Origin of the sequence: Neobacillus niacini, assembly GCF_000759675.1 — a bacterium.
GTDB lineage: Bacteria > Bacillota > Bacilli > Bacillales > Cytobacillaceae > Neobacillus > Neobacillus niacini_A.
The window spans coordinates 115,344-173,014 of the sequence record NZ_BAWM01000158.1 but is presented as its reverse complement, the minus strand read 5'-3'; the positions used below and the strand labels follow the sequence as shown (position 1 = coordinate 173,014).

General features: G+C 38.4%; 61 protein-coding genes and 1 pseudogene (2 of these 62 cut by a window edge). 47 read left to right on the top strand and 15 right to left on the bottom strand.

The window, feature by feature from the left end; genetic code table 11:
• The 13 genes from gnpA to argH form a co-directional block, all read left to right on the top strand.
• Positions 1–1,446, top strand: the 3' portion of a protein-coding gene (gene gnpA / locus TR08_RS30045) for a 1,3-beta-galactosyl-N-acetylhexosamine phosphorylase (protein WP_045524686.1). The gene continues 726 nt to the left of window position 1, outside the view; 1,446 of the gene's 2,172 nt are visible here — the last part of the coding sequence; its start codon lies off the left edge, out of view; it ends in the stop codon at positions 1,444–1,446.
• On the top strand, positions 1,436–1,603 hold the full coding sequence (locus tag TR08_RS32960; RefSeq protein WP_193747886.1) for a DUF6903 family protein: 168 nt from the start codon (positions 1,436–1,438) through the stop codon (positions 1,601–1,603). The genes gnpA and TR08_RS32960 overlap by 11 nt, the downstream gene beginning before the upstream one ends.
• A 299-nt stretch (positions 1,604–1,902) precedes the next feature.
• Positions 1,903–6,300, top strand: a complete 4,398-nt coding sequence (locus tag TR08_RS30040) for an endo-alpha-N-acetylgalactosaminidase family protein (RefSeq protein ID WP_152597558.1) — start codon at positions 1,903–1,905, stop codon at positions 6,298–6,300.
• A gap of 259 nt (positions 6,301–6,559) precedes the next feature.
• A complete protein-coding gene (locus TR08_RS30035) occupies positions 6,560–10,057 on the top strand; it encodes an endo-alpha-N-acetylgalactosaminidase family protein (protein WP_045524682.1) in 3,498 nt (1,165 codons plus the stop codon).
• A 240-nt stretch (positions 10,058–10,297) separates the two neighbouring features.
• A complete protein-coding gene (locus tag TR08_RS31680; protein ID WP_238579285.1) occupies positions 10,298–10,492 on the top strand; it encodes a UTRA domain-containing protein in 195 nt (64 codons plus the stop codon).
• Positions 10,493–10,741: 249 nt separating this feature from the next.
• Positions 10,742–11,611 carry an ROK family protein gene (locus TR08_RS30030; protein ID WP_045524681.1) on the top strand — a complete coding sequence of 290 codons (870 nt, stop codon included), beginning with the start codon at positions 10,742–10,744 and terminating at the stop codon, positions 11,609–11,611.
• Between the two features lie 16 nt (positions 11,612–11,627).
• Entirely contained in the window at positions 11,628–12,794 is a 1,167-nt protein-coding gene (locus tag TR08_RS30025; protein WP_045524679.1) for an SIS domain-containing protein, read from the top strand.
• Between the two features lie 10 nt (positions 12,795–12,804).
• Positions 12,805–13,971 (top strand): N-acetylglucosamine-6-phosphate deacetylase, encoded by a 1,167-nt coding sequence (gene nagA, locus TR08_RS30020; RefSeq protein WP_045524677.1) that lies wholly within the window; start codon positions 12,805–12,807, stop codon positions 13,969–13,971.
• Complete coding sequence (gene lacC, locus TR08_RS30015; protein ID WP_045524675.1) at positions 13,968–14,903, top strand: tagatose-6-phosphate kinase; 936 nt, start codon at positions 13,968–13,970, stop codon at positions 14,901–14,903. The genes nagA and lacC overlap by 4 nt, the downstream gene beginning before the upstream one ends.
• A 14-nt stretch (positions 14,904–14,917) precedes the next feature.
• On the top strand, positions 14,918–15,928 hold the full coding sequence (lacD, locus tag TR08_RS30010) for a tagatose-bisphosphate aldolase (RefSeq protein ID WP_045524668.1): 1,011 nt from the start codon (positions 14,918–14,920) through the stop codon (positions 15,926–15,928).
• Between the two features lie 372 nt (positions 15,929–16,300).
• On the top strand, positions 16,301–17,596 hold the full coding sequence (locus tag TR08_RS30005) for a hypothetical protein (protein ID WP_045524666.1): 1,296 nt from the start codon (positions 16,301–16,303) through the stop codon (positions 17,594–17,596).
• Between the two features lie 169 nt (positions 17,597–17,765).
• Positions 17,766–19,337, top strand: a complete 1,572-nt coding sequence (locus TR08_RS30000) for an APC family permease (protein ID WP_045524664.1) — start codon at positions 17,766–17,768, stop codon at positions 19,335–19,337.
• Between the two features lie 30 nt (positions 19,338–19,367).
• Positions 19,368–20,687 (top strand): argininosuccinate lyase, encoded by a 1,320-nt coding sequence (argH, locus tag TR08_RS29995; RefSeq protein ID WP_045524662.1) that lies wholly within the window; start codon positions 19,368–19,370, stop codon positions 20,685–20,687.
• Between the two features lie 65 nt (positions 20,688–20,752).
• On the opposite strand, the gene adhE is transcribed toward argH, so the two are convergent.
• The 5 genes from adhE to TR08_RS29970 all read right to left on the bottom strand — a co-directional run bounded on the left by adhE (position 20,753) and on the right by TR08_RS29970 (position 26,587).
• Positions 20,753–23,356 (bottom strand): bifunctional acetaldehyde-CoA/alcohol dehydrogenase, encoded by a 2,604-nt coding sequence (adhE, locus tag TR08_RS29990; RefSeq protein ID WP_045524660.1) that lies wholly within the window; start codon positions 23,354–23,356, stop codon positions 20,753–20,755.
• Between the two features lie 92 nt (positions 23,357–23,448).
• Complete coding sequence (locus tag TR08_RS29985) at positions 23,449–23,676, bottom strand: hypothetical protein (protein ID WP_045524658.1); 228 nt, start codon at positions 23,674–23,676, stop codon at positions 23,449–23,451.
• Positions 23,677–23,841: 165 nt separating this feature from the next.
• Positions 23,842–24,231 (bottom strand): SET domain-containing protein, encoded by a 390-nt coding sequence (locus TR08_RS29980; RefSeq protein ID WP_045524656.1) that lies wholly within the window; start codon positions 24,229–24,231, stop codon positions 23,842–23,844.
• 105 nt (positions 24,232–24,336) lie between these two features.
• Positions 24,337–26,091 (bottom strand): adenine deaminase, encoded by a 1,755-nt coding sequence (ade, locus tag TR08_RS29975; protein ID WP_045524654.1) that lies wholly within the window; start codon positions 26,089–26,091, stop codon positions 24,337–24,339.
• A gap of 25 nt (positions 26,092–26,116) precedes the next feature.
• Complete coding sequence (locus TR08_RS29970; protein WP_045524649.1) at positions 26,117–26,587, bottom strand: nucleoside deaminase; 471 nt, start codon at positions 26,585–26,587, stop codon at positions 26,117–26,119.
• Between the two features lie 427 nt (positions 26,588–27,014).
• On the opposite strand from TR08_RS29970, the gene uraD reads away from it, so the two are divergent.
• The 6 genes from uraD (at position 27,015) to TR08_RS29940 (ending at position 33,132) form a co-directional block, all read left to right on the top strand.
• Positions 27,015–27,527, top strand: coding sequence for a 2-oxo-4-hydroxy-4-carboxy-5-ureidoimidazoline decarboxylase (gene uraD / locus TR08_RS29965; protein WP_045524648.1), 513 nt, complete (start codon positions 27,015–27,017; stop codon positions 27,525–27,527).
• A 429-nt stretch (positions 27,528–27,956) separates the two neighbouring features.
• Positions 27,957–28,910, top strand: a complete 954-nt coding sequence (gene pucL / locus TR08_RS29960; RefSeq protein ID WP_045524647.1) for a factor-independent urate hydroxylase — start codon at positions 27,957–27,959, stop codon at positions 28,908–28,910.
• Entirely contained in the window at positions 28,907–29,266 is a 360-nt protein-coding gene (gene uraH, locus TR08_RS29955) for a hydroxyisourate hydrolase (protein WP_152597557.1), read from the top strand. The genes pucL and uraH overlap by 4 nt, the downstream gene beginning before the upstream one ends.
• An 8-nt stretch (positions 29,267–29,274) precedes the next feature.
• The gene (allB, locus tag TR08_RS29950) at positions 29,275–30,672 is read left to right on the top strand and encodes an allantoinase AllB (protein WP_045524646.1); all 1,398 of its coding nucleotides are present in this window, start codon (positions 29,275–29,277) and stop codon (positions 30,670–30,672) included.
• Positions 30,653–31,879, top strand: coding sequence for a M20 family metallo-hydrolase (locus TR08_RS29945; RefSeq protein WP_045524645.1), 1,227 nt, complete (start codon positions 30,653–30,655; stop codon positions 31,877–31,879). The genes allB and TR08_RS29945 overlap by 20 nt, the downstream gene beginning before the upstream one ends.
• 11 nt (positions 31,880–31,890) lie before the next feature.
• Positions 31,891–33,132 (top strand): ArgE/DapE family deacylase, encoded by a 1,242-nt coding sequence (locus tag TR08_RS29940; RefSeq protein WP_045524644.1) that lies wholly within the window; start codon positions 31,891–31,893, stop codon positions 33,130–33,132.
• Between the two features lie 345 nt (positions 33,133–33,477).
• Here the strand turns inward: TR08_RS29940 and TR08_RS29935 are convergent, their stop codons facing one another.
• Together TR08_RS29935 and TR08_RS32955 are read right to left on the bottom strand one after the other, a co-directional pair.
• Complete coding sequence (locus tag TR08_RS29935) at positions 33,478–34,113, bottom strand: FMN-dependent NADH-azoreductase (protein ID WP_045524643.1); 636 nt, start codon at positions 34,111–34,113, stop codon at positions 33,478–33,480.
• Positions 34,114–34,256: 143 nt separating this feature from the next.
• Complete coding sequence (locus TR08_RS32955; protein ID WP_193747885.1) at positions 34,257–34,406, bottom strand: hypothetical protein; 150 nt, start codon at positions 34,404–34,406, stop codon at positions 34,257–34,259.
• 205 nt (positions 34,407–34,611) lie between these two features.
• Between TR08_RS32955 and TR08_RS29930 the strand changes: the two genes are divergently transcribed.
• The 8 genes from TR08_RS29930 to TR08_RS33780 all read left to right on the top strand — a co-directional run bounded on the left by TR08_RS29930 (position 34,612) and on the right by TR08_RS33780 (position 39,338).
• The gene (locus tag TR08_RS29930; protein ID WP_045524642.1) at positions 34,612–35,547 is read left to right on the top strand and encodes a dipeptidase; all 936 of its coding nucleotides are present in this window, start codon (positions 34,612–34,614) and stop codon (positions 35,545–35,547) included.
• Positions 35,544–36,572 carry a DmpA family aminopeptidase gene (locus TR08_RS29925; protein ID WP_045524641.1) on the top strand — a complete coding sequence of 343 codons (1,029 nt, stop codon included), beginning with the start codon at positions 35,544–35,546 and terminating at the stop codon, positions 36,570–36,572. Before TR08_RS29930 ends, TR08_RS29925 begins: the two co-directional genes overlap by 4 nt.
• 5 nt (positions 36,573–36,577) lie before the next feature.
• Positions 36,578–36,808 (top strand): excisionase family DNA-binding protein, encoded by a 231-nt coding sequence (locus TR08_RS29920; protein WP_045524640.1) that lies wholly within the window; start codon positions 36,578–36,580, stop codon positions 36,806–36,808.
• A gap of 87 nt (positions 36,809–36,895) precedes the next feature.
• Positions 36,896–37,291, top strand: a complete 396-nt coding sequence (locus TR08_RS29915; RefSeq protein ID WP_045524639.1) for a DUF488 domain-containing protein — start codon at positions 36,896–36,898, stop codon at positions 37,289–37,291.
• Between the two features lie 319 nt (positions 37,292–37,610).
• Entirely contained in the window at positions 37,611–38,333 is a 723-nt protein-coding gene (locus tag TR08_RS29910; RefSeq protein ID WP_045524638.1) for a GDSL-type esterase/lipase family protein, read from the top strand.
• A gap of 70 nt (positions 38,334–38,403) precedes the next feature.
• Positions 38,404–38,871: an SRPBCC family protein gene (locus tag TR08_RS29905; protein ID WP_045524637.1), complete on the top strand. Its 468-nt coding sequence runs from the start codon at positions 38,404–38,406 to the stop codon at positions 38,869–38,871.
• 63 nt (positions 38,872–38,934) lie between these two features.
• Complete coding sequence (locus TR08_RS34150) at positions 38,935–39,003, top strand: hypothetical protein (protein ID WP_370576437.1); 69 nt, start codon at positions 38,935–38,937, stop codon at positions 39,001–39,003.
• Between the two features lie 200 nt (positions 39,004–39,203).
• Complete coding sequence (locus tag TR08_RS33780; RefSeq protein WP_274521068.1) at positions 39,204–39,338, top strand: hypothetical protein; 135 nt, start codon at positions 39,204–39,206, stop codon at positions 39,336–39,338.
• 38 nt (positions 39,339–39,376) lie between these two features.
• Here the strand turns inward: TR08_RS33780 and trhA are convergent, their stop codons facing one another.
• Positions 39,377–40,024 (bottom strand): PAQR family membrane homeostasis protein TrhA, encoded by a 648-nt coding sequence (gene trhA / locus TR08_RS29900; protein ID WP_045524636.1) that lies wholly within the window; start codon positions 40,022–40,024, stop codon positions 39,377–39,379.
• A gap of 132 nt (positions 40,025–40,156) precedes the next feature.
• Between trhA and TR08_RS29895 the strand changes: the two genes are divergently transcribed.
• Positions 40,157–40,747 carry a DUF1836 domain-containing protein gene (locus TR08_RS29895; RefSeq protein ID WP_045524634.1) on the top strand — a complete coding sequence of 197 codons (591 nt, stop codon included), beginning with the start codon at positions 40,157–40,159 and terminating at the stop codon, positions 40,745–40,747.
• A 29-nt stretch (positions 40,748–40,776) separates the two neighbouring features.
• On the opposite strand, the gene TR08_RS29890 is transcribed toward TR08_RS29895, so the two are convergent.
• The gene (locus tag TR08_RS29890) at positions 40,777–42,321 is read right to left on the bottom strand and encodes a glycosyl hydrolase family 28-related protein (protein ID WP_045524632.1); all 1,545 of its coding nucleotides are present in this window, start codon (positions 42,319–42,321) and stop codon (positions 40,777–40,779) included.
• A gap of 183 nt (positions 42,322–42,504) precedes the next feature.
• Between TR08_RS29890 and TR08_RS29885 the strand changes: the two genes are divergently transcribed.
• The 8 genes from TR08_RS29885 (at position 42,505) to TR08_RS29850 (ending at position 46,380) form a co-directional block, all read left to right on the top strand.
• Positions 42,505–42,819: a DUF3892 domain-containing protein gene (locus TR08_RS29885; protein ID WP_045524630.1), complete on the top strand. Its 315-nt coding sequence runs from the start codon at positions 42,505–42,507 to the stop codon at positions 42,817–42,819.
• Positions 42,820–42,934: 115 nt separating this feature from the next.
• Positions 42,935–43,264 carry a hypothetical protein gene (locus tag TR08_RS29880; RefSeq protein WP_045524627.1) on the top strand — a complete coding sequence of 110 codons (330 nt, stop codon included), beginning with the start codon at positions 42,935–42,937 and terminating at the stop codon, positions 43,262–43,264.
• Between the two features lie 17 nt (positions 43,265–43,281).
• Complete coding sequence (locus TR08_RS32950) at positions 43,282–43,536, top strand: hypothetical protein (RefSeq protein ID WP_045524625.1); 255 nt, start codon at positions 43,282–43,284, stop codon at positions 43,534–43,536.
• Complete coding sequence (locus TR08_RS29870) at positions 43,418–43,867, top strand: DUF2085 domain-containing protein (RefSeq protein WP_370576436.1); 450 nt, start codon at positions 43,418–43,420, stop codon at positions 43,865–43,867. The genes TR08_RS32950 and TR08_RS29870 overlap by 119 nt, the downstream gene beginning before the upstream one ends.
• A 241-nt stretch (positions 43,868–44,108) precedes the next feature.
• Positions 44,109–44,534 carry an HIT family protein gene (locus TR08_RS29865; RefSeq protein ID WP_045524621.1) on the top strand — a complete coding sequence of 142 codons (426 nt, stop codon included), beginning with the start codon at positions 44,109–44,111 and terminating at the stop codon, positions 44,532–44,534.
• A gap of 14 nt (positions 44,535–44,548) precedes the next feature.
• Positions 44,549–45,166 (top strand): histidine phosphatase family protein, encoded by a 618-nt coding sequence (locus tag TR08_RS29860; protein WP_045524619.1) that lies wholly within the window; start codon positions 44,549–44,551, stop codon positions 45,164–45,166.
• A gap of 16 nt (positions 45,167–45,182) precedes the next feature.
• Positions 45,183–45,653 (top strand): GNAT family N-acetyltransferase, encoded by a 471-nt coding sequence (locus tag TR08_RS29855; protein WP_045524617.1) that lies wholly within the window; start codon positions 45,183–45,185, stop codon positions 45,651–45,653.
• Positions 45,654–45,657: 4 nt separating this feature from the next.
• A complete protein-coding gene (locus TR08_RS29850) occupies positions 45,658–46,380 on the top strand; it encodes a nucleotidyltransferase domain-containing protein (RefSeq protein ID WP_045524615.1) in 723 nt (240 codons plus the stop codon).
• Positions 46,381–46,416: 36 nt separating this feature from the next.
• On the opposite strand, the gene TR08_RS29845 is transcribed toward TR08_RS29850, so the two are convergent.
• Complete coding sequence (locus tag TR08_RS29845) at positions 46,417–46,977, bottom strand: maltose acetyltransferase domain-containing protein (protein ID WP_045524613.1); 561 nt, start codon at positions 46,975–46,977, stop codon at positions 46,417–46,419.
• Positions 46,978–47,137: 160 nt separating this feature from the next.
• Between TR08_RS29845 and TR08_RS29840 the strand changes: the two genes are divergently transcribed.
• The 8 genes and pseudogenes from TR08_RS29840 (at position 47,138) to TR08_RS29810 (ending at position 51,366) form a co-directional block, all read left to right on the top strand.
• Positions 47,138–47,719 carry a GNAT family N-acetyltransferase gene (locus TR08_RS29840; protein WP_045524611.1) on the top strand — a complete coding sequence of 194 codons (582 nt, stop codon included), beginning with the start codon at positions 47,138–47,140 and terminating at the stop codon, positions 47,717–47,719.
• 101 nt (positions 47,720–47,820) lie between these two features.
• The gene (locus TR08_RS29835; RefSeq protein WP_045524609.1) at positions 47,821–48,513 is read left to right on the top strand and encodes a hypothetical protein; all 693 of its coding nucleotides are present in this window, start codon (positions 47,821–47,823) and stop codon (positions 48,511–48,513) included.
• A 28-nt stretch (positions 48,514–48,541) separates the two neighbouring features.
• On the top strand, positions 48,542–48,973 hold the full coding sequence (locus TR08_RS29830) for a VOC family protein (RefSeq protein ID WP_045524607.1): 432 nt from the start codon (positions 48,542–48,544) through the stop codon (positions 48,971–48,973).
• 162 nt (positions 48,974–49,135) lie between these two features.
• Positions 49,136–49,534, top strand: a complete 399-nt coding sequence (locus tag TR08_RS29825) for a GNAT family N-acetyltransferase (RefSeq protein ID WP_045524605.1) — start codon at positions 49,136–49,138, stop codon at positions 49,532–49,534.
• 17 nt (positions 49,535–49,551) lie between these two features.
• Entirely contained in the window at positions 49,552–50,106 is a 555-nt protein-coding gene (locus TR08_RS29820; protein ID WP_045524603.1) for a histidine phosphatase family protein, read from the top strand.
• Positions 50,099–50,235, top strand: a pseudogene (locus tag TR08_RS32300) (nucleotidyltransferase family protein); the annotation flags it as partial. The gene TR08_RS29820 and the pseudogene TR08_RS32300, both read left to right, overlap by 8 nt.
• A 172-nt stretch (positions 50,236–50,407) precedes the next feature.
• Entirely contained in the window at positions 50,408–50,794 is a 387-nt protein-coding gene (locus tag TR08_RS29815; protein WP_045524601.1) for an iron chaperone, read from the top strand.
• Between the two features lie 11 nt (positions 50,795–50,805).
• Positions 50,806–51,366, top strand: coding sequence for a class I SAM-dependent methyltransferase (locus TR08_RS29810; RefSeq protein ID WP_045524599.1), 561 nt, complete (start codon positions 50,806–50,808; stop codon positions 51,364–51,366).
• 58 nt (positions 51,367–51,424) lie between these two features.
• On the opposite strand, the gene TR08_RS33775 is transcribed toward TR08_RS29810, so the two are convergent.
• Positions 51,425–51,559, bottom strand: a complete 135-nt coding sequence (locus TR08_RS33775; protein ID WP_274521067.1) for a hypothetical protein — start codon at positions 51,557–51,559, stop codon at positions 51,425–51,427.
• A 141-nt stretch (positions 51,560–51,700) separates the two neighbouring features.
• Here TR08_RS33775 and TR08_RS29805 point away from each other — a divergent pair, with 141 nt between their 5' ends.
• From TR08_RS29805 to TR08_RS29800, 3 genes are all read left to right on the top strand, one after another.
• Positions 51,701–52,222 carry a DNA topology modulation protein FlaR gene (locus tag TR08_RS29805; protein ID WP_045524597.1) on the top strand — a complete coding sequence of 174 codons (522 nt, stop codon included), beginning with the start codon at positions 51,701–51,703 and terminating at the stop codon, positions 52,220–52,222.
• A 164-nt stretch (positions 52,223–52,386) separates the two neighbouring features.
• Positions 52,387–52,512 carry a hypothetical protein gene (locus TR08_RS33770; protein WP_274521066.1) on the top strand — a complete coding sequence of 42 codons (126 nt, stop codon included), beginning with the start codon at positions 52,387–52,389 and terminating at the stop codon, positions 52,510–52,512.
• Between the two features lie 129 nt (positions 52,513–52,641).
• Positions 52,642–52,965, top strand: a complete 324-nt coding sequence (locus TR08_RS29800) for a YnfA family protein (RefSeq protein WP_081954711.1) — start codon at positions 52,642–52,644, stop codon at positions 52,963–52,965.
• Positions 52,966–52,996: 31 nt separating this feature from the next.
• Here TR08_RS29800 and leuD read toward each other — a convergent pair whose 3' ends face one another.
• The 4 genes from leuD to TR08_RS29780 all read right to left on the bottom strand — a co-directional run.
• Positions 52,997–53,581, bottom strand: coding sequence for a 3-isopropylmalate dehydratase small subunit (leuD, locus tag TR08_RS29795; RefSeq protein ID WP_045524593.1), 585 nt, complete (start codon positions 53,579–53,581; stop codon positions 52,997–52,999).
• Entirely contained in the window at positions 53,582–55,000 is a 1,419-nt protein-coding gene (gene leuC / locus TR08_RS29790) for a 3-isopropylmalate dehydratase large subunit (RefSeq protein ID WP_045524590.1), read from the bottom strand.
• Between the two features lie 603 nt (positions 55,001–55,603).
• Positions 55,604–56,710, bottom strand: coding sequence for a 3-isopropylmalate dehydrogenase (gene leuB / locus TR08_RS29785; protein ID WP_045524589.1), 1,107 nt, complete (start codon positions 56,708–56,710; stop codon positions 55,604–55,606).
• 64 nt (positions 56,711–56,774) lie between these two features.
• Positions 56,775–57,671 carry the 3' portion of a 2-isopropylmalate synthase gene (locus TR08_RS29780; protein ID WP_045524586.1) on the bottom strand. 636 nt of this gene lie beyond the right edge of the window, so 897 of the gene's 1,533 nt are visible here — the last part of the coding sequence; the start codon falls outside the window, past its right edge; the stop codon is at positions 56,775–56,777.

Genomic DNA, 57,671 nt, shown 5'->3' with positions numbered 1-57,671 from the left:
GTGGCTGCCCTAGATGCTTTTGAACAAGAAAAAGGCTACCGCTTAAGACCAGAAGACATTGTTGATCAAGGCTATTACAATACAGCTTTCAGAATTCCGACGCAAGCCTATTTGGACTACATCGATTTTGTTCAACAGTTTGTTGCTAAGGAAGCCAAAGAACTCGTCGACATCGTTCATGAAAGTGGCAAAGAAGCGATGATGTTCCTTGGTGATAACTGGATTGGTACGGAACCGTATGGAAAATACTTCGAAAGCATCGGCTTGGATGCCGTGGTTGGAAGTGTTGGCGGAGGTGCTACATTACGAATGATTGCCGATATCCCACATGTACGTTATACAGAAGGGCGATTCTTACCTTATTTCTTCCCGGACACGTTTTATGAAGGGAACAACCCGGTGATCGAGGCCAATGAAAATTGGGTTACGGCCCGAAGAGCATTACTAAGGAATCCTGTTGATCGGATTGGCTATGGCGGCTATTTGAGCCTTGCTTATCAATTCCCTGATTTTGTTGCTTATATTGAAAAGGTGACTGAGGAATTCCGCGAAATTTATGACATAATCAAGGGCGTTACACCTTACAGCGGCCTTAAAGTAGCGATTTTGAATTCTTGGGGCGGGCTTCGAACTTGGCAGACACATATGGTTGCCCATGCATTATGGTATAAACAAATTTATTCTTATTTAGGTGTTTTGGAATCGTTGAGCGGGGCTGCCGTGGAAGTTACCTTCATTAGCTTTGACGACGTTATCAATGATGGTGTGCCCGTGGATGTTGATGTCATCATTAATGCTGGTGACGCTGGAACAGCTTTTTCAGGAGGGGAATATTGGACGAATGAAAAGTTAGTCACCACCATCAGAGCCTGGATTCATAACGGCGGCGGCTTCATAGGAATTGGTGAGCCGACAGCCTATCAGCATGAAGGACATTATTTCCAATTGGCGACTGCCTTAGGTATTGACAAAGAACTAGGATTCAGTTTATCAACCGACAAATATTTTGTCACTCCTGTCGAAGAGCATTTTATTTCTGCTGACAGTACCCAATTCAATTTTGGTGAAGGTATGAAAAATATTTTTGCATTGTCAGAGGAGACGGAAATTATTGAGTATTCAGATGGAGAAGTTCACCTATCCAGCCATTCCTTTGGAAAAGGCAGAGCCGTCTATATCGCGGGGCTTCCGTATAATGAAGAAAACACGAGGTTGTTGATGCGCGCATTATACTATGCTGCCCATAAAGAAGAAGAATTCCACAAATGGCATGCAAGTAACATTTATTGTGAAGTCCATGTCTACCCATCCATTCGAAAAATGGCAATTGTCAACAATTCGATGAAGGAGCAAACGACTGTTGTCTTTGACGGAGATGGCAACAGTAAAGTGGTTACGTTGGAGCCTAGTGAGATCCGATGGGAGGATTTTTCCAATGAAGGCTAAGGTATTAATCATACTTAAAATGGTTGTGTTTATCATTTGTTTGGCATTGATTATCAACGGACAAAAGACAGTTGGTAAACTCGAGCTGGGCATGATGTTGCTTGGATTAGCAGGTCTCTTAGGACTGCTATATGATTACAATCGAAAATATGTGTAAAAAACTACCCATCAGTTCAAATACAAATGTAGTGGTGCGGAGAAATGAAAAGGGCAATGTGCTGGGGACTGGATATGTTCCCGGCCCTTTCAGGTTATAGAGTGTTAAACCTACTAGTGTCCTTTGCAGTATTACTATTAATCTGGAAATTACTAAAAAAACAATATTTCTAAAAATTTGGACAATATCTTTATTGTGTAAGCGTTTTAATCAAAGTAAGCTAGATTACAAGTAGAGGGTGGTACTTGATGTTAGGAATCATCTTCTATTTAAATAGGAAATTCAAAGGAGGAGAGGAATTGAGCAGGAGAAATTACAAGAGATTTAGCCATACACTGCTTGCACTTGTGTTGTTTTTGCCAACGTTCTTGACGGGGTTTATTCCGCCGTTACGTGTGGTAGCAGAAGTGACGAATCCATGGGTTACCATTTCAAATGGAGGAAATGAAGTAAATGAAATGGTCAACAAGAATGGGAAGGCCTATGCAAGGCTTGGAGCAGGCGCTGGAAATGACAATGGAGCCAAAGCAGCTATTTTTCAAGAAGAAAAGGCAGCAGCAAAAGAAGCAGGAACGATGGAATATACCTTTATTCCTGAATTGAATGGGGCAGATACCAGATTTGGTTTCTATCCTCATTATATTGATCATAATAATTTTGTTTTTGTAGGCTATGACTCTATAGGATGGTTCTATGAATACAAATATCAAGGCAGTGGAACCTGGCTGCAAACTAGACCAAACTTGCCACTTCCAGAGGCAGGAACTAAACATAATATAAAAATTAATTATAGCGGAACCACTTTAAATGTTACTTTAGATGGCCAAGATTTATTTGGACCGGTTACTTTATCCAATGATGTAAATAACCTAATTACAGGTAAGGAAGCCGTTAAACTGGGTGCATTTGGAGGTAAAAACAGCCATGTCCTCATTGAACTGGGGGATGCTCTTGGAGATGGAGGCACAGATCCAGGTGATGGAGGTACAGTGCCAGGTGATGGAGAACTTGTCGATATTACCGATAGCCAACTGGAAGAAGGAGATTTAAAAATAATTTCAGGCGACGGAAAGGTTTCCTATAATGAAGATGGTTCAGCTACCTTCAAGGTCACCTCTACTCAAAAGAATCGAATTGTCTACAATCAAATGAAACCAATTAAGAATGGTGTTTTTGAAGCGGATATTACACCAGGAACTGGTACGATGAACCGATTTGGCCTCATTTATCGTGTGCAAAATCCATCCGCCTATACGTATGTGGGAACGGGAGATCAGAATAATCAATATTTTGGCGAGATTTTTGGCCCCGCTAATACGTGGACATCAATGACATCTGACGTGGCACTAGAAGCTAATAAAACCTACCATATGCGCTTGAAATTCATGGATGATGTCGCAACCCTTTATATCAACGATAAAAAGGTGAATTCGTGGACATTATCAGGCGGTGTCGATCAAGCAGGATTACTTGGATTTGAAAAAAGCCGGGGTGCTGCAGACATTACGATTTCAAACATCAAAATCAAAGAAAATGTTCCTCCTAAAGCACCAAATACACCGCCAGTTGAGGATAACCTAACCTCAGACTATATGGATGTCGTGATTGACCAAGTTTTCCCGCGTGTCATCGAATACCGGGTTGCAGACAAGGTAATGGATGGACAAAAAACTCCTGTTTACGGTTTAAAAGTGAACGGTGTTCTTTATTATCCTGAAGTAAGTTTTGAAAAGAAAAATAAAAGTGAAGCATTATATACCTTAAAGGTTGTCGATGAGTATGAAAATCTTGACGCGGTATTTAAGGTCTCTTTAAAAGTCCAAAAAAATAAAGTGATTTATACTTTTGATGAAATCAAGAATGCCAAAAGCGCCAAAATAGAAACGGTTGAATTTGCGGATCTGAACCTAATCTCCGTCAATTCCACTCAAACTAATGCGAAAGCCAAATTAACGAATCTTAGCAGTGATGTGACCAAACCAGGGGATGTCGATGTCACTGTCGATGCATCCTTAGGAAACATCGGAACTTCAGGAAGCTACTATACTGGTTTCCTTTCAACGGACCAATTGAGTGCTGGTGTATGGTCTAGTTCAGAAGTCAATGGTTACCGAAATTTAGTAGCGAATCGTTATCAGAGTGAAGATGGCACGAAAGGCCTAGGAATTGGTTCTAGCTTGCTTTATTATCAACGAGCATTTATGCCCAATCCACAAGCTGATAAACCAACTATAAAAATTGCAATTGCAGAAGATCTGAACGAGGATAAGGAAATTGACTGGCAGGACGGAGCCATTGCCTACCGTGAAATCATGCAGAATATCCCGGGGGCGAATAATGTAAACAATCTTGTCGGCACCCGGATTGCCATGAATTTCGGCTCCCAAGCACAGCAGCCATTCTTAAAAACATTGGATAATGTTAAAAAGGTGGCTCTCGCTACAGATGGATTGGGGCAGTCTGTCCTGTTAAAAGGATATGGAAATGAAGGTCATGACAGTGCGCACCCGGATTATGGCAATGTCGGTGAACGAATTGGCGGCGCTGCAGATCTGCAAACACTTATCCGTGAAGGCCATCAATACAATACCGAATTCGGAGTCCATATTAATGCCCAAGAAACCTACCCTGAAGCCAAAGCTTTTAACGAAGACTTTATTGACGGGCCGAATTCAAGAGGCTGGGGCTGGTTAGACCAATCGTATACAATCAATAAATTAAAAGATTTGTACTCAGGAACGCGTGCAAAAAGACTAGACGAATTAAAAGCAGCTGCACCTGGGCTTGACTTTGTTTACTTAGACGTGTGGTATCAAGATCAATGGGAATCGGATCGAATCTCCGAGCAATTTCATGACCGCGGATGGAGAGTCACAACCGAATTTGGTACATCAGTAGCTAATTATTCTACCTGGCAGCACTGGGCTACAGATAAGAATTATGGCGGACCTGCCAGCAAGGGAATCAACTCAGAAGTACTCCGGTTTATTAGTAATCATCAAAAAGACTCTTGGGTATTGAATTGGCCGGAAGCAGGCGGAACGGCTGATCATCCATTGCTTGGCGGATTTGAATTAGCCGGTTTCGAGGGGTGGCAATCGGATAAGAACTTTGACCAGTTTATCCGGATGACATTCGATACCAATCTGCCAACAAAATTTTTACAAAAGTATTATGTCACCAATTGGACAGATGTTGAAGGTGACAAAAACAAAACAAACTTGGAAAAGGAAATTAAATTGGCGGACCCAAGTAATGGGGACGATGTGGTTGTAACAAGAAAAGACAATTCCAGAGAGCGTATCATTACACTTAATGGGAATGTTGTCCTTGATGAACATGCCTATTTACTTCCTTGGGTGGAACAAGATTTTAACAATCCTACACCTGCTGCTGAAAAATTGTATCATTGGAATTTGGAAGGTGGTACTACAACTTGGACATTGCCAGATGGATTTGTTGGTCCATCTAAAAAGGTTTATGTGTACAAATTGACCGATCAAGGCCGGAAAGATGTGCAGAAAGTCGAAGTGATCAATAATCAGGTAACCTTGACAGCTGAGGCAGCAACGCCATATGTTGTTATTCCGGACAAAAAGGAAAAGGGCTTACAGGTCGAAAATTGGAGCGCCGAAGCTCATGTCTATGACACGGGATTCAATTCGGGAACCGTCAAAGATGAAGTGACAAAAGTGGCAGGAGATAAAGATGTTGTAAGTGTCATCAGAACGAATCAAACTGGAACAGCACGTAATGTAAGCAGCGGCGACTATTATCTGAATATGGAAAGTCCAGCGGAAAATACAACCGTTTCCCGCTCCATTACTGACCTTGTGCCTGGCAAGGATTATGTGGCAGAGGTATACGTAGAAAACAATAGTGATGTAAAAGCCGAAATCACAGTAACTGGCGGGGTAAAAGATGTAAGTAATTACACACTAAGGAGCCTGCAAAAGAACTTTGTAAAAGCAGACTCGCATGCTTCAAATGATGGATACAATAGCAAAATGCAACGAATGCAAGTAAGCTTTACGGCTACATCTAAAAAGGCTGAAATCATTCTCAGCCGTGAGGCCGGAGAAGGAACTACCAAATTTGATGATATTCGGGTCGTTCAAAAATCCTTGAATAATGAAGGATCATCCAGTGTATTCAAACAAGATTTTGAATCGGTCGTGCAAGGAATTTACCCATTTGTTATCGGGAATACGGAAGGTGTAGAAGACAATAGAATTCATTTGTCAGAATTACATGCACCGTATACACAAAAAGGATGGGCAGGCAAAAAATTAGTGGATGATGTCTTAGGCGGAAATTGGTCCGTTAAAGTTAATACTGGTAACAAAGGATTAGTGTATCGCACCATTCCGCAGCACTTCCACTTTGAACCGGGAGTTACCTATAAAGTATCCTTTGACTATCAAACTACGGCCAATGCCTATCGCTTTATCTCAGGGGATCAAGAAATTGATGTTCGAGATATTTCGGCTGCCAAGGGACTGAGCATGAATAATACACTATCGGCATCTACCGATACTAAAACGGCTGAATTTACTGTCACTGGTTCCAAGAATGGACAAACGTATATTGGAATTTTCAGTGATGGAACAAGTTTGAATGGAGATACTGGGGCAGGAACGTTTATTTTAGATAACCTTCGGATTGAACAGGTGCCTGTCACCACAGGTACTAAGTAGAACAATATTGCATCACATGCTACTAATACGATTAGGCATGGAGGTAAATAGAAGGGATATTATACCCTTTTATTCCCCATGTCTTTTTGTATATGATTTCAATCTGGAAATCACTAAAAAAACAATATTTCTAAAAAATTGGACAATATCTTTATTGTGAAAGCGTTTTAATAAAAGTAAGCTAGATTACAGGTAGAGGTGGTATTTGATATTAGGGCATCGTCCTCTATTAAAATCGTATATTCAAAGGAGGGTATATATGAAAAATTCAAGAAATAAGTTTAAGAAAACGATTGCAGTACTTTTAGCTGGTTGTATGGTAGGCTCTACATGGTATGCGAATAGTTCCCTGGTACTAGCTGAGGGAAATACGGCAATTAAACAAGAAGGAAGTCAAATTATTCCACAAGGTTCACAAACGGTTATTTCTTCTGATCAAATGGACGTTCTTGTCGATGTGAATTTTCCAAGAGTAATTCAGTACAATTTAAAATCTGGAAATGGAGCAGGGAAGACTTTTTACGGACAGACTGAGGCATTAGATACAATCCTTATTAATGACGTAGCAGTAAAACCAAAAGTAAAAGCAATAGTTTCATCTGATAAAATTGAGTACAAGATGACTTTAATAGACGATAGTAACAATATCAATGCAGTAATTACTGCAGAAATGGTTGTTAAAGGAAATATTTTAGAATTCAATATTACAAAAATTGTGGACAACAAAATCGTAAAAACAATTGAAATTCCAAATCACAATTTAATTTCAGTAAATAGTAGTCAAAAAGATGCTGTACTAGATGGAGTACAGATGTCTACAAATACACACATCAATGGTGACAGACAGGTAAAGGTTGATAATAATTTGAATACGCAAGATGAAGAGCAAAAAGGATATATGTATGCTTTTCTTTCTAATGATGAATTAAGTGCAGGTATATGGTCTAATACGGAGAATAGTTTAGCAAAAAAATTAGATCCAAATTCTTATGCTGCAAAAACTGATGCACAAAGAATTACAGCTACGGCTACGACTAATAGTGCAGGGCAAAAAACAATTGGTTTAAGTAGTACATTCTGGACGTATCAAAAATCAGAAGAGCATCGTAAGGAAGATGGCACTTTGGAGTTAGAAGATGGAACAGTAAACAAGGTAGATGAATTGCCAACTGCGAAGGTTGTTATTACTGGTGATGCTAATGGTGATAAAAAAATAAACTGGCAAGACGGAGCTATTGATTATAGAAATATTATGAACGAACCTCTAGGGTCAGAAAAGGTTCCAGACTTAGTTGGTTACCGCATTAGCATGAACTTTGGCGGTCAAGCCCAAAATCCTTTCTTAATGACTTTAGATGGAGTTAAGAAGTTTTCTTTAGGTACCGATGGACTAGGGCAATCTATTCTTTTGAAAGGTTATGGTAGTGAAGGGCATGATTCTGGTCATTTAAATTATGCAGATGTTGGAACTCGTATCGGTGGCGCAAAGGATATGAAAACATTGCTAGAGAAGGGTAAAGAATATGGGGCAACTTTTGGGATTCATGTGAATGCAAGTGAAACTTATCCAGAGTCAAAATATTTCCAAGAAGATCGTTTATTAAAAAATCCAGATGGAACTTATAAGTATGGTTGGAACTGGATTGATCAAGGTATAAACATTGATGCTGATTATGATTTAAGAAATGGTAGAGCACAACGATTCAAAGATTTGTATGACGTTCTTGGAGGCAAAAAGAATGATTTAGATTTTATTTATGTAGACGTTTGGGGTAATGGACAGTCAGGTGATAATAGTACATGGCCAAGCCGTCAGTTAAGTAAAGAAATTAACAGTTTAGGTTGGCGCTTAGGTAGTGAGTGGGGATATGCAAACGAGTATGATTCTACATTCCAACACTGGGCAGCCGATTTAACTTATGGTGGTTTTACTCTAAAAGGTATCAATAGTACCATCACTCGTTTCATTAAAAACGATCAAAAAGATGCATGGATTGGTAACTATCCCAAGTATGGTGGCGACGCGGATGCTCCATTATTATTTGGCTACAGCATGAAAGACTTCGAAGGATGGCAAGGTAGAAGTGACTACAAAGCCTATATGGATAACTTGTTTGCAGTGAACGTTCCAACAAAATTCATCCAACATTATAAAGTAACACAGTGGGAAGATGGAAATGCAGTTGAAATGACAGATAATAATAAAACTTACAACTGGGTACCAGGCATGAAGGCATTATTAAAAGATGACTCTGGTAAAAATACACTTGTAATTGAAAGAAAGTCTAATGATTTTGCAAATGATAAAGATGGTTACCGTACAAGAACTATGACATTTAATGGAAATAAAATATTTGAAGGTAAACCTGGTGATGAAAAGTATTTAATTCCATGGTCTTGGGATCAAAATGGTAAAAAATTGCCAACAGCGAAGGAAAAATTATACCACTGGAATACAAATGGTGGAGAAACTACTTGGACTGTTCCAACTGGCTGGAAAGGAACAGTTAAAGTTTATGAGTTAACAGAATTAGGTAAAGAAAATGTGGAAGACGTTACGATTAAAAATGGTCAGATCACATTAAATGCAAAAAAATCTACTGCATATGTAATTCATAAAAGAGCGGAATCTAACAAAGATGTTAATTGGAGCGAAGGAATGCATCTTGTAGATACTGGCTTTAACAGCAATTCCTTAAAAGATTGGATAGTTACAGGAGATTCAGAAGCGGTTAAGATTACGAAGAGTGAAGGTAATAATAACATGTTAACAATCTCTAACAATAAAGAGAAAGTAAATGTTACTCAAAAAGTAACGGGATTAAAACCAAATACTAAGTATGCTGCTTATGTTGGTATTGACAACAGAAGTGAAGAACAAGCAAGTATAACAATTACTTCTAACGGCAAAAAGTATACAAATAGTACTGGTAAATCTATCGCTAAAAACTATGTTAGAGCTTATGCACACAATACTCTAGGCTCCGAGAAAGCAAAAGAAGATGGTCAAATGGCTTCAACAGTAGATGGAACAAGCTATTTCCAAAATATGTATGTATTCTTTGAAACGGGTCAAGATGCATCTGATGTAACCATTGATTTATCTAGAGATGCTGGGAATGGTGCAAGTTACTTTGATGATATTCGTATCGTAGAAAATAACGCTAATAACCAAGTAAGCAGTAATCAATTCATACAAGACTTTGAAAATGTTGCACAAGGTATCTATCCGTTTGTTATTGGTAATATTGAAGGTGTAGAAGATAATAGAACTCACCTTGCTGAATTAAATGCACCATATACTCAAAGAGGTTGGAACCAAAAACTAGTAAATGATGTTATTGCTGGTAAATGGTCAATTAAAACTAATGGTTTAACACAACGTAACAAACTTGTATACCAAACAATACCTCAAAACTTCAAATTCAAACCAGGTGTAACGTATAAAATCACTTTTGATTATGAAATAGGTAGTAATGGAACTTACGCAGTAGTAACAGGTAATGCTCCATTTGAAGAAAAAGGAGTATTAACTAAGGATGAATTAAAATCAACAGCAAATAGCGATAAGGATGCAAAAGCTGGAACATATTCCTTTACTTTAAAAGGGGATGAATCAGGTCAAAGCTGGTTTGGTATTTATTCTACTAACAAAGCTGCAGATACTCAAGGCGTGACAGGTGCACAAGCAAACTTTAATGGCTATAAAGATATTATGCTTGATAATCTAGTAATTGAAACGGTATCAAACAACTAGAATCAGTTGTTTTGAAATGGGGGAAATTGACTGTAATGAACAAGTGCCTGTCGCTCCCTGAGTTTTGTCGAAGATTGATAAGTATTTTATTGGAATGTGAAAAATAGCGTCGAAGAGGGAAGTGTTTCTAACACTTCCCTCTGTCTTTTTTAAAAAGGACTATTTATATTTGTATCTGATGCCTAAAAAGGAGGAGGCGATATATCCTTATATGATTTATTTTCGCAACAATTCAACATCGTGGTAACCAGAGCAAAAGAGGCATTTGAACCCGTCCTCATCCGTGCTGACGAAAGTGAATATCTTCAAACGGAAGAAGGACGTCCTGCACTGCTGCTGGAACGAACTGCCTTTGATGCGAACGGTTTGCCTGTTGAATTTTGTATATCCATTGTTCGAGGCGATCGCTGCCGCTTTTACACTGAACTAACATAATTGGAGAAACTTGTTTTAAATATTGGGTTGACCCAACAAGTTGAGTGATATAATATTATATTAATAGGATTGAAAGTTTCGTTTTGTAAGATTAGATGAGCTCCAATTTCGATACTGAACGAACTTTAAAAAACTCATAGTTATAGTGTCTATGAGTTTCTCTAAAATAAAACTTATACCAACAACCCACCAATGCGTTGGGAATCTCCTGATTATTTTGGATATTATTTAAATTGAGGTGCTAAAGAGATGAAAAAGTCCATCGGTATTGATATCGGCGGTACAAAGATTGCAGCGGGAATCATTTCGGAATCGGGAGAATTGCTTCATCGTACGGAAGTGAAAAGTGATCCTTCCGACCGCGAAAACATGTTTACACAAGTAGTAACAGCGGTGGAACAAGTTCTTGAAGGAACACAGTTTTCTGAGATTGAAGGTATCGGCGTCGGGGTACCTGGTAAAGTCGATCGAGAGAACGGCATCGCTATTTTTCAAAACAATTTGCCTTGGCCGCAGTTTCCGATTGCCGACCGGTTACAGGAGCAATTTGGCGCCAAGACAATCACTATTGACAATGATGTTTATATGGCGGCTTTTGCTGAGTGGAAAGCGGCGCATGCAAAAACCAGCGAGACCTTTGTCTACGTGACGATTAGTACAGGAATCTCCTGTTCGATCATCCATCATGGTTCCTTTTTTAGAGGAGCCGGTTTCGCCGGGGAATTGGGGCTGATTCCTGTTCTTTCGAAGGAAGGCAATGAACGGTTGGAAAAAATCGCTGCCGGCCCAGGGATCCAGAAAATAGCCGGGGTTCCAACCAAGGATGTCTTTACTGGATATTTAAACGGGTCACAGGAATTTCAGTCAGCCATAGATGAGGTGACCGACCATTTGGCCCAAGGACTCTATTCCATTTCCTGTTTATTAGACCCGCATAGAATCGTTTTCGGCGGCAGTGTCATTGTGAATAACCCTTTCTTGCTTGAGTTAATCAAAGAAAAACTAAAAATCTATCAAATTCCTGAACAGCAGCATCTTTTAGAGCATATGAGCATTAGTACATTGGCGCAGAATAATGGGGTTGTTGGTGCGGGATTACGAGTATTCGAAAAATTCTAAAGAGGAGTGGTTGGTTATGTTTACATTAAGTCAAGAAAAATTAGTGCCATTAGGTGCATCGATCACAACGGCAGAAATCAAACAGCAGCCTGATTTATGGGCCGAAGCCTTTGCTTTATATGCAGAGAAAAGCAGGGAGATTGAAGAGTTTTTATTAAAATTATCAACCAAGCATGGACGGGTTCGAGTCATTTTTACAGGGGCTGGAACGTCTGCCTATGTTGGCGATACCGTCACACCATACTTAAAAGAAAAAGTCGATGAAAAACAGTGGGAATTGCACAGTATTCCGACAACTACTTTGGTATCTAATCCTTATCAATTCCTTAAAGCGGATTTTCCTACCTTGCTCGTTTCGTTTGCTCGAAGCGGCAACAGCCCGGAAAGTGTGGCTGCCGTACAATTAGCAGAACAAATCGTAACCGATTTGTATCAGGTAACGATTACTTGTGCTAAAGAGGGTCAATTAGCCAAGCGGGCAGCAGGGGATGAAAAAAATTTATTGCTTTTGATGCCTGAAAAATCGAATGATCAAGGATTTGCGATGACGGGAAGTTATACCTGCATGGCGCTAACGGCTTTACTCGTATTTGATTCTTTGCCGTTGGAAGAAAAATCGGCGATTGTGAAAACGATTCAGCAAATGGGTGAAAGTGTGATTCAAAGGGAAGACGCAATCCAAGAAATCATCGATATCGATTTTGACCGCATCATTTACCTAGGATCTGGTAGTTTAGAAGGTTTAGCGAGAGAAGTACAGTTAAAAATATTAGAGCTGACAGCTGGAAAAATTGTCACCGCCTTTGATTCACCATTAGGATTCCGTCATGGTCCTAAATCATTTGTGAACGAAAAATCATTGGTTTTTGTGTTTGTTTCCAACCAGCCTTATACACGACAGTACGATTTAGATATGTTAAAAGAAATGCAGCAGGATAACATTGCCAGCTATATTTGTGCGATCGAGGTTGATGGAGAAACAAATTATAATGGGAACACGTTTGGATTCGGAAGCGAGGCGCAATCCGTACCGGATGCATACTTGGCATTACCTTTTGTCATGATTGGGCAAACGGTCTCACTGCTAGCTTCAGTAAAAGTCGGTAATACACCAGATACACCTTCAGCGACAGGAACGGTGAACCGTGTCGTCAAAGGCGTAACCATCTATGAATATCAGTAGGGGAAGAAACATGTCCAAGTATATCTTTGCAGATACGTTTTTTCTTGAGGGAAAGGTTGAAGGCCCTGGATTTTTGGAAATAAAAGATGGAATATTCGGTGGTTTTTCAGAAAACAGGCCAGTGGAAGCGGCAGAAATCATTAATTATGCAGGCCATTGGATTGCTCCTGGTTTAGTAGACACACATATTCATGGATTTCGAAATCACGACATTATGGACAATGATGTTGAAGGATTGAATCAGATTTCTGAAGGGCTTCTTTCCTGCGGAGTTACCTCGTTTTTGCCGACAACCTTAACTTCCTCAACCGAAGCGTTGAATCATGTTGTTGAAATGATTGGTACTCATTACAAAAAAGTTCGCGGAGCCAAAATTAAAGGGATCTTTTTAGAAGGGCCGTTTTTCACCGAAAAACATAGAGGGGCACAAAACACGAAATATTTTTGTGACCCTTCGGTTGATCTATTGAAAGTTTGGCAGAAATTATCCAATGATTCTATTAAAAAAATTGCCATTGCGCCTGAAAGAAAAGGTGCATCCGAATTTATTGAATATGCCGTAGGAGAAGAGATTGCGGTGGCGTTAGCCCACAGTGACGCAACGTATGAAGAAGCAAAGCAAGCAGTTGAAAAAGGAGCTTCGATTTTTGTTCATACCTTCAATGGAATGAGCCCGCTGCACCATCGCGAGCCAGGGATGGCCGGAGCAGCGATGAATTTAAAAGATGTTTTTGCCGAAATCATATGTGATGGACACCATGTTCATCCTGCTGCTGCAAACATTTTAATGAATGCACGCGGCAGAGATCAAACCGTTATGGTAACCGATTGTATGATGGCTGGAGGAATGCCAGAAGGAAATTATCAACTGGGAGAATTCCCTGTAGAGGTGAAAGCAGGGGCGGCCCGCATCGAAGGCGGCAGTTTAGCAGGAAGTATTTTACAGCTGAAAGATGCTGTGAAAAATGTCGTTGATTGGGGGATTGCGACACCGGAGGAAGCGATCTATATGGCGAGTACCGCTCCCGCAAAAAGTATTGGGCTGGACGTGGAATGCGGGAAAATTGCTGAGGGGTACGCTGCTGACTTTATTGTGTTGAATCCTGATCTAGATTTAATTGCGACTTATCTTGATGGTGTTTGTCGTTACCATTTACGGAAAGAGGGAGTGCGATGATTTTAGCTGTCACGATGAATCCATCCGTGGATATTTCCTATCCGATACATGAATTCAAGTTGGATGCTGTGAACCGTGTGGAAAATGTTCGAAAAACGGCTGGCGGTAAAGGCTTGAATGTTGCACGGGTGATTACACAAATGGAAGAAAAAGTCCTGGCAACCGGTGTGCTTGGCGGTACCATCGGCGATTACATCGTTCAGGAATTAAATAAAAGCCGTATTTCCAATGACTTTTTAAAAATCGAAAAGGAATCGAGGAATTGTATTGCCATTCTTCATGAAGGGATGCAAACGGAAATTTTAGAATCTGGGCCAACCTTAACGAATGAAGAAGGGACAGATTTTTTGGAGAAATTTGAAGACCTGTTGGCTAAAGTTTCATTGGTGACGATTTCAGGTAGTTTGCCGAAGGGACTGCCTGTGGATTTTTATCAGCAAATGTTAGCGGTTAGTCAAAAGAAAGGAATTCCGGTGATATTGGATTCGTCAGGTGAACCGTTAAGGAAAGCCCTGTTACATAGAGAAAAACCATTTGTGATTAAGCCGAATATTACGGAATTGTCGCAGCTGCTCGAGATGGAAGTGGATGGCCGGATTTGCAGTTTGCAACAAGCTTTAGACAATGAATTATTTAAAGGGATTGAATGGATTGTCGTCTCGATGGGCGGAGAAGGTGCCTTTGTAAGGCATGGTGCGGATGATTACCGGGTTACCATTCCCAAAATAGACGTGGTGAATCCAGTCGGCTCCGGAGATGCGACCGTTGCCGGGCTGGCGGTGGCACTGGAGCGGAATCAGCCCGCTACGGCTGTCCTGAAAACAGCGATGACCACTGGAATGCTCAATACGATGGAAGCCGGAACCGGTTCGATTAATATGTCCAAGTTCGAGGAGTATTTTAATTTAGTCGAGGTTGAAACAATAGATTGATAGGGGGAGTTACAATGCTAGAATTAACAAAAAACAAGTTGGCAGCTTTAAAACGTTTGTCTGATGAAAATGGTGTTATTGGTGCTTTAGCGATTGATCAACGCGGCTCATTGAAAAAGATGATTGCCGCTGGGAGTACAAATCCAGTTGGAGATGAAGGCATTATCCGCTTTAAAGAATTGGTTTCTGAAGAATTAACTCCTTATTCAACTGCGATTCTATTAGATCCAGAATATGGATTGCCAGCTTCTAAAGTCCGCAGCAAAGACGCAGGATTATTGGTAGCCTATGAAAAGACCGGATACGATGCAACAGCCGTGGGACGTCTGCCAGATTTATTGCCAGAGTGGTCCGTGAAGCGATTGAAAGAAGCCGGTGCCGATGCCGTTAAATTTTTACTGTATTATGATGTCGATGAAGATGAGAAAATCAATGATTATAAACATGTTTATATGGAACGGGTAGGTTCTGAGTGTGCAGCCGAGGATATTCCGTTTTTCTTAGAAATCGTCTCCTATGATGCCAGCATTGATGATGTTAAAAGTAAAGAGTACGCAAAAGTGAAGCCGCATAAAGTGATTGAGGCAATGAGGGAATTTTCTAAACCGCAGTATCAAGTTGATGTACTGAAAGTAGAAGTTCCTGTAGATATGAATTTTGTTGAAGGGTATGCAAAGGGTGAAACCGTCTATAGTCAGGAAGAAGCTGCTGCGTATTTCAAAGAGCAAAGTGAGGCCACCGAGCTGCCGTTTATTTTTTTAAGTGCAGGAGTAAGCGCTGCATTATTCCAGGAAACGTTGAAATTTGCCAAACAATCGGATTCAACCTTTAATGGCGTGTTATGCGGCCGTGCTACGTGGAAAGACGGCGTTGCCCCATTTGCTTCAAGCGGAGAGCAGGCAGGCCGTGAATGGTTACAACTCATTGGCAAAAAGAATATTGAAGAACTAAATGTTGTTTTGAAAGAGTCCGCAAGCTCTTGGTTTGAAAAGGTTAAAAATAATAATAACTTCGTAGCTTATTAAGTTAGCGGCTATGTAAACAAGCAGTTTTAAAATAGGTAGTGATATGGATAAAAAAAGCCATCTATGTGGTAAAATAAGTATAAGTTCATCTTTTTTGAATTATCGAACCTAGTTATAAAGCTTCAGGACCAATGTTAAAATGGACCTGAAGCTTTTTTAATGCATTGGCTCTGTAGAAGAAAACCAAATCACTGTCTTTAGAGGTGGAGCTGTTAAACGAAAGGTTAATACATAGTGATATGTTCAGAAAGTCAAAGATTCTTTTCAAGGAATTTCAAATTTTTGTACCAGAACCTATGGTTGAGACTATAATTTCTTTATATTTCTATATAGAATGTTATATATAAAGTTTTTCTAAAATAGGAGGAAAGAATGTATAAAGTTGGGGTTATCGGTCCTATTTCATCTGTAGAACGAATTATTAATTTAGGTAAAGAATATGAGATGACCATGGATTTTATAGCTTATCCGTATAGCGATTTCCAAGATACTGAAAGAATTGTTCTGGAATATAATCACTATATCGATGTCTGGTTTTTTTCTAGCCAAATTTCATATATGATTGCGAAAAACACGTTAAATTCAGGAGAAAATTTAGTTTATATTCAACATACTGAATCCGGAATTTATAAAAGTCTTTTGCATATGGGATATTACCAAGCAGAGTTTTTGAATAGGGTAAGTATTGATGAATTAAAAACGTCCCACTTGGAACAGGCATTACAACAAATAGATTTTGCTCCTAAAGAAATCTATGTGAAAACCTTTGACGTTAACTCGAACACTCAAGAAATAATTGATTTCCACGTCAATTTGTGGAAAAGTGGAAAGACTAGTGGAGCTTTGACATGTTTTGAAGCTGTATATCTAAGTTTAAAAGAAGCTGGAGTGCCGACCTACCGAATATCAACAACTGACATGGAAATCCGCCAAACGTTAAGAATTCTTGCAGAAAAGACTAGAACTTTTTACTTTAAGGACACACAAATTGGCGTTCAAATTATTGAAATTGAACATTTTGACAAAATATTAGAGAAGGTTAAAAGTTCTTATCACTTGCAATATTTAGAATTACGTTTAAAAGAAACTCTACTTAGATTCTGTGAACAATTAGATGGATCTTTATTGGAAAAAGGGAACGGCCGTTACATAATTTTTAGTTCACGTGGTGCGATTGAACGGAAAATCAAAGTTTTACAAGATACTGTCTATCAGCTTTCATATGAATCTGAAACTGCAGTCACAGTAGGAATTGGGTATGGAGTGACCGTTCATTCAGCAGAAATAAACGCTCAACGTGCCATTCAACTATCAAAAGAAAAGTCAGAGCATGGGATTGTCATTATTCAAGAGGACGGAACAATTATCCAGTCCGCTGGTGAAGAAGATGAGTTATCTTTTTCTTACCGTATAAATGATAAAGATTTTTTAGATAAACTGAAAAAAGTCAAAATTAGTGTGAAAAATTATAATAAATTATACGCTCTAATCAAAAGAATGAATTGGAGTGAATTTACGATTAAAGATTTAGCAACTCATCTTTATTGGGATGAACGTAATGCAAGGCGCATTTTAGTAAGTCTATGTGAGGTTGATTTAGCAGAGTATGTCGGAGAGGAGTCTTATTCTTCTCGTGGTAGACCTAGCAAAATCTATCGATTGAAATAACCATCCAGCATTTGGATGGTTATTTTTTAATATTTCAGAAAAAATATATTGAAAAATTTGAATGATTAAAATAAAATTGTTTTAGGGCAATTACCTTTTATTAACCCTAAAACAATTTTAACAAAGGTAATTACCTATAAAAACACAGTTGAAGATAGGGGTAAACATCATGAATCAAGAACAATATTTGAAAAAGAGAATGGGGTTTTGGTCACTTACTGCACTTTCTCTTGGAGGAATTATTGGATCAAGTTGGCTTTTTGGACCGTGGGCAGCGGCAAAATTAGCTGGTCCAGCAGCAATTTTATCTTGGGTACTTGGTGCAATTGCCATTACACTCATCGCTCTTATTTATGCTGAATTAGGAAGAGTTAAGCCTGAAACGGGCGGTTTAGGTCGTTATCCACTCTATTCTAATGGAAAAATGCTTGCTACAGTGACTAGTTATTCCATCTGGCTTGGCTACTGTGCTACTGCCCCTGTGGAATCGGCTGGTGTTATTCAATATGCTAATCAGTTTTGGCCAGGACTGTATGATGTAACAAAGGAGCAACTTACTACAACGGGCATTATTGCTTCTACTATTTTGATGGTATTCTTTGTGGTTTTTAACTATTTTGGAGTTAAATTATTTGCGATTACGAACACAGTTATTACGGCTATTAAATTTTTAGTACCCGTTCTAACGATCATCGCTTTCTTTATGACAGGATTTCATGCGGAGAACTTTACAAGTCAAGGATTTGCCCCTAATGGTATTGGTGCGGGATTAAGCGCGATATTAACTAGTGGGATATTTTTTGCATATACGGGATTTGGTAATGTGGTTATGATGAGTGGTGAAGTGAAGAACCCTAGACGAAATATTCCACTAGCTTTGATCACATCACTGGTAGCTGCAGCAATCTTATATGTATTACTTCAAATTGTTTTTATTGGAGCAGTTCCACCAGATATGCTCGCTAACGGATGGAGTGGAATTCAGTTTGATTCTCCATTTGCTAATCTAGCACTTATGGCAAATATGGTTTGGTTATCATGGATCATTACAGCTGATGCTATGGTTTCCCCAACAGGTTCAGCGCTGGCTTATACAGCTGGAACTTCAAGACATGTATTTGGAATGGCGAAAAGTGGGTTCATCCCATCTTACTTCGGAACAATCAACAAACGATTTGGTGTGCCAACTCGTGCGCTTGCGCTCAATTTCTTTGTCGGAATGCTCTTCTTATTCCCATTAAAAAGTTGGACTGCAATTGTTGCGATTGTAGGAGCAATTGGTATTTTTAAGTATGCTTCAGCGTGTGTAACTGTCATGGTTTTCCGGAAGGTTGGTTTGACACAAGATAAAGGTCTCCCAGGCATGCATATTATTGCTCCAGCAGCCTTTGTTTTTGCTACGCTTCTAATTTATTGGACGAACTGGAGTAGGGTACAACTTGCCATTACGGGGTTAATTATAGGAATTTGCGCTTATTTAGTCATCCATTTTATAAATAAACATAAATCAATTGAAATCTTTGGTGGTTTATATCTTGTAATTTATATTTTATTGCTAGTTTTAATGTCCTATTTAGGGAATTTTGGTGGTAATGGTATTGTTCCGGAGCCATTTATGTCTGTTGTTGCAGCAATAATTGGATTTATTTTTTACCAATTTGCCGTTTATAACGGTGTATGGTATATGCGAAAAAAAGGGAACATTGAAGAATTACAAGAAAGTGTATCTAATATTTCTTAAAAGTATATATATTTAAAAGGAGCACTCGTTATGAAGCTTTGGGGCGGACGGTTTAGAAAAGAAGAAAATAAATTGATGGAAGACTTTAATAGCTCACTTAAGGTTGATAAAAGGCTTTATGCTGAAGATATTAAGGGAAGCATCGCCCACGTCAATATGTTAGTGCAATGTGATTTACTCACAAAGCAAGAAGGCGAAGATATTGTAAAATCACTTCTTTCTATTTTAGAGGATATTGAAAACGGAACATTACTTATCGAAGGAAATTTCGAAGATATCCACAGTTTTATTGAAGCGAATTTGACTGAGCGTATTGGTGAAACAGGAAAAAAACTTCACACTGCACGAAGTAGAAATGACCAAGTGGCTACAGATATGAGGCTTTACGCTAGAAATAAGGCTTTAGATGTTATTGAATCTATTGAGGACCTACAAAATAGCCTAGAAAAAAAGGCAAAAGAAAATAATGTGATTATGCCAGGCTACACCCATCTTCAGCGTGCTCAAGTAATAACTTTTCAACACCATTTAATGGCATACTATAACATGTTGGATCGCGATAGAAAAAGAATTCTTAAAGCAATTGAAATTATGAACGAAAGTCCACTTGGTTGTGGGGCTCTAGCTGGAACTACTCATAATATAAACCGAGAAATGACTGCAGAAAAGTTGGGATTCTCTAAACCAGTAGATAATTTTCTGGACGGAGTAAGTGATAGAGACTATCTTTTAGAATTGATGTCTGACTTTTCAATTATCATGATGCACTTAAGCAGATTAAGTGAAGAATTAATATTATGGAGTAGTCAAGAGTTTAAATTTATTACGATCGATGACGCTTACTCAACTGGCAGCAGTATCATGCCTCAAAAGAAAAATCCTGATGCCGCTGAGCTTATTAGAGGAAAAACAGGACGAGTATATGGATCACTTACTTCGCTATTAACAACGATGAAAGGCTTACCATTGGCATACAATAAAGATATGCAGGAAGACAAAGAACCTTTTTTTGATTCACTAGATACAGTATTATCATGTTTAAAAATAATGTCTAAAATGATATCTACTATGAAGGTTAATAGTGAAAACATGAAAAAAGCTGTGAAAGATGGTTTTCTCAATGCAACAGAGGTTGCTGATTATTTAGTTAGCAAAGGAGTTGCTTTTAGAGATGCTCATAGCATTGTTGGTTCTATTGTAATTTATTGTGAAGATACTCATAAAGCAATTGAAGAGTTGACTGTAGACGAATTTAAGCACTTAAGTTCATTATTTGAAGATGATATATATGAATATATTGATTATCAAAATATTTTAAATAAAGGTATTAAAGTGGGCTTACTAAGATAATTGCTACCGCTAGAAAAGCCATCCAGTGTTCTGGATGGCTTTTTAGCTTGGCTTATAAAACTCTTTTAAACTCCCTTAAATGCTTTACGGTAAATTTCAGCCAATTCTGTTACTAAAGGGAGCTTAGGGTTAGCAGTGGTACATTGGTCTTCAAATGCTTTATCTGCGAGGTAGTCAACCTTGCTTTCGAAAATGCAAGCATCTACATTATTTGCTTCAATACTCATTGGAATGTCAAGCTCTTTTGCAAGGCGAATGATTTCATGAACAAGGCTTTCGACTCCTTCTTCAGTTGTATTCGCAGGCAGTCCGAGTGTTCTTGCAATTTCAGCATAACGCTTATCTGCCACAAAGTGTGCATATTTCGGGAATGCTGTAAACTTATTTGGTTTTGCAGCGTTATAACGAATAACATGCGGCATTAATATTGTATTTGCACGTCCGTGAGCGATATGGAATTCTGAGCCTAGCTTATGGGCGAGGCTATGGTTGATACCAAGGAATGCATTCGCAAAGGCCATACCAGCAATGGTTGAAGCATTATGCACTTTTTCACGTGCCAATTCGTCACTGCCATTTCGATAAGCTCTAGGTAGATACTCAAATACAAGCTGGATGGCTTTCATTGCTAGTCCATCAGTATAATCATTAGCCATACAGGACACATATGCCTCAATGGCATGAGTCAATACGTCCATTCCAGTATCTGCTGTTATATGTTTAGGAACAGTCATAACAAACTGTGGATCAATAATTGCTACGTCTGGTGTTAATTCATAATCGGCAAGTGGATATTTTATATTTGCTTCTTTATCCGTAATAACTGAGAATGAAGTTACTTCTGACCCTGTTCCTGAGGTGGTTGGAATCGCTACAAATTGTGCCTTTTCTCCTAATTTAGGGTATTTTACAATTCGTTTTCGGATATCAAGAAATTTTTGTTTTAAACCGAAGAATTCTGATTCTGGATTCTCATAGAACAGCCACATACCTTTGGCGGCATCCATAGCTGAACCACCACCAAGGGCAATGATTACATCTGGCTGGAATTTAGCCATCATTTCGGTACCCTTCATAACTGTATCAATTGATGGATCAGGTTCCACATCTGAAAATATTTCACAATGTACGTAATCAGGTCGTTTCCTTAAATAGTAAAGTATTTTATCAACATAGCCTAGCTTTACCATTCCAGGGTCAGTTACAATGAATGCTTTTGAAATCTTCGGCATTTTAGCTAAATACTGAGTTGAGTTTTTCTCAAAATAGATTTTTGACGGGATTTTAAACCATTGCATATTAACATTCCTTTGGGCTACTTTTTTAATATTGATTAAGTGAATCGCACCAACGTTAGTCGAAACAGAATTTCCTCCATATGAACCACAGCCAAGTGTCAATGAAGGCATATAAGCATTGTAAATATCACCGATGGCACCTTGTGAAGATGGGGCATTGACAATGATTCGTCCTGCTTTCATCCTGTAGCCATACTGCTTAATCACTTTTTGGTCTTTGGAATGGATTACTGCAGAATGTCCTAATCCGCCAAATTCTAACATTTCCTCTGCTCTTTTTAAGCCTTCTTCAAGACTTCTGACCTTGTAACAGGCTAGGACAGGGCTTAATTTTTCTCTTGATAGCGGGTATCCTGGTCCGACGCCATTTAATTCAGCTACAAGAATTTTTGTGTTTTCCGGAACAGTTACTCCTGCCAAAGCGGCAATTTTGCTAGCAGCCATCCCAACAATATTCGGGTTAACAGCACATGAATTTTCATTAATAACTAATTTTTCAACCTTTTCTTTTTCTTCTTCATTTAAAAAATAACAGTTATTGGTGATCATCTCATTTTTGACCTCTGAATAAATCTCTTGATCAATAATAACTGCTTGTTCAGAAGCACAAATCATTCCATTGTCAAAAGTCTTTGATAAAATTAGGTCATTTACTGCTTGATGAATGTTGGCTGATTTCTCCATATAGCATGGAACATTTCCAGGTCCAACACCTAGGGCTGGTTTACCAGAGCTATAAGCGGATTTGACCATTCCCGCACCGCCAGTTGCAAGAATCATAGCTACCTTTGCGTGATTCATCAGTGCTTGTGTGGCCTCAATAGATGGCGTTTCAATCCATTGTATGCAATTCTCCGGTGCGCCTGCCATTATAGCTGCATCCCTAAGGATTCTTGCGGCCTCACTGCTGCATTTCTGTGCTGATGGATGGAAGGCAAATACAATTGGATTTCTCGTTTTTATTGATATCAATGCTTTAAACATAGTGGTGGATGTTGGATTGGTTACAGGTGTAACACCTGCGATAACACCAACCGGTTCTGCAATTTCAATGATTCCTTCGTGTTCGTTTTCGTTTATGATGCCGACGGTTTTATCATACTTGATATTATGATAGACATATTCAGTCGAAAACATATTTTTAATGATTTTATCTTCGTAAACCCCTCTTTTGGTTTCCTCAACAGCAAGTTTTGCAAGCTGCATATGCTGATCAAGACCAGCTAAGGCCATTTGCTTCACAATATTATCAATCATTTCTTGGTCAAAGCTGCGGAATTCTTCTAACGCTTTTAGGCCATTTTCCACCAAGGTATCAACCATTTTTGTTACACTTTGCAATTCCTTACCCGTTTTTTCCGCCACTGCCATTTTAATTCCTCCAATTACTTTAAACTTTGTGAATTATTTCACAAGATTATTTAAAAAAATAATAATAAACGAATTGATATGATCTTACATTGTTACTCGCAAACCGGATTTCGTGGTATCTTTTCAAAGGATATGTCAGTTAGGACCTTTGTATATTTTTTTACAATGATGACAAAATTTACTGTCCAAATATAACTTGGAATATTTTCATTATCCTTGAACATCATTGCCTCAAATTCGTCACCAACGGTTTCTTCGAATGCTGCTTGTGTATAAGTTTCAGAATCTGTAGAAAAGGACTTCCATTCACATATCATCATGTCTTATCACTCCTTGTTCCTTTGTAAGTCCATAATAACATGAATTACCAACTATACTTTGTGAAATATTGAACAAAGTTTGAAGGTTGATGAAATATAACAAAAACAGTTCTTTTTTCCTAAATGGAGGACAGGAGGCAAAAAAAAAGCCCAATAGATGGGCTGTTAGTTTTCTTGTTTTTCTTTATCGAACCAAAGCAGTTCTTGATCCTCTTCATCACCATTATAATTAATAAAAATTTCTTCGCCTGCTTTTATGTCTTTATAAGCATAAAAGTCAAAAGTATGATTAGGAAAGTTTATTTCATAAGTAGCATTTGGCTGATAGGAATGATTAAATAACATCCCATAACCTAAGAGAAGGCATGTATGGTTTATTCCATATTCAAATGCATAATCCGCAAGCAGGGTTTTTTCAATATGTTCATGCTCTGCATTTGGATAGGCAATAACAGGTGCCTCATGGATAAGCTCACCTTTTTTTATTTCACGCGTTGCAAATACTCCTCTGTTGAACTCTCCATCACTTACTTTTGAAGACTTTACTTCTATCATGTTCGTCACCTACATTTACTTTCTATGAAGTCAATTATCCTTTTAGTTTGACAGGTAATTGCTTTGAAAGCAACCGTTTCACGGTCATCTCGCATGATAGTGTGTCTAAAAAGCTCGATTTTTAAACGAACATATGTCAATATGCTCAAATTTTGAAACCTTAAACAAGCCTTTGTCGGTTAGTTTTAGTTCCGGTATAACTGGAAGAGCCAAAAAAGATAGCGTTAAAAAAGGATTAAAGTGGCAGTGTGCACCTAGCTTTTCGAGGGCAAGGTGAAGGTTATTAAGACTTGAATAAACCTCTTTGTAAGGACGGTCAGAAATTAAGCCTGCAATCGGCAGTTCTAATGAAGCGATGATTTGTCCTTGTTTAGTGACAACCAACCCGCCCTGCATTTCTTTAATCTTATTTGCAGCCAGTACCATGTCACCATCATTGGTTCCAGCAATAATGAGGTTATGTGAATCATGGGCTATAGTGGTGGCAATTGCACCATATTTTAAACCTAAGCCTTTGACAATTCCTAACCCAATTTGCCGAGTACTATGATGACGCTCAATTACCGCAAGCTTTAACTGATCACTACAAATCGAGGGTTGGAAGAACCCTTGATCGCAAACATCAACTTCTTCAACGATATGTCGTGTGACAAGACTGTTAGGGATAATTTCAATAATATTTGCCTTGTTTGATGATAATGGAATCTGAAAATTAGATTTAATGATTTCGTCAAAATGAACTGATTTTCTTAAAGCAGATGTGTGGTCCTCATGTGTGTTACTACAATCCATAATCAACTTACCATCTTCGACTACTGCAATTCCATCCTTAAAGACGTGTAATATTGACATAGTTTCAAGGTTATCAACTAAACTAAAATCAGCCTTGTAGCCGGCTGCAATGGCCCCTTTATCTTCAAGTCCGAAACACTCAGCTGCATTGATTGTAGCCATTTGAATAGCTGTGATTGGAGACAGTCCATTATCAATTGCCAGCCTAACATTGTGATCGATGCTGCCCTCATGCACAAGATCATCTAAATGCTTATCATCCGTAACAAACAAGCACCGGCGGGAATTGTACTGATTTACTACGGGAATTAACTTCCGCAAATCTTTTGCCACGGTTCCCTCACGGATCATTAAAAACATTCCACTTTTCAGGCGTTCCTTTGCCTCCACAGCTGAGGTACTCTCATGATCTGTCCGAATACCCGCAGCCATGTACACATTTAAATCACTTCCAGATAATCCCGCAGCATGGCCATCCACTTTTTTTCCGTATTGCTTAGCATCGGATATTTTGTTCAACATATCATCCTCTGCATGGAGGACAGCTGGAAAATTCATGATCTCCGCTAATCCAAGAACTCGTGGATGTTGGTAAAAAGGTTGTAAATTCTCCGCTTTTAAAATAGCACCTGAGTTTTCAAAGCTTGTCGCTGGAACACAAGAAGGAAGCATAATATAAAAATCGAAAGGAAGGTTTTCGGAAGAATCGAGTATATATTGAATACCAGGAGCACCTAAAACATTCGCAATTTCATGGGGATCTGCAATAACGGTTGTTACTCCGTGGGGGAGAAGGACTTTTGCGAATTCACTTGGGGTAACCAAGGACGATTCGATATGAACATGACCATCAATAAAGGCAGGAACGACATAACGGCCCTTTGCATCAACAATATTTTTCCCTTCATATTGTCCTACACCTGCGAAATAACCATCCACAATGGCAATATCACCTTCTATTATTTCTCCATTAAAGACATCAATAATCCTGCCGTTCTTTACAACCGTATCCGCAGGTTCTTTTCCAGAAGCTACAGAGATTCTTCGGGTTAATTGAATTCTCTCCATTGCTTAACACCCTCTAACTATAAGATTAGTATTCTACTTTATTCTTTGAACTTTCCCAAGTACGAAAAGGGAGATCACCATCATCTGGGAAAACTTGTTTCATCGGAATTTTTCGATATTCCATTGGTAATTCGAGTTGGTCATATATGAACTGATCATCAAACCCTATTTTTGCGGCATCCTGCTTTGTGCAGGCATAATATACAGCCTTCGGTCTAGCCCAATAGATGGCACCAATGCACATGGGACAAGGTTCACAACTGGTATAGATTTCACAATCTGTCAGCTGAAAATCATTAAGATAACTGCAGGCGTCACGTATGGCTTGAACCTCTGCATGTGCTGTGGGATCGTTAGAGGCCGTTACTTCATTTCGTCCGGTACCAATGATTTTTCCGTCCTTCACGACGATGGCTCCAAATGGTCCCCCATGGTTGGTTAATACATTATTAAGTGCTTCTTCAATTGCTTTTTTCATAAAATGATTATCTGACATAGGACCTCTCCATTCTCCAATGTATTGATGTTTAGTTCTCAGCCGGGCTAAAAGATATTCCGAATGATTAGTGTGAGATACATTATTCTATATCAAACCAATTATTTCTTCCATGTTGTCAGGTTTGCTGACAAACTTTTTGAAGTTACAGCCTTTGAAAAAACTTGTTAGATTATATGACACTTATGTAGATACTATTTCGTCATTTCGCTATTATAGTGAAAAAATGGCAGGACGAGTTTGCTGTACCACCGTTAGTTGACAAATATCCTAGCTATTTATGTAAGAATTTTAAAAATAGAGAAAGAACAGGTGGGTATTTTTAGGGGGTCTAGAATATATATAGTTTTAACAGTAAACCAGCTGTACTGTAGTACAGCTGGTGATTTATTAGGTATTCGGATATTGAAAGGAGCTGGCAGGCTTCATGCATTTAAATGAATTGATTGGATGTGAGGAAGTAAATCAAATGAACAAGCAGGAGTTTGTACAAAAAGTAGGCTGGGTGTTTGAACACTCTCCTTGGGTGGCTTCGGTCGCGTGGGAAAATATTCCGTTTGAATCACGTGAGACCCTTTTACAAACAATGATTGACATTGTACAAAATGCGGGGGAATCCAAGCAATTAAGATTACTTCGTGCTCACCCAGATTTAGGAACAAGATTGCAAATGTCCGAGATTTCCGAAAAGGAGCAAGCTGGAGTAGGTCTTGATCAGCTTTCAAAGAAAGAATATGAGGAATTTGTTTCCCTAAATAAGATGTATGTTAATAAATATAAATTTCCTTTTATTATGGCGGTAAAAGGGCAAAGCAAGGAAAGTATTCTAGCTGCAATGAAGCAAAGGGTCCATAATTCTTTCGAGGAAGAATATAACATCGCCTTAAATGAAGTATATAAAATCGCCGGCTTTCGATTGAATGATATTTTCAGAGAATAAAGCATTCATGATGACCATGATCAAAGGAAAGTCGAAAAAGAGGTTTCTAATTAAGGCCATAAGTGACCGTAAACAAAGGAAAGTCGAAAAAGAGGTTTCTAATTAAGGCCATAAGTGACCGTAAACAAAGGGAATTCGAAAAAGTGGTCAATAATAAAGGCTATAAGTGACCGCGATCAAAGAAAATTAGAAAAAGTGGTCACTTATAAGGGCTATAAGTGACCGTACTCAAAGGAAAATAGAAATAGTGGTCACTAATAAGGGTTATAAGTGACCGTACTCAAAGGAAAATAGAAAAAGTGGTCACTAATAGAGGCTATAAGTGTCCGCAATCAAAGGAAATTATAAAAAGTGGTAACCAAGAAGCTACCCAATTCAAAAAACTTTCAGTGACTAACCCTTTCCAAAAAACAAAAGGAGGCTGTGAATATGAAAAGAACGATGAGCTATGGGAAAGCAGATGTTTGGGTTTATCGGACTTACGCAAAGCCACTAACCAGTATTCGTTCTATTCCTGAATCATCTTTTTCAGGTAGAAAGAATATCCTCTTTGGAATGAATGTAAAGGTCGCGATTGAAGGAGAAGCATTTTTTTCCTCTTTTAAAGATGGTGATAACACTTTAGTTGTTGCAACAGACTCGATGAAAAATTTCATCCTCAAGCATGCCGGAGATTATCAAGGAGCAACACAAGAGGGGTTCCTTGAATTTGTCGCACACCGCTTTCTTGAGACCTATTCACATATGTCAGGCATTAATATCTCAGGGGAACAAATTTCCTTTGAAGAGCTCCCCGTCCGGACGAATGAATCCTTCGAGCCTAGTCCACTTGTGTTTCGCTATTCATTAAATGAACAGGCTGGGACCACCATTGAAGTGAAACGTGAAAAAGATGAAATTATCACCTCCCATCACATAAGCAGTTTGAAGGGTCTCAAGCTTATAAAGGTAAAGGGCAGTTCGTTTTACGGCTATTTCAAGGATGAATATACCACCTTACCAGAATCCTATGATCGACCTCTGTTTATCTTTTTAAATATTGATTGGCGCTATAACAATATCGACGATGCCCGAGGAAATTCATCAGATGGGTATGTAGCTGCAGAACAAGTAAGAGATATTGCTTACTCTGTCTTTCATGAGCAGAACTCTCCATCCATTCAAAATCTAATTTACCGAATTGGTACTAGAATCCTAGAACGCTTTCCACAGTTACTAGAGGTTCGCTTTGAATCGAATAACCGCACATGGGAAACCATTTTAGATGAAATTCCTGATTCACTGGAAGGAAAAGTATTTACAGAACCTCGTCCTCCATATGGCTTTCAATGTTTTTCCATGACACGTGATGACCTCGAATCTGAGGGAGAGTCAAAAAAATGATCGGGAAGCTGACAACACATGTCCTTGACATAAGTATTGGCAAACCCGCTAGTGGTGTGTTGGTAGAGTTAGTACGAGTTAGTCGAGATAAAAAGATAGAGCACATCCTAACTTCCTATACAAATGAGGATGGCAGATTAAATCGGCCTCTTTTGGAGGGAGACAATATGAAAAAAGGAATCTATGAACTTCATTTTTATATAGGAGACTATTACCGAAATCGCGGAACTTCCGCTGAAGATCCCTCATTCTTGGATTGTGTTCCCGTTCGATTTGGTATTTCTGAACCGGCTTCTCACTATCACGTGCCGCTTTTGATTTCACCAGGAGGGTACAGTACTTACCGAGGGAGTTAGGAGGAAAAATGAAAACAGAACTTTGGGTGAAGAACGGATATGTTTTTACGGAAGAAGGATTTCGGAATGTCTGTATTAAAATTAAAGATGGCGTAATTTATACGCTCTACGAAAGTGAACACGAACCCTTCCAAGAAACCCATGTAAATATCATTGATGCAAGCGGTTGTTTGGTGGTCCCGGGATTTATCGATGCACATGTTCATTTTAATGATCCAGGTCGAACCGATTGGGAGGGAATTGAAACGGGAAGTCGTGCCGCAGCCATTGGCGGGACTACAACTATTTTTGATATGCCGCTGAATTGCTCTCCATCCATTACAAATGTGGAAAAACTAAACCTTAAAAAAGAATACTTAATCTCTAAGTCTTATATTGATTATGCATTATGGGGTGGATTAACGGACAGTAACGTTAACAATTCCTTAGAACTTTCCACAATGTGTGAGGGGCTGATCGGCTGGAAGGTATTTATGTCAGATAGCGGTATTGATGATTTTCCATATGTCCGACCCGACCAATTAAAGCAAGCTATGAAAATAGCCTTGGAACAAAAGAAAATCCTTGCCCTGCACGCAGAATGGCAGGATGAAATTGATAGTCTTACAGCATTTTATAAACAACAAAATGGTATGAGTGAGAGAAGTGCCTTTCTTGCCAGCAGGCCAATTTCAGCAGAAGAGAGGGCAGTCGACTATGCCCTTGAGTTGGCTGCAAAATATGGTACAGCTATTCATTTCGTCCACATTAGTTCAGCTAAAGTAGTCGAAAAAATTCAGGAAGCAAAGAAAAGCGGGATAAACGTTACGGTTGAAACCTGTCCTCATTATTTAATTTTTGATGAAGAAGATTTCCTAAAAACTGGTGCTATTCTCAAATGTGCTCCGCCGCTTCGACCAAGGGAAGAAGTAGAAGGGCTATGGGATTGTATTTCAAATGGTTGGATTGATACCATTGGTTCCGATCATTCACCCTGTCTTTTTTCTATGAAAAATACAGACTCCATTTGGAATGCATGGGGTGGAATCCAAGGCGTACAGTTTACCTGGCTAGCCTTATTGGATGAGGCACTTAAAAGGCAGATTCCCCTTAAAAAAGTTCTTCCATTAGGGACAGCTAATGTTGCTGAACGGTTTGGAATATCAGGAAAAAAAGGAAGAATACAACCCGGATTGGATGCGGATTTTGCCTTGATTTCATTAGATGAAACAACGATTGCCGATCCGGCTTCAATTGCTTTTCGAAATCAATATTCCCCCTATGAAAATAAAACATTTAATTTAAAAATAAAGAAAACAATTTTACGAGGAAAAGTAATTTATGACGATAAGAGAGGTGAAGCAAAAGAGAAATATGGTGAGTTTATCCACCAAAAGGAGGGATTTTATGGCTCAGTTCCCCACTAATCTAAAAGAGGCAATAGAGTGGCTAGCCTCTTTTGGGGAAGAGCCAGATGGAGGCGTTACTCGAACACTTTATTCTCAGCCTTGGAAGGAAGCCCAGCAAGCCTTAAAGGGGTGGATGGAGGAAGCTGGGCTGCTGACAAATTATGATTCTATTGGAAACTTATTTGGGAGATTGGCTACTCCTAATCCGAATGCCCCGACTATTCTAATTGGCTCTCATGTTGACACCGTTAAATCAGGCGGTAAATATGATGGTGCTTATGGAATTATTGCTGGAATAATGGCATTAGACTATTTAAAAAAGAAGTATGGGCAGCCAGCCATAAACCTTGAAGTAGTTTCTTTTTGCGAAGAGGAAGGCAGCCGCTTTCCGCTAGCTTGCTGGGGTTCAGGTATGATGACTGGAGTCTATTCCTTTAAAGATATTAGTGAAATCAAGGATTCGGAGGGTATTAGCTTTGAGACAGCTATGATGGCTGGAGGATTTGGACTTTCTGAATTCAGGGTCCGTAATGATATCAAAACTTTTATAGAACTACATATCGAACAAGGACCCACTCTTGAAAAAGTAGAAAAATCAGTTGGAATTGTCAAAGCCATTGTCGGACAAAAACGATTCCGGATAACGGTAACCGGTGAATCTAATCATGTTGGTACGACTTCAATGAAATGGAGAAGAGACGCCCTTCATGGAGCGGTAAACATGATTCATGACTTATACGAAAGTATGAAGGAATACGATGAGGATCTTGTAACAAGTGTGGGACAGCTATTTGTGGAGCCTAATATACCAAATGTAATTCCAAATCAAGTTCAGTTTACAGTCGATGCCAGACATCCCAGCGAAATGGTTTTGCGCTCTTTTTGTCAGCAATTTTCCAATGCGTATCAAAACATAGCCAAAAAGCACAGTTTGGATATAAAGGTAGAGAAATGGCATGAAGTTCAGCCTGCCCAGATGGATAGTGAACTTAACGAAATCATTCAAACTATCTGCACTCGAAGAACTATTTCCTCACATTGGATGAATAGCGGTGCGGGGCATGACGCCCAGCTGTTTTCACGAGTTTGCCCTACGACAATTCTATTCGTTCCCAGTCATGGCGGTATTAGCCATTCACCGCTCGAGTTTACTTCGGCAAAAGACTTAGAAATAGGTCTAGAAGTACTCATACAATTATTACATCAATTAGCGTACAACCGCTGAGGAGGGATTATATGAATCAGGATAAAGAAAAGCTGGTGCAGTGGATAGAGGACCATGAGGAAGATCTAGTCGCTTTTTTAAAAAAATTAGTGCAGACTCCATCCGATAATCCAGCTGGTGATTGTTTGCCGATAGCCAAAGTTCTAGAGAAACAGCTTTCCGAGCTTGGGTTTGAAAATGTGTCTCTCCTAGAAGTAGACGAAGAGAGTGTAAAAGCAAATGGGATGATTAGCATGGCTAACGTCCTTGCCCCAACAGTCTTTGGTGAAGGAACAAATGTTGTTTTAAACGCACACGGAGATGTTGTTCCTCCTGGTTTAGGGTGGAGTGTCGACCCATATGGAGGAGAAATTGTGGATGGAAAAATGTATGGGCGAGGGGTAGCTGTGTCAAAGTCTGATATTGCTGCTTATACCTATGCGGTGCTTGCTTTAAAACAACTTGATTATCCGTTATCTGGGAGAGTGGATCTTGCGTTTACATTTGATGAAGAAACAGGAGGAGAAATAGGTCCCAAGTGGCTAATAGACCGAGGCTATATCAAGCCTGATCAAGCCATCGTTGCCGGGTTCACTTATTCGGCTGTTAATGCACATAATGGATGTTTGCATTTTGAAATCAAAACAACCGGAAAGTCAGCACATGCAGCCCTACCGCATACAGGAATTGATGCAATTGAAGCAACTACTAAAATCGTAAATGTTTTATATGATTATCGTAAGACACTTACAGAAAAAAAATCATCGATACCAGGCATTGACTTTCCGACCTTGAATGTCGGGCTAATTTCAGGCGGAATAAACACCAATGTAGTTCCAGATGAATGCACGATTCGAGTGGACCGGCGATTAATTCCCGAAGAGGACTTCATTTCTGCAGAAACTGAGTTTAGAGAAATGGTCCATCAAGCTGTATCGGATATTCCTGGAATAAAAGTAGAACTCAGAAAAATCCTCCATGCAAAAAGCTTTGGACCAGTTCCGGAGAATACACCATTAGTTCAAGCTTTGGCTGCAAATTGGCAATCGATTTTGAAGGAGGAGGGGGAGCTACCGATCCACGGAGTACCGTTATATACAGATGCTCGCCACTTCTATGCGGCAGGAATTCCTACGATTATGTTTGGAGTCGGACCAAAAGTGCTAGAAGAGGCAAATGGACACCGAGCAGATGAAAATATTCGTTTATCTGATCTACAAGCTGCCACCAAAATCATAGCCTGTACCCTTTATGATTTATTGGCGGGTACATAGATTGGGTGGTGGCGGAAGTATGGTTTGGCACGTAAATCAATAATTTGGCACGTAAAACTGGAAAACGGCACGTAAATGAAAAATTCGACACATAAAAGGGTTTTTCTGGAAAAAAGGTCATTTAAATTAGATTTAGAATCATGCTCAACACAAAAAAACTGCCTCAAACGTTAGCTTGGCCTGGCACTCGCCAGGCTTTTTAGTTGATTAAGGTGGTGTTGGATCCAGTTTGGCACGTAAATCTATATTTTGGCACGTAAACTTAGAAAACGGCACGTAAACTAGAAAAATGGCATGTAAAAAATCAAAGGAGTGAAATAAATAAAAAGAGCCAAATGTTGGCTCTTAAAAGGTATGAGCTAAATCTTTAGCACGTGCTATCGCGTTTTCTTTGATTTCTTGTGCTTTGTCAGGCATTGCATTATGACCCTCAACAAATAACCCTTCAAAAGATGGGACTCCAAAAAATTGCATTATGATCTCAAGATAGCGGTGTCCCATTTCCATTGCAGCTGCTGGACCTTCTGAATAAATGCCCCCACGTGCTTGGATATGTAATGCTTTCTTGTCCGTTAACAGACCAATTGGACCTTTTTCGGTGTATTTGAATGTTTTACCTGCAACCGATACTGCATCAAGATAGGCCTTCATGACAGGTGGAAAGGAGAAATTCCATAAAGGCGTGACAAATATATATTTATCTGCAGAAATGAATTGCTCACTAAGCTCAGAAAGCCTGCCGACTTTTGTTTTTTCATCTGCGGAAAGTTCAGCAAAGTCCGTGCCTGAGCGAAGTTTTCCCCAGCCACTGAAGACATCTACATCAATTTGTGGAACGTCTTCTTTGTAAAGGTCCAGATTAATAATTTCATGATCCGGATTAACCTCTTTGTAGACATCAATAAATGCTTTCCCTACGGCCATACTATAAGATTGAGTATCATCATGGGGATGAGCTGTTATGTACAATACTTTTGTCATTTTCGTACCGTTCCTTTCCTTATATAGCTTGCATTCTAGTTTGTGCTGTGAATTAAATTATATGCGGGTGCCTATTATATACATGGAGAATTTTTTATGATAATTAAAAAAGGATTTGCCTATTTGCAAATCCCGTCTACTGGTTAGTTATTATTTTCGCTCATATAAGGATTACCACTAATATTTGCTCGAATTTCATCAGTTAAAATAAACGGCTCATTTACTGGTGTGGTGCTAGCGGATGATTCAGTGTTTTGAATACTTCCATCATAATGAATTGGTTTATTTGTCATAGGTAAATTCACCTCCACTAATGTAGTGTATACATAATTCTACGATTTATTTACTATGTTTGATAGGTAATTTTTAATATTCTAAATGTTATTTTTGTTGGTATAAATTCACTATGAAAACACTAGTATTTGGGTATAATGTTTTCCTTATTTAACCTTTCCTTGTTATTTATGATAAAATTTTTAAAAAAGGAGTCGGCTCATCATGAAAATAATTGACCTGCATTGTGATGCATTACTTAAATTGTCTGAAGGAAAAGGCTCGCTGCGTTTTGCTGATTCGAAAGAATTACAGACCAATAAATCTCGATTACATCAAGGGCAAGTCAAGGTTCAGTGTTTTGCGATTTTTATTGATCCGGATATTCCGTCGGACCATAAGTTTCAGACTGCGATAGAGCAAATAGATTATTTCTACAAGGAAGTACTCGGAAAAAACCAGGACATGGTTCATATCAAAGAATGGTCTGATTTTGAACGAATCAATATCGGCCAAATTGGTGCCATGCTAACACTTGAAGGTGTGGATGCTATCGGTAACGATATAATGAAGCTTCATATCCTTTATCAGCTGGGTGTTCGTTCAGTTGGTTTGACATGGAATAATGCTAATTTAGCTGCAGATGGTGCAGGAGAACCACGTGGAGGCGGACTTACGCTTTTTGGTAAAGAGATTGTACAGTTTAATAATGATCATCAAATCCTGACAGATATCTCTCATCTAAGCGACAAAGGGATTTGGGAGGTCATCGAATTAGCCAAGTATCCAATCGCAAGCCATTCTAATTCACGAACGCTTTGCCATCATTTACGTAATTTAACGGATGACCAGGCCACTGCGATGTTTAAAAGAAACGCTATGGTTCATGTGATCTATAACCCTCCATTTGTAAAAGAATTTGGTGAGGTGAAAATTACAGACCTAGTCAGACATATCGACCACTTCTGTTCATTAGGTGGTGCGCAGCACATTGGGTTGGGCTCAGATTTCGACGGAATATCAACGTTTATCACGAATTTAGAGGACGCATCGAAATCGCAAAATCTGATTAATGAATTATTAAAGCACTTTAAAGAGGATGAGGTGAGAGGTTTTGCTTACCAAAACTTTCTTGACCATCGGCCAGGAGTGTTAGGATGAAAATCAGGCAGGCAGGAATAAGTGTAGGCAGGCTTCCAACAGGTTCCAAAAATTGTATAACCGATGTTGAGGGTGTAATGGTTGGACATGTAACGCTGGATTATCCTCTGGATGAAGCAGGAGAAGACTATGCCTGTACAGGAGTTACAGCGATAATCCCCCATAAAGGGAATGTATTTAAACAGAAAGTAACAGCTTCAAGCTATGTGATTAATGGGTTTGGGAAAACAACTGGCCTTGTTCAAGTCAATGAGTTAGGACAGCTTGAATCGCCGATTATGCTGACGAATACGTTTGCAGTACCTGCAGTCACCCAAGGAACTTTAGAATATATGCTGGCTGAGAATCCTGAAATTGGGGAAACAACAGGTACCATTAACATAGTTGTTGGGGAGTGTAACGATAGTTATTTGAATTCGATACGGAAATTTCCTGTAAAGCCGGCGCATGCGATTGACGCGATTAGAAATGCTTCAGATAATCAGGTCGAAGAAGGTGCTGTTGGTGCCGGTAAAGGGATGATTTGCTTTGGTTACAAAGGTGGGATTGGTACGTCTTCGCGTACCATTGATGAATACACGATAGGGTGCTTAGTCCTTAGTAATTTTGGTAAAAAGGAAGAACTTCAAAAATTACGTTATTTAAAAGTGGAGGGACTTTCGGAAACGGCAGATGGCTCGATTATCATTGTGCTCGCAACAGATGCACCTTTAAGTGACAGGCAGTTATTGCGTTTATCAAAACGCTGTGGCATTGGGCTTGGCAGAACCGGAAGTCATTTTAGCCATGGCAGCGGTGATATCGTCATCGCGTTTTCAACTGCTCATAAATCAGAACATTTTACTGAAGAAATGACGGAACAAAGGCTCCAACTTCGTGAAGAACATCCCCTGATGAACCAATTATTTACGGGAGCGGCAGAAGCAGCAGAGGAAGCAATCTTAAACTCACTGTCTCAGGCAGTCACAACAAAAGGAAGAGCGGGAAGAGTAGTAAATAAAATCACCTTTACGGACGGGGAATGAACCATATGTATCTAACCATTAAAGAAACAGCAGAATATCTGAATATGCCAGAGTCAACCATTGAAGCCTTAATCAAACAAAAGAAAATCCGTGCCATCCATGACGGAGAAGAGTGGATCATCAACAAAGAACAATTCAACACCCACCTAAAACAAATCGAAAAATACAAACACCTAGTCGAAGAAATCCTAAGCGAACCCATCCCCGAAGACCACGACATCAAGGACGAGGACTAAAAAATATTATGGTGCCTGTCACCGGTCGTGGACAGTGTCCACGTGGAATGGACAGTGTCCCGAAAAGCCTAATAAGGAGGGGTTCTAATGGGTAATTTGTTCTTGAAAAGAGTTTATGAACCGTATGATGAGTCTGATGGTTTTCGGATTTTAGTTGATCGTATTTGGCCACGTGGGATCTCAAAGGAGGTGGCGAAGCTGACGGCATGGGAGAAGGAGGTTGCTCCAAGTCCTGAGCTTCGTAAGTGGTTTTGTCATAAGCCTGAGTTGTTTGAGGAGTTTCGAACGAAATACTTAGAGGAATTGCGTACGGATGAACAGAAACAGAAGATTTTAGATGAAATCATTACAATGACATTAAAGGGGAAAGTTACTCTCCTGTACGGTGCAAAGGATCCTGTATATAATCATGCTATTGTTTTACTAGAGGAGTTAAAAAGAATAATGAATCATGAAGAAGAAAAATCCAATTACACGTATTAAGAGGAGTTCCCATTAAAAAGGGGATTTCCTCTTTTTTGTCCCATTCAATAAAGGATTATTATATAAACCTATGGAATATCTATTTATGAATATTAGAAATCCTACTAACCCAAAAGGAGTACAATATGTAGAGACTGTTCTTAGAAATACGGGTGTTTTTACAGATGATTTGATAGACCCCCTAGCATATTTTCGGGTCCCATCCATGAGTTAGATAACAAACTGAATACCATCTGGAGTTAATTCTTATTGATACTACATGAGTGCAGGTGCCACTGGGAAAACTCCTAAATAAGTCAACACAACTGGGAGTTTTATTATGAAAAATTATGTCGTATTATTCTGTATAATTTTGGTCCTGTTTGGGACTTATACCGGGCTCCGTGGTTCGTCGGCCAGTACAAAGGAGATTAACCTTGTAGCCCTCGGTGATTCAATCACGCATGGAGTAGGGGACCCTGCAAAAAAGGGGTATATAGAAGGAGTTAAAGTAAAATTGCAAGAAAAACTGAATACTCCTGTTAAAGTGAGCAACTTTGCTATACCTAGGTATACAACCGATAATATTCTCGAACAGCTGAAGGATAAAAAAATTTACATGCAAATAAAAAAGGCAAATTATATTATTCTTTACATAGGAACGAATGATTTTAGAAAGAGTGCAGAATTTCAATTTAATCCACTTCATGTAAAACGAATCAATCAGGGAAAAGTTAAATTCACAACCAATCTTCATAGGATCATTGAAAACATAAGAAAAGGCAATTCTGCTGCTCCTATTTTTGTGCTAGGTCTATATCAACCCTATATAGAATATCCAAATCAGAAGGAAATTCTAAGCACGATAGAACATTGGAACAATGAGATAGTCAAGGTGGCTGGTGATTATGAGCAGACTTACTTTGTTCCTATTCTAGACCTATTTCAAAACAAACCAAAAAGTAACTATTTCAGTGATTCCTTACATCCCAACCCTGCTGGATATCAATTAATCGCTGAACGATTATCTGCAAAAGTATTAAAAGAAGTTAGTTTTAAATAATCAACGAATTAGAAATCAAAGTGAGACTAAGCTATGAATTAAGCAACTAATACTAAAAGGAGTAATTACAATGAGAACATTGAATCAAATACCCGTTGTTAAAGCAGAAATGTTAATTCGCAGACCGGTCGAAGAAGTATACGAAGCATTTATTAACCCTGAAATTACTACAAAATTCTGGTTCACCAAAAGCAGTGGGAGATTAGAATCGGGTAAGCGTATTAGATGGGATTGGGAAATGTATGGTGTTGGAGATGACTTGCTTGTTAAGGAAATAGAGCAAAACAGGTTAATTCGGATAGAGTGGTCCGACGGCACCCAAGTTGAGTGGATATTTTCTCCTCGAAATGATAATGAAACTTTTGTCTCGATTACCAACTCAGGTTTTTCTGGAAGTGGAGATGAAATGGTAAACCAAGCCGTTGATTCAATGGGAGGGTACACAATGGTACTATGCGGGTTAAAGGCGCTTCTTGAGCACAACATCTATTTAAATCTTGTGGCCGATAAGGCTCCTGATGCTCTTGTTAATAAGTAAGTGTATTAAGGCAGATAGATCCACGTGGATTTGGTCTGCCTTATTTAGAGGGAGTCTACCATATTGAGAAAAGCCTGGAATCAAGGAATCCTATTAGCTGGGATAAGTGCAGGTTCCATTTGTTTCCTTTGAAAATAAAGTAATCGAGACCAAACTTCAAACAGAATTCTTAGGTTCTTATAAAAGACTGTATCTCCAGAATGCAGATCTTAAAACTATTTTAATGATGTTATTTGGTAAAGGAATAAAGCGAAAATAGGTATAATTACCTTCCCTTTTAAGCAGTATAAAGATGTTGCTTGTCAACATACATAAAAGGAGGAATTACTACTTTGACAAATCGAAATGACAATCGTAAACAACCACATACTGGAGGAAGCAAAGCAGACACAGAATTTGGTGCAGAACAAGGATTAAGCAAGAAAGCAAGGAAACAAGCAGCAAGAGATAATAAAAAGAACTCTTAATTCAAAGTAAAAAACGCCTCTAGGGGCGTTTTTCAATTTTATATTACAAAATAAAACACACATAAGAAGTGAGACAAACTGCCAAGCATGATAAAGATGTGGAAAATCTCATGAAAGCCCATGTATTTGGATTGAAGGAATTTTGGCTTAGCCCCGTAGATGACACCGCCGATTGTATAAAAAATACCTCCGAGTATTAATAAAAATAAACCCTTCGAGTCCATGCTTCCTGCTAATGGTGAGAATACAAACACAATCATCCAGCCCATGACAAGATACAGTGCTGTAGAAATCCAGCGCGGACAATTAAACCATACCATTTTAAAAACAACTCCACTTAAAGCTATCGCGGCAATGATTGAAAATAGGATATTACCGGTTGTTCCATTTAAACTGATAAAACAAAAAGGTGTGTAGGTACCTGCAATCAAAATAAAAATCATCGAGTGATCGAGTCGTCTTAAAAAAGCAATTACATGATCTTTAGCTATTACCATATGGTAGGTGGCGGAAGCAGAATAAAGGAGGATCATGCTGACACCAAAAATAATGACAGCCGTAATGGCCATCGTTGACGAGGTCGTACTCGACACTTTGATCACCATCGCAAGAAGTCCTACAAACGATAACAATGCTCCAGTTAAATGAGTCAGTCCATTAATTGGTTCCCGAATAAAATTGCTCAAGTGAAAACCCTCCTAATACAACATGTAGTTTTGATAACTACTTATAATGATACTCGTAAAACACCATCTAGTCAATGGATAATTGTTACGATATAATGTTAATCAGAGAACACTAGAATCGGGGTTTTTGTTATGGAAAAAATCAATGATATACTCGACCAGCTTGGATTGGAATCTAACCTAACGATAGATGAAATACCGAATATTGATTTGTATATGGATCAGGTAATACAGTTATTTGAAAACAAATTTGCAGATTCAAAGCGAAATGAAGAGGAAAAAGTTCTTACGAAAACAATGATCAATAATTATGCGAAAGGGAAACTGATCTTTCCAATTAAAAATAAGAAGTATTCAAAAGAGCATTTGATTTTGATGAGTTTAATTTATCAACTAAAAGGAGCTCTTTCCATTAACGATATTCAGGTCACGCTTGATGGCATAAATAAAAGGATTATCAAAGAGGATATAGAAATAGAATCTTTTTATAATAGTTATTTAGCTCTCTCCCAAAAAAACGTTACTGATTTTAATGAGGATATCAATGAGCGTGTCAAGGATGTAAATGAAGAAGTATCAAAAATGGAGGATCGGAACGCTCCTTACCTCGAGCAGGTACTTATGATTTCTTCGCTCGTACACATGAGTAATTTATATCGAAAAGTAGCAGAAAAGCTGGTTGACGAAATTGTAGTTGAAAAAGAGGGAAAGCGTCATAGATAATTATATCTTTGACGCTTTTTCTAGTTGATTCACTTCCTCATCTGTATATCTTTTACGTCTGTACCAATATCAATTATTTTCGGTGCAGAATCATGAACCACAACATTATTTATTGAGACTGAATCAGCCCGATTTACCCCTCCGTAAACTTTAATATCTGTACTGGCACTTTTAAACCCCTTTAGTGAAAGATTACTTAGTACCACATTCCTTGCACGGTACTGTATCGCAATAATTGGGTTGCCTTTGTAGTCGTAATCAGGGTCGCCAATCAATGTAAAGTGGTTGATAACGACATTTTTATAGGCAGACACTACCAAGCCGCGTGGCGTGGAACCCTTATATAAATCTGTGAAAATCGGTCTAATGGCGGCAAGATTCATAGCAGTAATATTGTATGCCGATTTTGACTCAGTATCTGTGCTTTTGTGGTGTCCGATATGACGGAAGTTATAGGATCGGTTATCGTTGACAGAAATATGTCCTAGGATTTTCACGTTTGAGGCAGCAGATGAATTTTGATGGGCCTTAATTTCAATGCCCCCAAAGCATCTTGCAGTTGAGTTATTAACCAATAGAACATTCCTCGATCCATCATCAATTTCGAACCCATTTGAATTTGAAAAACCCTTATGATGTGCACGGCCGCTCGGATCACACATATGAGAATTGGAAATAAATATGTAATCACTATGATGGGTGGTAACCCCGTCATCTCCAAATCCATACCCATTTAGGTTATCGAGCCAGACGTATTTGCTGCCACCTTTACCACGATATCCGTCCCCAGCATAATTGTACAGGGTAGAGGAAATATCAAAGCAATGAAGTCCTGAATTAATTCCTTCAACATCATTTATCCAGCCATATGTGACATTTGCATAGGTCAAACAGCTTGAATGATTTCCCCAAGTACTCGTCTTTTTTACATCTCCGAGCCTTTCAACATTCCAATCTAAACTCATTCCCTGTACAAAAATATGATTATTTCCTTTCCAATGGTTTGAGTTGGTAATTAATCTCGTTCCTTTGGAGGAACTCTCATGCAGTTTAATTGTTGTTCTTCCTTTTCCGGCACCTATAAGGCATGTCCATGACGGAAGGAGGATACCTTTTGTGATAAAGATTCCCGCAGGAACAATTACCTTTACCCTGCCATTTCCAATCGCATTTTTAAAAGCTGCTGTATTGTCTGTTTTTCCATCCCCAATCCCGCCAAAATCTTTAATATTTACTTCCCTTGTAATCCCACTCAGTAAGTTTCCGTATTCGTCATCTAGTTTTAGCTTCCATTCAGGATACACATTTCCTTCAGGATCGATGTTTATTTGTGTTGGTTCCAATATGCTCGAAGGCTTAGCGAATAACCGAAATAATCTCTCAATGATTTTCTTTGAAAAAGGAACTTTAAAAGGTACCTTGTTGACTTGAGGAATAGGCTTATTTTCAATGCATCGCTGGAAAAGCTGCGCTGTCTCTGTGATGACCTTATCTATATCTAGTTGTTTACCTGTAATTTCCGAAAGGAGTTCTCCATTTTTTTGAGGATTATGGAATTTATCAAAATTCATCATTCTTCTTCACTCCTTACATTAATAAAACTATTATCGCCGATAAGTAGGAAAAGCTCTAGTATATGGAAAAACAGGTCCTTGTTGCTGAGAATCTTTAATAAAAAAATTAGTCAGTTTTATGTATCTTGAATATTTATTAACCATTAACATCAAAATACTAACATACGTTCGGAGGTGGCGGAAATGGAAGATAAGAATTATGAAAAAATCTATGAAGAGTATAAACAGCAAAGTGAGCAGCAAGCACAGTTAGAGGCGGGTCAAGGCAATCTTGATGGAAAAGAAGAATTTGTTGCGGTTAAGAAAAACGATGATGGGGATATTATTGCTTTTAAAACAAGTACAGGTAGAGAGCTGGATTACATTACGGCTCTAACTGAAGCAAAATCAGGTCAGATCTCACATGTAGATGTTTTTCATAAATACGGCAGAGATATCATTCGAAGCGAACCGGATGGAATAAAAGAAAACAATCTTGATCGACTTCCCGAATTTTAATTTGGCGAAGGGAGTGGCACATAATAGCCGCTCCTTTTTCTTTTCATTAGAAAAAGGTTTTTTAACAACTCAATGGAATATAAATAGATAAAAGTGTTTTTTAGGGGGGAAAGTAGTGAAGATTTTGAGACTGATAGGGGTTGTTGGATCGATTGGAAGTTTGCTATTTTGCAGTTTTATCTTAGTTTATAACCCATATACGCATTCAAGTGTGGACCCAGATGTCTTTACATCTTTCACTATTATGTACTTATCGCCCATTATGTTGGCGATTTACGCAAGCCTTACCTTGAAACACAATCTACTTATTATTTGTTCTATCTGGGCATTGCCGCTCAGTTTATATTGTTTAGCAACTCCTGGTGTATTTAAATTTCTTGTTATTGGACCAATTCTATTACTTATTGTAGGAATCGTAATGTTAAAGAATAAGAGAACTTATTAGAGAAAAAGGTGGGAGTAATGTTTTTTCTTTTGCTAACAGGAATGATTATTTCATTTGTGGTTGGAACTACGTTTTTACTTAATGGGGAAATGGTATTTGGCCTGCTTGCCATGGCAGTGGGTATTTTATTGCTGCTGTTTGTCCTGTTTTATTATGGAAAAAAGAAGTATCGTAAAAAGAAGGATGATTGTACACCAGACTGCTACGATTTCGATTGCGGACCAGATTGTGATGGAGGACCTGATTGTGACTGTGGACCAGATTGTAATTAAATTGAAGTGGTTAATGGATCTTGTACCTTGTCATCGGATGAAGTCTAGAAGTCTAACCATAAAAGGGTATACTCTCCCCTTGTGTGCACGATGCACAGGGATATTATTGGGTTATTTATTTTTTCCGATATTATTACTCGTTAATTTGAATTTATCTCTTTGGTTGGGGATAATATTAAATTTTCCAATGGTTTTGGATGGCTGGACCCAAAAAAAGAAACTTCGAATGAGTAATAATTCATTAAGGTTTACGACAGGAATCATAAGCGGCTTCGGTCAGAGTATTATAATTGTTAGTATCAGCCAGATTATTATTTCTATTGGATTGTAAAAAAGTACACTTTTATCCGTTTCATACTTGTCCAAGTAAGCATAAGATATGGCAGGATGTTATGGAAGGATGTAGATTTATGTTTGATTCCTTGTTTGAGTTCTTATCCCAGCTATTCACATTGATTTATCAATTTATTATATATATTTTACAAACACTTCAAAATATTTTATAAAGGTCGAGAGAGACGGCCTTTTTTTTGTTAAAGTGGAATTATTAGAATTTAAAGGTTGTGAAAAAAGTGGAATGTTTAGGATGTAATTTAGCAAATCAAAATTTGCCGGTTCATGTTGTTTTTGAAGATGAATATGTATGTTGTTTCCTAGACTATGAGCCATATAATGAAGGGCATATTTTAATATTGCCTAAAATACATGTTCATGACGTGGAAGAACTTGACGAAAATACTGCCAATGCAATTATGAAGGTATCTATTCTTCTATCAAAAGCAATAAAAAGATTGTTTAATCCAGATGGGATTACTATCTGCCAAAATGGCGGGATATTTAATGAATTAACTCATTACCATATGCACGTTGTACCTAGATATAAAGATCAATCATTTGCAGATTTCTATTCAGATGATGAGACTGTTATAGAAGATGAATCGAAGTTAAAAGAGACAACTAGAAAACTAGTCGAAGCTATTAGTGAATTAATCAAATAAGGGGAGGGTTCAATATGATAACTCTTTACATAACAAGGCATGGTGAAACAGAATGGAACCGAGAAAAAAGAATGCAAGGCTGGTTGGATTCAAATCTAACGGAAAATGGAATTAAAAATGCTGTATCTTTAGGTGAAAGACTAAAGGATATAGAATTAACAGCGATTTTTTCAAGTCCAAGCGGGAGGACAAAGGCTACTACCAATTTTATTCGGGGTGAAAGGAATATTCCTGTTATTTACGATGAGGATCTCAAAGAAATTAAACTAGGTGAATGGGAAGGAAAAACTCATTCATCAATTAAAGAAATGTATGAAGATGAGTTTGAGTCATACTGGAACACACCCAATCAATTTACCACTGTTGGAGGAGAAACGTTTGAAGAAACACGAGAAAGAGCTGTTCGTGTTTTAAACAGAATTAAAAGAGAATATAAATCTGGGAATATTTTAATAGTTACTCATTCAGTACTAATAAAATGTATGTATTCATTTTTTAAGAATGCGTCAATAGAAACCTTATGGGAACCTCCATTTATTCACGATACGAGTCTAACGATTGTAGAAATGAATGAAAATGGATATGAAATTGTAGTAGCAGGAGATATATCACACAGGGAAACTGTAAAATAAAGTAGGATGTGAGGACGTGGACATTAGACTAGTCAAAGCAACAACCTTAGATGCACAGGCGATTTTTGATATTCAGGTAAAGGCATTTATGCCCTTGTTGGAAAAATATCAGGATACTCATACAAACCCAGCAAACGAAACAATTGAACGAGTATTAACAAGAATAAACAATCCTAATGGTGGATTTTATAAAATAATTGTCGATAACTTCCTTGTTGGTGCCATATGTATTCTATCGAAAGAGGAATTCCATTTCTGGATAAGTCCAATGTTTATTCTTCCTGCCTACCAAGGGAAAGGGATTGCCCAGAAAGCTATTACTCTTATAGAAGAATTGTTTCCCCAAGCCATTAGCTGGGAATTGGCGACCATTTTAGAAGAAGAGCGTAATTGCTACTTATACGAAAAAATGGGATACATAAAAACAGGTGTTAAAAAGAATTTAAATGAAAATACCACACTGATTTATTTTAAAAAAGTACTATAGAGAAATGGGGGTGAGGGAGATAAATAGAATAGAACCCTACAAAGCAGCTGAATTGTTTACTTCGAAACATTTCCCGAATTGTCATGGAGCTTTATTAGCAGGGAGTGTCGTTCGAGGAGAATCCACAGCAACATCTGACCTTGATATCGTTATCTTTGATAAGAATCTCAAATCGGCATATAGAGAGTCAGTCATTGACTTTGGTTGGAATATAGAGGTTTTTGTACATAACTTATCCTCTTATAAGGAGTTTTTTAAAAATGATTGTGAACGAGCGAGACCATCATTGCCTAAAATGGTTTCAGAGGGAATCGTCATAATTGATAGTGGAATAATAGAGTCCATAAAACAAGAGGCAAATGATTTATTAGAGAAGGGTCCAGAAGAATGGTCTGCTGAAACCATCAAAATAAAGCGTTATTTTATTACGGATTTACTTGACGATTTTATAGGGAGTACCAATAGAGCAGAGGAAATTTTTATTGCAAATACACTTGCTGAATTAGTTAGTGAATTTGTCTTGAGAACGAATCGAAAATGGATAGGTACTTCAAAATGGGTAGTTCGTTCATTAAGAAACTATGATGAAAAGTTTGCAGACCATTTTGTCGAGGCGTTCGATAGCTTTTATAAAACGGGTGATAAAAATAAGATTATAGTAATGGTTGATGAGATCCTACAGCCATTTGGCGGTCGGCTATTTCAAGGTTTTTCATTAGGGAAATAGTAAAAAAGAGCTTGGATCCAAGCTCTTTTCATTTCTTTATACTTCAATTTGTTTTATGATTTTAGCAGGATTTCCACCTATCACGACATTATCAGGAACATCTTTTGTTACGACTGCGCCGGAGGCAATCACGACATTATTTCCTATGTTGATTCCTGGATTGATAACGGCTCTTCCGCCAATCCAAACATTATGACCTATGTTTACGGATTTTCCATACTCTTTACCTGAAATTCTTTCATTGGGGTCTAGGGGATGTGTCGCTGTATAAATGTTTACTCCAGGGGCAATAAAGCAATTATCTCCGATTCGAATTTCACAAACATCCAAAAACACACAATCAAAATTTGCATAGAAATTCTCTCCAACGTGGATGTTGTAGCCATAATCGCAACGGAAGGTTGGTTCTATGTATATATTCTTTCTAGTTGAGCCGAATAATTCATTTAATAGAGCAGTCCTTTTCTCCTCATCGGTTTCAAGTGTCTCATTGTATAATCTGGTAAGTCTTCTGGCATTTAAACGTTCTTGCAACAATTCCGGATCGGCGGCATAATAAAGTTCACCGCTCAACATTTTTTCTTTTTCAGTTTTCATTTTAATCTCCTGATTTTTGGAATTTAAGTTAATAGAAGCGATTATATCATATCAAAGAGTCGAACATTAATAAAAAGAGATATGAAGACCTATTTGTATGAAAAATGGAAAATCCACACATACTTTCCTCATTAAGACACTTTATCTGAGGAGTAGTATAATGCATTGGTATGAGAAGTTGAATCAATATTTTCCGATTGAGGAAATGAAGTCGAAAGAGCATATGGAAACATTATTAAGAGAGAGGTCTGATATTTATCATAAGGATGAGGGACCTAATCATGTTTTGATGTATGCAGAGTTAGATGATTTTGTATTTATTGATTATCTTTTTGTTTCAAGAAATGCCCGTGGTCAGGGACTCGGTCATCAGCTGTTAGAAAAAATGAAACAAAAAGGAAAGGCAATCATTCTAGAAGTTGAACCAGTTAGCTATGAAGACAGTGATACAGGAAAAAGGCTGCATTTTTATAAACGAGAGGGCTTTGAACACGCAAACTCAATAGGTTATCAAAGGCGGTCATTAGCAACAAATGAGGTTAATAAAATGGAAATTCTCTATTGGGCACCAAATAAAGAGTCCGAAGAGCTAATTTTTGAAGCGATGAGAAAGACATATAATAAGATTCATACCTATAAGGATCAACATTTTTATGGTGAATCCTACCAACCTGTTGAAGAGGTCTTGACCTTTAATGAAGATCCTCAAAATCAAAATATATTAGATGAACTTGAAAAATAGAGCTTTACTCTTAAAGGAGTAAAGCTTTTCTATTTTTTGGAAGGATTAACAGGTTAAAATGATGAATATATACTTTTGAGAATCATTTTGGAGGTGTTTGAATGAAAAGGCTAATAATCATCTTATTTCTTTCAACGTTTTTATCCTCCTGCAATCAAATCATTGGCTGTCCTGATGGCGCAATTGAGTGGGTTGATCTGTTAAAGATTAATGATGTTACCTATCAACACCAATTTGAAGAAGCATCGGATGAACCATTAAGCACTCAAATTGAAAAGGGAGAGCCGGTTGGAAAAGTTACCTATAAAATGGCTGATAATGCCTGTAGTGACCATAAAATGAGAAATGGCGATGCAGCCTATTTAGAAAAAGGAACGACTGTTTATGCTGTAAGGGGCTATCCTTCATCTTTCATGGTGGTTGCAAACGATAAAGTCTATGTGGCAGATCAAAAGAAAGACGCAAAAACAATCGGAGATATTTATCCAATTAAGGATTTGGTAAAGGATATCCATGTTGAAAGCACAGATGACGGCCGCAGAATTCATACTTTTTCGCCTGAAGCGAAGGAAAAGTTTCTTAATGAATGGCTTTTATTAGCAGTTACAGACCACATGGAAATGTATAAAGAGAAAGCTTTTGAAGGCAATCGAATATTTTTAGGGATTGAACTGAAAAATGGAATTTCATTTCGAGAGCTATACTGGTCTGATACCAACGCTTTCCATCGCGGTGCCTATGGAAACAAAAAGATTCAGGAAGTAATTAATCAAGAATTAGCTTTTATAAAGTAGTTTTTTTAACGAAGTGGAGGTATAAAAAATGAATAGAATAAACCTGATTACGTTAGGCGTAAAAAATATCTCTCAGTCTCTAAGGTTTTATCGAGATGGATTAGGATTTGAAACGTCTGTTTCAGAGGAAAGCCCAGGAATTGTGTTCTTTAAAAATGGAGGTACGAAACTGGCTTTATATCCTTTAGATGAGCTGGCAAAGGATATCAATGAAAACGACCCTCCTACAGCCCAAGGTTTTTCTGGGATTACTCTCGCTTATAATGCAAAATCCGCAGAAGAGGTCGATCGGATTTTTGAAACTGTGGAACAAGTTGGAGGAAAGATTGTAAAAGCCCCACAAACGGTATTTTGGGGAGGATATAGTGGATACTTTTCAGATCCAGATGGGTACTATTGGGAGGTAGCCTATGCTGAAAGCTGGAATTTTGATGAAAATGATATGTTAATCATAGAGTAAATGATAATGCTTTAACTCACTGGGAATGTGGAAGCGGAAGGGAGTTGCGCGAACGCGGATTCGGAGCCGATGTTAAGCATTCCAGCCGGTTAAATGTCTATCAAACAGTACCAATTTTAAAAAATGAACATTTTGTGCAGTATTTTGGGAGAGGTTTATTGAATGAATCAGATACATATCCGACATTATGAAGAAAGTGATTTTAATAGAATACAAGAGTTAAACCAAGAAGAGGGCTGGAATAACTTAGTGGAAAAGAACGAAGACACGAAGGAAGCATGGAGAAAATCAAATGTATCATATGTTGTAGAAGCAGAAGGTGACGGTATAGTAGGCTATATTCGAGGTTTTACGGATACACGTATCACTCTCTATATTTGTGAATTGTTAATTGACAAAAGTTATCGAGGGTTCGGTATTGGGAAGAAATTACTTCAGCACGTCCACAGTTTATATTCCAAAACTAGAATAGAAATGCTTGCGTCTAGTACTTCTCATACTTTTTACGAAGAACAAGGATATCGTGCATTTTACGGTTTTAGGAAGACGATAGAAGAGTAAAGTCAGGAGAGATTTTATTGAAGAAAATTTATCTTATCAGGCATTGCGAGGCCAAAGGGCAGCCATCTGAAGCACCACTAACAGACAGAGGTTTTAATCAAGCCATTCATCTATCTGAATTCTTTGGCGATGTTCCTATTGACCGGATTATCGCTAGTCCATATAAGCGTGCAGTTCAATCGATAGAAGCACTTGCTAAGAGAATCAATATTGAAATTGAAACGAACGAGCTATTAACTGAACGTGTATTAAGCACCCATAACCTTACTGATTGGTTTGAAAAACTAAAAGACACGTTTGATGATCTTCAATTGAAATTTGAAGGTGGAGAGTCAAGCAAAGAAGCAATGAAACGAATCGTAGAAGTGGTAGAGGGAGTATTTAAAAGTGCACATCAAAATACTATCATCGTTACACACGGAAATTTACTGTCTTTACTATTAAAGCATTTTAATAATGAATTCGGATTTGATGATTGGCGGAATCTACGTAATCCTGATGTGTTCCTTTTGAAAAATGAAAATAATAAAGTAACCTTTGAACGAATTCTAATGGAATCAAGCAATGAATGAAGAAAAAGTTATATCGCTAATTAAAAAAGATAAATGAAGATGGAAATTTTAGAAACGGCAAATTCACTAAACCTACCTGATTGGTGGATTTGTGCTGGATTTGTCCGATCAAAAATATGGGATACCTTACAACGAGTTTCAAAAAAGAAATGAGAATCAATTTGGCAAAGGTTAAGAATTCACCACAATTAAAAACAAACGCTCAGAAAAGGCTTATGCATATAAAAAATGCATTTTTGAAGGTTCACCTATTAATTGATATAGTGTAGTTAAAACCTAGTATTTTAGAAAGGAGATTTTTATGAAAGAAAATAACATTACCATTAATTCAATTGATGAATACATATTGCAATTTCCTAAGGAAGTTCAAGATATACTTCAAAATCTAAGGAATGTGATTAAAGAGGCTGCCCCTGAAGCAGTTGAAAAGATAAGCTACCAAATGCCTGCATTTGCTTTACATGGAAATCTAGTGTATTTCGCTGCAAATAAAAATCATATAGGATTCTATCCAACCTCAAGTGGCATCGCAGCGTTTCAACATAAATTTACAGATTATAAAAGCTCAAAAGGAGCAGTCCAGTTCCCTAAAGACAAACCGCTGCCATATGATTTAATTAGCGAAATCGTTAAATTTAGAGTGGCTGAGAATAGAAAGAAAGCAGAGGGAAAAGTGAAAAAGAAATAATCGGAGGGAAACTGGTGGTAATAGAAAAGGAAATCAAAGTTGTCATCGGAGCAGGGGAATACAATAATAATCCAGGTTGGTTACATACACAGGAAGAAGAGCTCAATTTAATAGATGAGACCACATGGGAAAACAAGTTTTCTCATAATTCCTTAACAGCGATTCTAGCTGAACACGTGTGGGAGCACTTAACATTTGAAGAAGGTATTCAGGCTGCTAAACTTTGTTATAAATACCTAGAACCTTCAGGTTATATCCGGTGTGCGGTTCCAGATGGATATTTTCTAGATGTGGATTATCAAAATATTGTAAAAATAGGGGGGCCTGGTCCAAAAGATCATCCGGCTGCAAGTCATAAAATTGTACATAATTATCGAACACTATCTAACATGTTTGCAGAGGCAGGTTATAAAGTTACTTTACTTGAATATTGTGATGAAGCAGGTAATTTTCATTATAATGAATGGGATGCTGAAGACGGTGTAATTTTTCGGTCGAAAAAGTTTGATCCTAGGAATCAAGGAGATAAACTATGTTTTCCTTCTCTAATCATAGATGCATTTAAGCTTTGAGGAACATATAAAGGGCAGGGGAAATCCTTACCCTTATTTTTATTTACGCTAGTTAGAATTAGCCTTTCTTTCCTTGGTATTTCATCTTACTTTCAGCTTCACTCATGTTAGGATTCTTTCTAGGTGTACTTTTGCTGAGCGCCTTCTTCATCTCAACACTTGCATCATCGTTTGTATTGTACTTTCCATCCATCTTAATCACTCCTTTTCGTTACTTATTATCAAACTGATTAAATTAATTCATTCTTTAAATTCTTATTAAAGAAGGAGGAAATATTGATTCTTAAATAGAATATTGATGAACTTAAGGTTTAATTAAAAAGTGGTGGTCTATTTGAAAACAGGGGTTCCTAAAAAAATTCATATTATCGGCTCGGTTGGAAGTGGCAAAACAACGTTAGCAAAAGAGCTGTCAGTGAAGTTACAGATTCCCTATTATGAATTGGATAATATTGTTTGGAAAAGGCATAAATCTGGTGATATAAGAAGGACGGAAGTTGAAAGAAAGGTATATTTGAATACAATTCTTCAATCTGATGGTTGGATTGTGGAGGGTGTTCATAATGAAGATTGGGTGAAAAATAGTTTTCAAGATGCGGAGTTAATCATCTTTTTAGATACAAATTACTCAGTAAGGACCTATAGAATTATTAAGAGATTTGTTTTACAAAAGCTTGGTGTGGAAAAATCAAATTATAAGCCCACACTGAAAATTTTTTGGAAAATGTTTAAATGGAATCGGTATTTTGAAGAGAAAGGGAAACCAAATTTCTTTAATAAATTTGCCGTTCATCATGATAAAATTTTAATTGTTACAAAAAATGATGAGATAAAAAATTACTTTAAAATAGGCTAAATAAAATTAGGAGTTATTTAAATATGAACTGTTGGAATCAGATGTAAATAGAAACCTCTCGTGGAACTAGTTGTTTTTAATAATAGCAATCATTACCCATTCCTTGAGGAATCGGAGCTATTATGAACGGATTTATCCAATTCCTTACGTTATAAGGGGATGAAATGGAACATCTGATTCCAATTGATGGATGTTTTAAAGTTACATGGGAACCAGAAAGGGCGTCTGATTCCCTTAGACGAGTAAATTCAACTGATAAGGAACCAGATAAAGCCTCTGATTCCCGTTGACGAGTAAATTCAACTTATAAGGGAATCAGTTGAAGCCTCTGATGACCAGTAACGTAAAAATACGACTGGATGGGTAATCAGATGGATTTTTATCGAGGCTCCTTTTAAATAAAGGACGTGAACATAGTGATTCAAGCAGCTTTGTTATTTATTCTGGCAGGAATTGCTGAGATAGGAGGGGGGTATCTTATTTGGCAATGGCTGCGGGAAGGAAGGCCGTCCTACTGGGGAATCATTGGAGGCATCGTTTTGGCTCTGTACGGTGTAATAGCTACCTTTCAGTCCTTTCCATCATTCGGAAGAGTCTATGCAGCATACGGGGGAGTATTTATCGTGCTTTCAATCCTGTGGGGATGGGGCATTGATAAAAAAACACCGGATTTATATGACTGGGTTGGGGCCGGAATATGTATTGTTGGTGTTTTGGTGATGTTATTAGCACCACGGCATTAAAAAATGAGCTTGGACATCCAAGCTCATTTTTTTATTTACTTGCTAGCTCATATTGTGAAATTTTATCTTCGTAATTTAACGTAACTCCAATTTCATCCCAGCCGTTAAGCAGCATTTCTTTAGGATAAGGTGGGATATCGAACTTAATTTCTAAACCTTGATTATCATAAACCACTTGGTCTTCGAGGTTCACAGTGAGTGTGTACCCCTCAGATTCGGCCTTGCGCATGATGGTTTGAACCTGTTCTTCACTTGCTTGAATAGTGAGAATGCCGTTTTTCACGCAGTTATTTTTAAAAATATCTGCATAGCTTTGGGCAATAACAACTTTAAAACCAAAGTCCTGAATCGCCCAGGGTGCATGTTCACGAGAGGATCCACAGCCAAAGTTTTCACCAGCTACTAAAATAGATGCTCCTTGATATTTTGGATGATTCATAGAAAAATCTTTTCGAAGGTTACCATCGTCATCAAAGCGCCAGTGATAAAATAAAAACTGCCCAAATCCACTTCGCTCAATTCTTTTTAGAAATTGCTTCGGAATAATTTGGTCTGTATCAATATTACTTCGATTTAACGGGCAAACGACTCCGGTATGGATGCGTAGTGGTTCCATTTATAATACCTCCTGTGCAGTGAACTGACGAACATCAACGAAATGACCTGCAACTGCAGCAGCAGCTGCCATTTCCGGGCTAACAAGGTGGGTACGAGATCCGTTTCCTTGACGACCTTCAAAGTTACGGTTAGAAGTGGAGGCACAGCGCCCGCCTGGAGGAACAATGTCATCATTCATTGCCAGGCACATACTACAGCCAGCTTCACGCCATTCAAAGCCTGCTTCTTTAAAAATTTGGTCAATGCCTTCTTTTTCGGCAGCAAGTTTTACACTAAAAGAGCCCGGAACAACAATGGCCTTAACCTTAGGGTTAACCTTGTGCCCACGAACGACATCCGCCGCTTTTCGTAAATCACTTAATCGTGAATTCGTACAAGAACCGATAAAGACATGATCAATTTTTACACTTGAAATAGGTTGATCCGCTTCAAGTCCCATATATTGAAGGGCACGAGAAATCTCATCTTTTTTATTAGACTTTTCTTCTTCTTCCGGGTTTGGAACAGAGGCTGTAATAGGGATGCACATGCCTGGGTTAGTTCCCCATGTAACCTGCGGTTCAACCTCAGATGCCTCAATTTCAACAACAGCGTCATATTCGGCACCTTCTTCAGTGGAGAGTGTCCGCCATTTTGCTACTGCTTCCTCGAATGCTTCTCCCTTCGGAACATGTCGACGTCCTTTTAAGTATTCAAAGGTCGTTTCATCCGGAGCAATCAAGCCTGCTCTGGCTCCGCCCTCAATAGACATATTACAAACGGTCATACGTTCTTCCATTGAAAGGGAGCGAATCGCTTCACCTGTGTATTCCATCACATAACCAGTTCCGAATTGAACCCCAAATTTACCGATAATCGCTAAGATTAAATCCTTCGCTGTTACGCCTGTTCCAAGCTTTCCATTCATTTTAACATTCATCGTTTTTGGAGGTGCTTGCCAAAGTGTTTGTGTTGCCAGGACATGTTCTACTTCACTTGTCCCGATACCGAACGCTAGAGCACCAAACGCACCATGTGTAGAAGTATGACTATCACCACAGACGATTGTTTTTCCAGGCTGTGTAAGGCCAAGTTCAGGACCAATTACATGGACAATTCCATTGTCTGGGTGTTGACGATCAGAGAGTTCAACACCAAATTCCTGACAGTTCTCTTTCAATGTATCAATTTGTTTCTTTGAAATAGGATCCTTGATTACATTTCGATCACGCGTTGAAACATTGTGATCCATTGTTGCATAAGTCAGATCCGGGCGACGCACTTTTCGTCCATTCATTCGTAATCCTTCGAATGCCTGAGGAGAGGTTACTTCATGAACAAGATGCAAATCAATATAAAGTAAATCAGGTTTTCCTGCTTCTTGATGTACAACATGCTGCTCCCAAACTTTTTGAATAATATTTTTTGGCTTTTGCATAGTGTCCTACCTCACGTTTATAGATTTAGTGGAGAGGGGAAGATGTCCCCAAAGTGTTAAAGAGTATTTTCATAATAGGGATATACTGCGATGCTAAGATATATCTACATTGACCCAAAAGCATTTTCTATATGATCTACGGTCACTCCAGCCTATCTGCATTGACCCAAAAGCATTTTCTACATGATCTACGGTCACTCCAGCCTATCTGCATTGACCCAAAAGCATTTTCTATATGATCTACGGTCACTCCAGCCTATCTACATTGCCCCAAAAGCATTTTCTATATGATCTACGGTCACTCCAGCCTATCTACATTGACCCAAAAGCATTTTCTATATGATCTACGGTCACTCCAGCCTATCTGTATTGACCCAAAGGCATTTTCTATATGATCTACGGTCACTCCAGCCTATCTGCATTGACCCAAAAGTTTTTTCTATATGATCTACGGTCACTCCAGACTTCCTTGCGATTCTGGAGATATCTCTGGGCTCCTGAAGATATAACTCCGAATCTCGAAGTAATATCTCCGGTATGCCATAAAAATAAGTTTCCTAAATAGGGAGAAGCAGCTGGACTGATGAGCCCAGCTGCGGTCAATTACACATAACAGCTCATGATACATTTTGATGCGTTTTGAGACTTAATAAAATCAACAATATGACGAGTCATTTCTGCAGTTCCGACAAGTCTTCCTTCTGGAATTTGAAGGTCTGCAGTATGGAATCCAGCATCCAACACAGACTGGACTGCATCCTCGATCAGTTTCGCCTCATCGTTTAATTGGAAAGAGTAACGCAACATTAACGCAGTTGATAAAATCATCGCTGCTGGATTGGCAATCCCTTTGCCGGCAATGTCTGGTGCTGAGCCATGAACTGGTTCATATAAACCAACACCATCTTCACTCAGGCTGGCTGAGGCTAGCATTCCAAGTGAGCCTGTTAATACTGAGGCTTCATCACTAAGAATGTCACCGAACATGTTCTCTGTAACAATAACATCGAACTTAGAAGGATTTGTAATCAATTTCATTGCAGCGGCATCAACGAGAACATGCTCAACCGTAACATCTGGATACTGGGCTTTTTTCTCTTCCACAATTTCACGCCACATTTTACTGGATTCCAATACATTCGCTTTATCAACAGAGGTAAGGAGTCCACGCCGCCCTTGGGCCGCCTGGAATGCTTTGTCTACGATTCTTTCAATCTCTTTCCGAGTGTAAGCAAGTGTATCAACTACTGTTTGACCGTTGTCACGACGTTCACTAGGAGTACCGAAATAAATGCCTCCAGTTAACTCACGGACAATCAATAAATCGCTGCCCGCCACAACTTCCTCTTTCAAAGGAGAAGCATGCAGCAAATTTTTAAATCCTTTAATCGGTCTTAAATTTGCATATAAATCAAGGGCCTTGCGAATTCCGAGTAATCCTCTTTCAGGGCGTAAATGGGAGGGGTTGTTATCCCATTTTGGGCCTCCAACAGCACCTAATAATACAGCATCAGCTTGCTTGCAGGCGTCAACTGTTGTTTCCGGCAGCGGTGTACCGTATAGGTCAATGGCTGCCCCTCCGATCTCATGGGATTCGAAGGTAAAACTATGGTTAAACTCTTCAGCAATTGCGTTCAATACGTCTTTTGCAGAATTAATAACTTCCTTGCCAATCCCATCACCAGGTAGTAATACAATATGTTTTTTCATTCGAAGCAACCTCCTCATCATTTTTTACATCGCCTCGCAGAAAGACTCTTAAGCTTGAGCTGGTTTAAGCTTGAACAACAGCTTTTTGGTTAAAAAATACTCGATTAACAGTATTCAAGAACGCTTTTGCAGAAGCTTCTAATACGTCTTGAGCTGATCCGCGGCCACTTACTTTTTCACCATCAACCGTCATTTTTACATGTACTTCAGCCAAGGCGTCTCGCCCTTGACCAACAGAATTTAATTTAAAATCAGTAAGATGAATTTCTTCTTTAATTAGAGCTTCCAATGTGTTCATTAGAGCTTCAACGCTTCCTGAACCCGTACGTGCTGTTTCAACTCGAACACCTTCTGGCGTATTGAGTGCAACAGTAGCAGTAGGGAGGTTGGCAGAACCATAATGAACTTGGAAAGCCACAAGTTCATATTTTTTAACATCAGCAACGGCTGTTTGGATGTCTGTTAAAATGGTAAATAAATCTTCATCGGTAACTTCTTTTTTACGGTCGGTGAGCTGTTTAAAAGCTGTAAATGCTTCTTGAAGCTTTTCAGCTGATAATGTAAAGCCCATATTTTCAATTTTATCTTTAAATGCATGACGTCCGGAATGCTTACCAAGAACTAAATCATTTGATTGAATACCGACCATTTCAGGTGTGATAATTTCATAGGTTAAGGTGTTTTTTAATACACCGTCCTGATGAATACCAGACTCATGGGCAAAGGCATTTTTTCCAACTACCGCTTTATTTCCAGGAACAATCATACCAGTGAAACGACTGACTAGGTCACTGGTGCGCTTGATTTCTTTTAAAACTAGATTTGTAGTATAAGGATACTTATCTTTTCTAATATTAAGAGCTACTGCAATTTCCTCAAGTGAGGCATTCCCCGCACGTTCCCCAATCCCGTTAACCGTTCCTTCCACCTGGGTAACTCCATTTTCGATGGCTGCAAGTGA

Bases quoted from the DNA above. Each gene is read 5' to 3' on its own strand.
- leuB (WP_045524589.1), bottom strand. From the start codon at position 56,710: ATGAAAAAACATATTGTATTACTACCTGGTGATGGGATTGGCAAGGAA.
- TR08_RS30035 (WP_045524682.1), top strand. From the start codon at position 6,560: ATGAAAAATTCAAGAAATAAGTTTAAGAAAACGATTGCAGTACTTTTA.
- allB (WP_045524646.1), top strand. From the start codon at position 29,275: ATGAAAACAGAACTTTGGGTGAAGAACGGATATGTTTTTACGGAAGAA.
- TR08_RS29825 (WP_045524605.1), top strand. From the start codon at position 49,136: ATGAATCAGATACATATCCGACATTATGAAGAAAGTGATTTTAATAGA.
- TR08_RS29935 (WP_045524643.1), bottom strand. From the start codon at position 34,113: ATGACAAAAGTATTGTACATAACAGCTCATCCCCATGATGATACTCAA.
- nagA (WP_045524677.1), top strand. From the start codon at position 12,805: ATGTCCAAGTATATCTTTGCAGATACGTTTTTTCTTGAGGGAAAGGTT.
- TR08_RS29920 (WP_045524640.1), top strand. From the start codon at position 36,578: ATGTATCTAACCATTAAAGAAACAGCAGAATATCTGAATATGCCAGAG.
- TR08_RS30030 (WP_045524681.1), top strand. From the start codon at position 10,742: ATGAAAAAGTCCATCGGTATTGATATCGGCGGTACAAAGATTGCAGCG.
- TR08_RS29985 (WP_045524658.1), bottom strand. From the start codon at position 23,676: ATGATGATATGTGAATGGAAGTCCTTTTCTACAGATTCTGAAACTTAT.
- argH (WP_045524662.1), top strand. From the start codon at position 19,368: ATGAAGCTTTGGGGCGGACGGTTTAGAAAAGAAGAAAATAAATTGATG.
- TR08_RS29940 (WP_045524644.1), top strand. From the start codon at position 31,891: ATGAATCAGGATAAAGAAAAGCTGGTGCAGTGGATAGAGGACCATGAG.
- lacD (WP_045524668.1), top strand. From the start codon at position 14,918: ATGCTAGAATTAACAAAAAACAAGTTGGCAGCTTTAAAACGTTTGTCT.
- TR08_RS29980 (WP_045524656.1), bottom strand. From the start codon at position 24,231: ATGATAGAAGTAAAGTCTTCAAAAGTAAGTGATGGAGAGTTCAACAGA.
- TR08_RS29860 (WP_045524619.1), top strand. From the start codon at position 44,549: ATGATAACTCTTTACATAACAAGGCATGGTGAAACAGAATGGAACCGA.
- uraD (WP_045524648.1), top strand. From the start codon at position 27,015: ATGCATTTAAATGAATTGATTGGATGTGAGGAAGTAAATCAAATGAAC.
- TR08_RS29930 (WP_045524642.1), top strand. From the start codon at position 34,612: ATGAAAATAATTGACCTGCATTGTGATGCATTACTTAAATTGTCTGAA.
- TR08_RS32950 (WP_045524625.1), top strand. From the start codon at position 43,282: ATGTTTTTTCTTTTGCTAACAGGAATGATTATTTCATTTGTGGTTGGA.
- adhE (WP_045524660.1), bottom strand. From the start codon at position 23,356: ATGGCAGTGGCGGAAAAAACGGGTAAGGAATTGCAAAGTGTAACAAAA.
- TR08_RS29885 (WP_045524630.1), top strand. From the start codon at position 42,505: ATGGAAGATAAGAATTATGAAAAAATCTATGAAGAGTATAAACAGCAA.
- ade (WP_045524654.1), bottom strand. From the start codon at position 26,091: ATGGAGAGAATTCAATTAACCCGAAGAATCTCTGTAGCTTCTGGAAAA.
- TR08_RS29925 (WP_045524641.1), top strand. From the start codon at position 35,544: ATGAAAATCAGGCAGGCAGGAATAAGTGTAGGCAGGCTTCCAACAGGT.
- TR08_RS29840 (WP_045524611.1), top strand. From the start codon at position 47,138: ATGCATTGGTATGAGAAGTTGAATCAATATTTTCCGATTGAGGAAATG.
- TR08_RS29890 (WP_045524632.1), bottom strand. From the start codon at position 42,321: ATGATGAATTTTGATAAATTCCATAATCCTCAAAAAAATGGAGAACTC.
- TR08_RS29905 (WP_045524637.1), top strand. From the start codon at position 38,404: ATGAGAACATTGAATCAAATACCCGTTGTTAAAGCAGAAATGTTAATT.
- TR08_RS29815 (WP_045524601.1), top strand. From the start codon at position 50,408: ATGAAAGAAAATAACATTACCATTAATTCAATTGATGAATACATATTG.
- TR08_RS29945 (WP_045524645.1), top strand. From the start codon at position 30,653: ATGGCTCAGTTCCCCACTAATCTAAAAGAGGCAATAGAGTGGCTAGCC.
- TR08_RS33770 (WP_274521066.1), top strand. From the start codon at position 52,387: ATGGAACATCTGATTCCAATTGATGGATGTTTTAAAGTTACATGGGAA.
- TR08_RS29845 (WP_045524613.1), bottom strand. From the start codon at position 46,977: ATGAAAACTGAAAAAGAAAAAATGTTGAGCGGTGAACTTTATTATGCC.
- TR08_RS29850 (WP_045524615.1), top strand. From the start codon at position 45,658: ATGGGGGTGAGGGAGATAAATAGAATAGAACCCTACAAAGCAGCTGAA.
- TR08_RS32955 (WP_193747885.1), bottom strand. From the start codon at position 34,406: ATGACAAATAAACCAATTCATTATGATGGAAGTATTCAAAACACTGAA.
- leuC (WP_045524590.1), bottom strand. From the start codon at position 55,000: ATGCAAAAGCCAAAAAATATTATTCAAAAAGTTTGGGAGCAGCATGTT.
- leuD (WP_045524593.1), bottom strand. From the start codon at position 53,581: ATGGAACCACTACGCATCCATACCGGAGTCGTTTGCCCGTTAAATCGA.
- TR08_RS33775 (WP_274521067.1), bottom strand. From the start codon at position 51,559: ATGGATGGAAAGTACAATACAAACGATGATGCAAGTGTTGAGATGAAG.
- TR08_RS32960 (WP_193747886.1), top strand. From the start codon at position 1,436: ATGAAGGCTAAGGTATTAATCATACTTAAAATGGTTGTGTTTATCATT.
- TR08_RS29910 (WP_045524638.1), top strand. From the start codon at position 37,611: ATGAAAAATTATGTCGTATTATTCTGTATAATTTTGGTCCTGTTTGGG.
- TR08_RS29970 (WP_045524649.1), bottom strand. From the start codon at position 26,587: ATGTCAGATAATCATTTTATGAAAAAAGCAATTGAAGAAGCACTTAAT.
- TR08_RS29895 (WP_045524634.1), top strand. From the start codon at position 40,157: ATGGAAAAAATCAATGATATACTCGACCAGCTTGGATTGGAATCTAAC.
- TR08_RS30005 (WP_045524666.1), top strand. From the start codon at position 16,301: ATGTATAAAGTTGGGGTTATCGGTCCTATTTCATCTGTAGAACGAATT.
- uraH (WP_152597557.1), top strand. From the start codon at position 28,907: ATGATCGGGAAGCTGACAACACATGTCCTTGACATAAGTATTGGCAAA.
- TR08_RS30025 (WP_045524679.1), top strand. From the start codon at position 11,628: ATGTTTACATTAAGTCAAGAAAAATTAGTGCCATTAGGTGCATCGATC.
- TR08_RS30000 (WP_045524664.1), top strand. From the start codon at position 17,766: ATGAATCAAGAACAATATTTGAAAAAGAGAATGGGGTTTTGGTCACTT.
- TR08_RS29915 (WP_045524639.1), top strand. From the start codon at position 36,896: ATGGGTAATTTGTTCTTGAAAAGAGTTTATGAACCGTATGATGAGTCT.
- TR08_RS29830 (WP_045524607.1), top strand. From the start codon at position 48,542: ATGAATAGAATAAACCTGATTACGTTAGGCGTAAAAAATATCTCTCAG.
- TR08_RS29835 (WP_045524609.1), top strand. From the start codon at position 47,821: ATGAAAAGGCTAATAATCATCTTATTTCTTTCAACGTTTTTATCCTCC.
- lacC (WP_045524675.1), top strand. From the start codon at position 13,968: ATGATTTTAGCTGTCACGATGAATCCATCCGTGGATATTTCCTATCCG.
- TR08_RS29870 (WP_370576436.1), top strand. From the start codon at position 43,418: ATGGAAAAAAGAAGTATCGTAAAAAGAAGGATGATTGTACACCAGACT.
- pucL (WP_045524647.1), top strand. From the start codon at position 27,957: ATGAAAAGAACGATGAGCTATGGGAAAGCAGATGTTTGGGTTTATCGG.